The organism is Chloroherpetonaceae bacterium (genome assembly GCA_033763895.1).
In the GTDB taxonomy this organism is placed as follows: domain Bacteria; phylum Bacteroidota; class Chlorobiia; order Chlorobiales; family Thermochlorobacteraceae; genus JANRJQ01.
This window is the reverse complement of the sequence record JANRJQ010000003.1, coordinates 57,672-115,342: the sequence shown is the minus strand read 5'-3', so window position 1 is coordinate 115,342 and position 57,671 is coordinate 57,672. Positions and strand designations below refer to the sequence as shown.

42 protein-coding genes and 2 tRNA genes (1 of these 44 only partly in view) are annotated in these 57,671 nt (G+C 39.3%); 30 read left to right on the top strand and 14 right to left on the bottom strand.

Translation table 11 applies throughout. The annotated features are described in order from the left end of the window. The 6 genes from SFU91_00665 to SFU91_00640 all read left to right on the top strand — a co-directional run. Window positions 1–927, top strand: the 3' portion of a protein-coding gene (locus SFU91_00665) for a hypothetical protein (GenBank protein MDX2127529.1). Its footprint begins 840 nt before the window's first position; only the last 927 of its 1,767 coding nucleotides appear in the window; the start codon falls outside the window, past its left edge; its stop codon occupies window positions 925–927. Next, window positions 927–3,506, top strand: a complete 2,580-nt coding sequence (locus SFU91_00660; protein ID MDX2127528.1) for a hypothetical protein — start codon at window positions 927–929, stop codon at window positions 3,504–3,506. The genes SFU91_00665 and SFU91_00660 overlap by 1 nt, the downstream gene beginning before the upstream one ends. Window position 3,507: 1 nt before the next feature. Beyond that, window positions 3,508–3,906 carry a hypothetical protein gene (locus SFU91_00655; protein ID MDX2127527.1) on the top strand — a complete coding sequence of 133 codons (399 nt, stop codon included), beginning with the start codon at window positions 3,508–3,510 and terminating at the stop codon, window positions 3,904–3,906. A gap of 56 nt (window positions 3,907–3,962) precedes the next feature. After that, window positions 3,963–4,175, top strand: coding sequence for a hypothetical protein (locus tag SFU91_00650; GenBank protein ID MDX2127526.1), 213 nt, complete (start codon window positions 3,963–3,965; stop codon window positions 4,173–4,175). Window positions 4,176–4,312: 137 nt separating this feature from the next. Further along, window positions 4,313–7,426, top strand: a complete 3,114-nt coding sequence (locus SFU91_00645) for a hypothetical protein (protein MDX2127525.1) — start codon at window positions 4,313–4,315, stop codon at window positions 7,424–7,426. Window positions 7,427–7,541: 115 nt separating this feature from the next. Beyond that, entirely contained in the window at window positions 7,542–8,669 is a 1,128-nt protein-coding gene (locus SFU91_00640) for a carboxypeptidase regulatory-like domain-containing protein (protein MDX2127524.1), read from the top strand. 5 nt (window positions 8,670–8,674) lie between these two features. On the opposite strand, the gene SFU91_00635 is transcribed toward SFU91_00640, so the two are convergent. Further along, on the bottom strand, window positions 8,675–9,463 hold the full coding sequence (locus SFU91_00635) for a hypothetical protein (protein MDX2127523.1): 789 nt from the start codon (window positions 9,461–9,463) through the stop codon (window positions 8,675–8,677). A gap of 146 nt (window positions 9,464–9,609) precedes the next feature. On the opposite strand from SFU91_00635, the gene rfbD reads away from it, so the two are divergent. From rfbD to SFU91_00620, 3 genes are all read left to right on the top strand, one after another. Then, window positions 9,610–10,530: a dTDP-4-dehydrorhamnose reductase gene (gene rfbD, locus SFU91_00630; GenBank protein MDX2127522.1), complete on the top strand. Its 921-nt coding sequence runs from the start codon at window positions 9,610–9,612 to the stop codon at window positions 10,528–10,530. A 174-nt stretch (window positions 10,531–10,704) separates the two neighbouring features. Continuing rightward, on the top strand, window positions 10,705–11,259 hold the full coding sequence (locus SFU91_00625; protein ID MDX2127521.1) for a peroxiredoxin family protein: 555 nt from the start codon (window positions 10,705–10,707) through the stop codon (window positions 11,257–11,259). A 71-nt stretch (window positions 11,260–11,330) separates the two neighbouring features. After that, window positions 11,331–12,884, top strand: a complete 1,554-nt coding sequence (locus SFU91_00620) for an acyl-CoA carboxylase subunit beta (GenBank protein ID MDX2127520.1) — start codon at window positions 11,331–11,333, stop codon at window positions 12,882–12,884. Between the two features lie 69 nt (window positions 12,885–12,953). On the opposite strand, the gene SFU91_00615 is transcribed toward SFU91_00620, so the two are convergent. Beyond that, entirely contained in the window at window positions 12,954–13,667 is a 714-nt protein-coding gene (locus SFU91_00615; protein ID MDX2127519.1) for a LytTR family DNA-binding domain-containing protein, read from the bottom strand. A gap of 161 nt (window positions 13,668–13,828) precedes the next feature. Between SFU91_00615 and SFU91_00610 the strand changes: the two genes are divergently transcribed. Together SFU91_00610 and SFU91_00605 are read left to right on the top strand one after the other, a co-directional pair. Beyond that, window positions 13,829–15,982, top strand: coding sequence for a VWA domain-containing protein (locus SFU91_00610; GenBank protein ID MDX2127518.1), 2,154 nt, complete (start codon window positions 13,829–13,831; stop codon window positions 15,980–15,982). 108 nt (window positions 15,983–16,090) lie between these two features. Further along, window positions 16,091–19,219, top strand: a complete 3,129-nt coding sequence (locus SFU91_00605) for a S8 family serine peptidase (protein MDX2127517.1) — start codon at window positions 16,091–16,093, stop codon at window positions 19,217–19,219. 48 nt (window positions 19,220–19,267) lie between these two features. Here the strand turns inward: SFU91_00605 and SFU91_00600 are convergent, their stop codons facing one another. After that, window positions 19,268–20,272: an NHL repeat-containing protein gene (locus SFU91_00600; protein MDX2127516.1), complete on the bottom strand. Its 1,005-nt coding sequence runs from the start codon at window positions 20,270–20,272 to the stop codon at window positions 19,268–19,270. 2 nt (window positions 20,273–20,274) lie between these two features. Continuing rightward, window positions 20,275–21,477 (bottom strand): transglycosylase SLT domain-containing protein, encoded by a 1,203-nt coding sequence (locus SFU91_00595; GenBank protein MDX2127515.1) that lies wholly within the window; start codon window positions 21,475–21,477, stop codon window positions 20,275–20,277. A 132-nt stretch (window positions 21,478–21,609) separates the two neighbouring features. Here SFU91_00595 and proS point away from each other — a divergent pair, with 132 nt between their 5' ends. Next, window positions 21,610–23,058: a proline--tRNA ligase gene (proS, locus tag SFU91_00590; protein ID MDX2127514.1), complete on the top strand. Its 1,449-nt coding sequence runs from the start codon at window positions 21,610–21,612 to the stop codon at window positions 23,056–23,058. An 85-nt stretch (window positions 23,059–23,143) separates the two neighbouring features. Here the strand turns inward: proS and ptsP are convergent, their stop codons facing one another. Beyond that, a complete protein-coding gene (gene ptsP / locus SFU91_00585) occupies window positions 23,144–24,916 on the bottom strand; it encodes a phosphoenolpyruvate--protein phosphotransferase (protein MDX2127513.1) in 1,773 nt (590 codons plus the stop codon). Between the two features lie 514 nt (window positions 24,917–25,430). On the opposite strand from ptsP, the gene SFU91_00580 reads away from it, so the two are divergent. The 7 genes from SFU91_00580 (at window position 25,431) to SFU91_00550 (ending at window position 39,799) form a co-directional block, all read left to right on the top strand. After that, a complete protein-coding gene (locus SFU91_00580) occupies window positions 25,431–26,084 on the top strand; it encodes a TetR/AcrR family transcriptional regulator (GenBank protein ID MDX2127512.1) in 654 nt (217 codons plus the stop codon). 40 nt (window positions 26,085–26,124) lie between these two features. Further along, window positions 26,125–27,189 (top strand): efflux RND transporter periplasmic adaptor subunit, encoded by a 1,065-nt coding sequence (locus tag SFU91_00575; GenBank protein MDX2127511.1) that lies wholly within the window; start codon window positions 26,125–26,127, stop codon window positions 27,187–27,189. A gap of 17 nt (window positions 27,190–27,206) precedes the next feature. Continuing rightward, window positions 27,207–30,365, top strand: a complete 3,159-nt coding sequence (locus SFU91_00570; GenBank protein ID MDX2127510.1) for an efflux RND transporter permease subunit — start codon at window positions 27,207–27,209, stop codon at window positions 30,363–30,365. 130 nt (window positions 30,366–30,495) lie between these two features. Beyond that, window positions 30,496–31,986: an IMP dehydrogenase gene (gene guaB / locus SFU91_00565; protein MDX2127509.1), complete on the top strand. Its 1,491-nt coding sequence runs from the start codon at window positions 30,496–30,498 to the stop codon at window positions 31,984–31,986. A 310-nt stretch (window positions 31,987–32,296) separates the two neighbouring features. After that, entirely contained in the window at window positions 32,297–35,680 is a 3,384-nt protein-coding gene (locus tag SFU91_00560; GenBank protein ID MDX2127508.1) for a two-component regulator propeller domain-containing protein, read from the top strand. A gap of 22 nt (window positions 35,681–35,702) precedes the next feature. Continuing rightward, window positions 35,703–37,820 carry a S9 family peptidase gene (locus SFU91_00555; GenBank protein MDX2127507.1) on the top strand — a complete coding sequence of 706 codons (2,118 nt, stop codon included), beginning with the start codon at window positions 35,703–35,705 and terminating at the stop codon, window positions 37,818–37,820. 101 nt (window positions 37,821–37,921) lie between these two features. Further along, complete coding sequence (locus SFU91_00550; protein MDX2127506.1) at window positions 37,922–39,799, top strand: PAS domain S-box protein; 1,878 nt, start codon at window positions 37,922–37,924, stop codon at window positions 39,797–39,799. Window positions 39,800–39,879: 80 nt separating this feature from the next. On the opposite strand, the gene ggt is transcribed toward SFU91_00550, so the two are convergent. Then, window positions 39,880–41,622, bottom strand: coding sequence for a gamma-glutamyltransferase (gene ggt, locus SFU91_00545; GenBank protein MDX2127505.1), 1,743 nt, complete (start codon window positions 41,620–41,622; stop codon window positions 39,880–39,882). Then, window positions 41,623–42,708 carry a proline dehydrogenase family protein gene (locus SFU91_00540; protein ID MDX2127504.1) on the bottom strand — a complete coding sequence of 362 codons (1,086 nt, stop codon included), beginning with the start codon at window positions 42,706–42,708 and terminating at the stop codon, window positions 41,623–41,625. A 219-nt stretch (window positions 42,709–42,927) separates the two neighbouring features. On the opposite strand from SFU91_00540, the gene cyaY reads away from it, so the two are divergent. Genes cyaY through SFU91_00515 form a run of 5 tightly spaced genes read left to right on the top strand, consistent with a single transcriptional unit; the run spans window position 42,928 to window position 48,210 of the window. Next, a complete protein-coding gene (gene cyaY, locus SFU91_00535; GenBank protein MDX2127503.1) occupies window positions 42,928–43,251 on the top strand; it encodes an iron donor protein CyaY in 324 nt (107 codons plus the stop codon). An 8-nt stretch (window positions 43,252–43,259) separates the two neighbouring features. Next, window positions 43,260–44,666: a phosphoglucosamine mutase gene (glmM, locus tag SFU91_00530; protein ID MDX2127502.1), complete on the top strand. Its 1,407-nt coding sequence runs from the start codon at window positions 43,260–43,262 to the stop codon at window positions 44,664–44,666. A 12-nt stretch (window positions 44,667–44,678) separates the two neighbouring features. Next, entirely contained in the window at window positions 44,679–46,583 is a 1,905-nt protein-coding gene (locus tag SFU91_00525; GenBank protein MDX2127501.1) for a PDZ domain-containing protein, read from the top strand. 17 nt (window positions 46,584–46,600) lie between these two features. After that, window positions 46,601–47,314, top strand: a complete 714-nt coding sequence (gene purQ, locus SFU91_00520) for a phosphoribosylformylglycinamidine synthase subunit PurQ (GenBank protein MDX2127500.1) — start codon at window positions 46,601–46,603, stop codon at window positions 47,312–47,314. A 41-nt stretch (window positions 47,315–47,355) separates the two neighbouring features. Further along, on the top strand, window positions 47,356–48,210 hold the full coding sequence (locus tag SFU91_00515) for a hypothetical protein (protein ID MDX2127499.1): 855 nt from the start codon (window positions 47,356–47,358) through the stop codon (window positions 48,208–48,210). A gap of 43 nt (window positions 48,211–48,253) precedes the next feature. Here SFU91_00515 and SFU91_00510 read toward each other — a convergent pair. From SFU91_00510 to SFU91_00485, 6 genes are all read right to left on the bottom strand, one after another. Then, window positions 48,254–48,339, bottom strand: a tRNA-Leu gene (locus SFU91_00510). A gap of 37 nt (window positions 48,340–48,376) precedes the next feature. Beyond that, a tRNA-Leu gene (locus tag SFU91_00505) sits at window positions 48,377–48,458 on the bottom strand. Between the two features lie 101 nt (window positions 48,459–48,559). Beyond that, complete coding sequence (gene mnmA / locus SFU91_00500) at window positions 48,560–49,678, bottom strand: tRNA 2-thiouridine(34) synthase MnmA (protein ID MDX2127498.1); 1,119 nt, start codon at window positions 49,676–49,678, stop codon at window positions 48,560–48,562. A 30-nt stretch (window positions 49,679–49,708) separates the two neighbouring features. Continuing rightward, window positions 49,709–50,830, bottom strand: coding sequence for a glutamine-hydrolyzing carbamoyl-phosphate synthase small subunit (gene carA / locus SFU91_00495; GenBank protein ID MDX2127497.1), 1,122 nt, complete (start codon window positions 50,828–50,830; stop codon window positions 49,709–49,711). Between the two features lie 53 nt (window positions 50,831–50,883). Next, window positions 50,884–51,255 carry a preprotein translocase subunit YajC gene (gene yajC, locus SFU91_00490; protein MDX2127496.1) on the bottom strand — a complete coding sequence of 124 codons (372 nt, stop codon included), beginning with the start codon at window positions 51,253–51,255 and terminating at the stop codon, window positions 50,884–50,886. A 67-nt stretch (window positions 51,256–51,322) separates the two neighbouring features. Next, on the bottom strand, window positions 51,323–52,006 hold the full coding sequence (locus SFU91_00485) for a DUF309 domain-containing protein (protein MDX2127495.1): 684 nt from the start codon (window positions 52,004–52,006) through the stop codon (window positions 51,323–51,325). A gap of 73 nt (window positions 52,007–52,079) precedes the next feature. Here SFU91_00485 and SFU91_00480 point away from each other — a divergent pair, with 73 nt between their 5' ends. Then, window positions 52,080–52,943, top strand: coding sequence for a hypothetical protein (locus SFU91_00480; protein MDX2127494.1), 864 nt, complete (start codon window positions 52,080–52,082; stop codon window positions 52,941–52,943). A 3-nt stretch (window positions 52,944–52,946) separates the two neighbouring features. Here the strand turns inward: SFU91_00480 and SFU91_00475 are convergent, their stop codons facing one another. After that, entirely contained in the window at window positions 52,947–53,756 is an 810-nt protein-coding gene (locus SFU91_00475) for a phenylalanine 4-monooxygenase (GenBank protein ID MDX2127493.1), read from the bottom strand. 189 nt (window positions 53,757–53,945) lie between these two features. Here SFU91_00475 and SFU91_00470 point away from each other — a divergent pair, with 189 nt between their 5' ends. The 5 genes from SFU91_00470 to SFU91_00450 are packed head-to-tail and all read left to right on the top strand — an operon-like array spanning window position 53,946 to window position 57,535. Continuing rightward, window positions 53,946–54,416: a PTS sugar transporter subunit IIA gene (locus SFU91_00470; protein MDX2127492.1), complete on the top strand. Its 471-nt coding sequence runs from the start codon at window positions 53,946–53,948 to the stop codon at window positions 54,414–54,416. Window positions 54,417–54,427: 11 nt separating this feature from the next. Next, window positions 54,428–55,699, top strand: a complete 1,272-nt coding sequence (hisS, locus tag SFU91_00465) for a histidine--tRNA ligase (GenBank protein MDX2127491.1) — start codon at window positions 54,428–54,430, stop codon at window positions 55,697–55,699. A 36-nt stretch (window positions 55,700–55,735) separates the two neighbouring features. Continuing rightward, the gene (locus SFU91_00460; protein ID MDX2127490.1) at window positions 55,736–56,599 is read left to right on the top strand and encodes a prolipoprotein diacylglyceryl transferase; all 864 of its coding nucleotides are present in this window, start codon (window positions 55,736–55,738) and stop codon (window positions 56,597–56,599) included. 9 nt (window positions 56,600–56,608) lie between these two features. Next, window positions 56,609–56,860: a glutaredoxin family protein gene (locus SFU91_00455; protein MDX2127489.1), complete on the top strand. Its 252-nt coding sequence runs from the start codon at window positions 56,609–56,611 to the stop codon at window positions 56,858–56,860. Between the two features lie 15 nt (window positions 56,861–56,875). Next, window positions 56,876–57,535: a deoxynucleoside kinase gene (locus tag SFU91_00450; GenBank protein MDX2127488.1), complete on the top strand. Its 660-nt coding sequence runs from the start codon at window positions 56,876–56,878 to the stop codon at window positions 57,533–57,535. Window positions 57,536–57,671 lie beyond the last annotated feature (136 nt).

The window sequence follows — 57,671 nt, the reverse complement described above, 5'->3', positions numbered from 1 at the left end:
AGAATTATCTATTGCCGTGTCAGATGTGAGTACCTTGGAGAAGTAACTGCTTGGGTGTCATTTGCGTTTTGTTCAGCACCTTTCAAAATTTGGGATTTAGTGTGGGCTAATGCAAATGTAAGTGAGCTTCTGTCCGGTGCTGACCAAAGAACCTATATCAACCTTGGACTTTATGTTCAGAATCAGGTAGTTCCAAACGCTTCTTTTCTTTCTACGCTTAGTCCTACAAATTATTCTTCTCAAAGAATTTCAGCTCTATCTTCTTTTTTTAACCCTGAAGTATTCGGAGCACAAGGTCAAATGGGTGGTCTTAGAAATGGGAATAATGCTATTGCCGGTAATCTTTCCCGGTTTATGGGGCGGAATAGAGTTACGATGGGAATGTTTTTCTTTCGGTCACTAAACTTCCAGACATCGACTCATCCAACCAATGCAATTGAACCTGTTTTATTCAGTTCCGCGAATGGATCAAATGGAATTTACTCAATAAGAAGCGTTAACAATTTACCTCCAAGATTAAGAGTGCAAAAGGGTTCAAGTGTGGAAGGAACAGTTAATCTTTCAACGGCGGTTCCGGCTGTGAGAGTATGGTTTATCAATGTAGCACCAAATGCAGGTAATACAAATGACGATGCAAGATTGTATCTATATCCAAATTTAAGCGGTCAAGATAACATCAGTCTTACTTCACCTACTGATACTTTGTTAAATGTAGGTACCGCTAATGCAGTAGCAAATGCAGCGGGTTCTTGGTCATCAATGTTATTCCCTAATTTAACTGCCGGTGGCACACCTGATGTTTTAGCTTCCGATTGGTTTTTAATTGCAGGTGATGGTGTTGGGGATACTAACGCCACTATTCCAACCAAAGCGGATTTGGAAGAGATTGGGGCTTACTTTATGAAACGCAATCGGAACTTTATTTGATGAAAAAGACGATCCACCGTTTTGCGATTTCAAGCCAATCCGAAAATGGGGCTACTAAAAGCTATTATCTTGATGTGCTCGAATATGAAAAGCAAGGCACTGGCGATGTCTTTTATTTTTACCCCGAGCCATCAGGCATACTTCCTGTTATACCAAATCTTAGTTTTGTACGTTTGAATGAATCGAGCCGTGAACCTGAATTTTCTTCAATCTCGTTAGAGTTTACCGAAGAATTCCCTTCAGATGTTGTCTTTTCAAAGCCTGACAATGACTTCTTTATTTCTTTCCAGCAAGGAGAGATTGGGTTGCCTGTAGTTCCAATTTTTATGGGAATTATCCAAGTGCCTGAATTGGTTCAACAGAAAAGATTTATCCCTTATAATTTTCAGAGGCTTAATTCTACTTCAACGCCTTCAGCCCCGGAGAATTGCTCAAGTAAGTTTTCCTTGAAGACGCTAACCGCAGTTCACATTTCTTGTGTTCTAAAGGCTTTACCGGTTGTCGATAACCAAACCCTCGATTTTTTGATTTACACTTCTTCTCCATTAAATCCTCCCGTTACTGGCCGGGAGAAAGTAAATTCAAATGGTCTTGGCTTCATCGATTTTGTTTTGAATGAATTGGAGGTTTTCCAGAGGAATGTCACTGACAAATGGATTATATATGCTTCATTTAGAAGAATCGCGACTATCCTTGAGCTTTTCGCAAAATACCTTAATCAATTTTTTAGTGCTTATGGAATAATTTTTACGCCAAGTCAAACCACACTTTTCCAAGGTATTCATCAAATAGGGTTTTTGGAAATAAATCCATCTTCGTACAATCCTTCCCAAGACATGACCGTCTCTTTTAACCGAAGAGACCTGATTGAAGCTTTCATTGATATGCGTGTTTTTGTACTCTCTGATCTATTTGGCCAAGGTAATGCTTTTATGGATAGTGAGCGTCAACGAGGTAGTTCAGTCCAACCTACACGTGGCTTAAGAAGTAAAGATGGTATCTACCCGGATAAGGATTTAGAGTATCCATTTTCATTTCTTCAAGAAGAAACAGTTATGGATGTTCTGATGAAGTTATGTGATGCTGTTGGAGTGAAGCCTTTTATCGAGTTTGTTGGTACGGATCAAAACAAAGGTTTCTTCAGGATTACATACCAAAGATTTCAACACGACGGAAAGCGTTACAGCTATAATGGGACTGCTTTTACTCTTTTTGATGACCTAAAGAAACAGACTTCTTCTTTGCTTGACTCAAAAAATCAACTTGACTTTGAGTTAGTTGAGGAAGAACCCTATACATTAAGAAATGAGAGACTTAACGCTAAAAAAATTGAAGTAAAAGAGATTTTTGGGGCTGGAGACGAGCAAGGCGAAGAACAGCCCGACGCTTATACTAAAAAACGAGTCTATCTTTCACGTGACCGTAACCCCTTATTTGAATCTGTTTCAAGTGAGGAGTTTTCATTAGAGCAAAGTATAATACTCGCTTCTAAGAGAAGAGATGGTTTTACTTTTGAAGATTTGACCTTACCGTTTACAGAATCTGTTGGAAATGTTGCTCGCACAGAGTATGCCTTCAATCGACTCTTTTATAGAACCTCGGACACTACCGTTTTTAACTATCCATTTCGCTTCTTCTCACATGTTGGGAACGATTGTTTTGTAAGTTCGAGCTTAGCTGACTGCTTGCTTTTTTACCACCTAAAGATTGGTTTAAGCATAGAGAATAGGTTTGAAAATTTAAAAGTTGTCAGTCAAAATCCGGTCACCTTTTATAATTCTCTTATTAGTTTTCAGAGCGATTTAATTGAAGGGGTTTCTTCTCTTTACTTGCCACTACGGATTGATGTTGATGATTTGGAAAACTCGATTTCATCCGACTTTACCCCAGCTATCTTACCTGTACAAACTTATGGGGCAATACTTTCAGTAAGGTTTCTTCAACCGCATACAAAGAATCCTCTTTTTTGGAAGGATGGTTCAGTATCCATTAACCTTGAGCAATCTGCATTGAATGAGAATCCATATCAGTTAGTTTGGAACGCATCTGGTAGTTGTACGATTTCTCTTTATATCTATGATCAAGATTACAACAGAGTATATCTGCAAGGCACTTATGACGGGGTATCTCGGTTAATAAAGAACGTGTCTGTTTTGAATCTTTCATCCTCTATGAATGCTACTCGACTCAATGAGTTAAGAGCAATCATAAATGTACAGTGGAATAAAACGGTTTACGTGGAGCTTCAGCACGGGAACGGAATTGACCAAATCTCTTTGGATGTTGTTGCTTACTACGGAACGCCAGCTGCTCTCCAAAGTCCGGGATGGTTTTTTGTAGGTCAAAGTTGCGGAATAAATGGCAATCAGCTTCACACTGTTCACTACTATGTGTCAGCGGTTTTATTCAACAACTCCGATTCTGATCCAATTGGCCCTGTAACTACAGTCGCAGAGCTTTTTAATGCGATAAGTCAATCAAAGGCTTCTGAAGGATCGAATAGCACTTTGAGGCACTTTCAGCAAGTTATCGTCAGCTACAATTCTTTAGAATGTCAATTAAACTATCCTTTTGAATAACATGATTTCATTCTTCAAAAAGAAACCTGCTTCGCAAAACAAGCCTTTTGAGCTTTGCGGTCGGAAAATGCAAGTTGTTGAAAGTGCGTCAAGAGCGATTAAAGTCGCAAAGATTCTTGATATACAATCACTCAATGACTTTAGTAATGTTCAAACCCAGAAGGTTTATCTCGATAAGATTTTATCCCTTTATGAGCAAGGAAGAGCAATTGAAATTTATCAAGCTTGCCTTGAAGGTGATTTTACAGGGCTAAGTTCTGATGCTGTTGATCAGGAGCCTCTTTGGAAGCTCGAAGGTGTGTTGGAACATTTTTTCGCCTTGTATTCATTGGGTTTAATCAGTATGCGGATGAATTTTCTCTCCTCACGCGAGCTGCCGATGAATATGCTACAAAAATGAGGAGTGCTGCGCGTATTTATGAAAGTCAAGTATCGGATACAAAGAAGGATAAATCGATGAGAGCCTTTGAAAGGCTTGAAAATGCGCAAAACAAAGCAAGGGAAGCTCTTTTAAACAACATTAAAAATTGGGGCGTGAGTATGGAAGTTCAGGTTGATTTATTGATGATTGATAAGGAATGCCTACTCCAATCTACAGCCTACCTGCTGGTTTTAATGAAAAGAAAGTCAATTGTTTTTCACCTTACGCTACACGGACGAAATAAATGAAAACCGCAATCGCGCCAAAAGTTAAAATGCTAAGTGAAATGATTGCGCTTAAGTCCATTTTTTTAAACTCATAGCTTGCTTCATCATACATCGCCTTGAAAACACAGGCGAATAGACCAATTGCAAAAAAAAGGAGAATGATGGTAAACATATCAAAAAAAGAAGCTAAGGTTAAGATTAAGCTTGACGGTGATGTAAGTGATTTTAATTCAAAGCTCAATGAGACAAACAAAAGGTTTGATGAATTTAATCAGAAAATCTCTAAAACAAAGAAGTTCTCTGGTTCAACACAATCCGGTTTAAATGACTTAGCATCTACTTTTTTAGAAGTAGGTGCAGCTGTGACGGCTTTAGTAGGCACTTATTCACAGTTCATTAATTCTGCACTTGAAGTTGAAAAATCTCAAAACAAACTTATTGCCGCGGCGAAGATTACCGGTACTTCATATTTGGAATTATCGCGTATTTCACAGCAAGTAAGGATTGAATTCGCTTTATCGGCGAGCGAGTCAAACGAATTTGCTATAATTCTTTCAAAACTCACCACAAAAGCAGGTGAAACTGAAAAGACAAAAAAAGCTATTGAAGCTTTACTAAATGTAGGTGCGGCGCAAGGCCTTTCAGCTTCTGAAAGTTTGGTTGCAATAAATCAGGCACTTTTAGGTTTGGATGAAGGAACTGATAAGCTTTTCCAAAAGAATCCCTCTGTGATTTACGAAGAATTTGCCAAAAAGGCCGGCTTAACAGCTGCTTCACTTTCTGATGCCCAAAAGGCCCAAGCTTTACTCAATGAAGTTTTTGTTACAGGTGCAAAGGTAGCTGGCTCTTATAATTCATTCTTAGGGAGCGCGGCTGGCCAAATCGCTAAACTTAAGACAGATACTGAAAATCTGAGTGCAGCCATAGGTTCGCAGCTTCTTGCCGTCCTTCGACCAATGATTAGTTTACTTGATACGATTGTAAATCTGTTGAGTAATCAGGTTGTAGGTGGTTTTTCTGCAATTTCATTATCAATTGGTAGTGTGTTTCTTTTGGTTTCCAATTTGAATAAAATACTACCGGTATTGCGTGCGCAACTACTTGGCGTTAAGGCTGCACTGTCATCATTCTCACTTGTAACTGCCGGTGTAGTAGCGGTTTTTGAGTTGTATTTACTCTTAAATGAGAGGCTGAAAAAGTCTGAGGAGGAAAGAGTAAGAACGCTTTCCGATCTGAAGGAAGGGCTTCGTAAGCTCACATCTGAAGGATATAGGTTAGGGAAGATGTTCGATGAGACATCTGCAAAGTTTTCTACTTATGCCGGCAATGTTAGTAAGGCGAGAGAAATTCTTTCAAACAGAGCACAGGCAGGTGCAGAGCTTGATTTGCCAACAGCTGTCAATGAGAGGGAAAAATTACAGTCTCAACTAAGAATTTTAGAAGAGCGAAAAAAGCAAGTTGAAACAAATTTTGAGAAGCTTTTTGGATTTAGTGTTGGAGAATTGACTGTTGAGTCAGGCCGATTAAAAGATCAATCTATAGCTGGGAGCGCATCCGTGGCTTTGATAAGGTCAAAGCTCGCTAAAGCTTTTAAGTTCCTCTCTGATAGCAAGTATATCCTAAATGAAGATGCTCAATCAAAACTTCGCGAGCAAATTGATTCATATAATGTGAATATTGACCAAATCCTTGAGCGCGCTTTGAAAATCGAAATTGATGCAAAAATTAAAGGGATTGAGAATTTAATGAGAGATCGAAAGAATAAAGGGCTATCTACTATTGAACAAGAAAAGGACTTAATCACACTCCAGTCTAAATCACAGAAAGCCTCTTTGCTTAGTCCCTTTTTATCAAACACTGATCTTCGGGCTGTTATAGATGGAAAAAAGAACCTTTCGAGTGTAACAACTTCAGGTTTATCACAGTCACTACAGCCGGCATTGGATGTTATTAATTCAGAGACTTCAACTAAACGAGATGAGATTACTTTACAGTCACAGAAGAAGTTGAACCAAGAACGCTTTAATGCGGAGATTGAACTGAGCCGTCAAATTGTGTCTCTTTATTCAGATGAAATTGAGCGAAAGCAGGCGTTAGCGAAAATCGAACTTGATGCGAGAAAAAGGGAGATTCAGTTGATGGAGATCGATGAAATGGCAAAAATTGATTTGATTGCTTCAGCTATCATAAAGTACGAATCCGAGATTTCTCAAATTAAGAAGGATGCTGAGAGATTAAGAGTTGATTTGGGGTTGAAGGATCGATTGTTACAGATTGATAGAAATGAGTTCGATTCTATACAGAATCTTTCTTCATTTGAAAGAGGAACTCCTGTAGAAAATCGTATTGTTTTGCAGGCACAAAGAAGTCGATTAATAGCACAGCGTGATACGCAAAGGCAGACTTTGCTTGCTAACCCTCAGGAATCTGCTATCATAACAAGAAATATTGATGAGTTAAATGAAAAGCTTAGACAAACTGATTTGCAATTAGAGTCTATTGGTGATTTTAATTGGGGTGAGCTTTCAAAGAATTCTCTACAGGCTTTAGGAAGTAGTTTATCTGAGATTTTTAACTTGATGATAACATCAGGAAATCAACAGATTGCGGCTCAGAGAGAACAAGAGCGCCAGCGACTTGATTTAACACGACAAAGGTTGATCGCTGAACGAGCTTTGTTTGATGAGGACAGGCAGAAAAAAATAAGTGATGTAAAAAGGCTTGCCTCACAAGAAAGAATCACTCAAGAGGAAAAGTTTAAAAAGCTTGAAAAAATTGACACCGATTATCGCCGTTCCTTATCTCAAAATGAATTGGAGCAAAATGATATTTCTTTGCAGTTAAGAAGGCAGAATGCTCAAAACTTTTATATGGGTGCCCTTGCACAAATTCCAATTGCAGTTATTCAAGCTTTGGCTATGAATGCAGCTTCAACGGGTAACATTTTTATGATTCTTGCTGCTGCTGTTCTTGCCCCTATATTGGTTGGGGCACTTACTTCTCTTATTCAACCACCTTCATTTGCCACAGGTGGTATTGTAGACTCTCCTACTCTTGCTGTTGTTGGTGATGCCAAAAAGGCAGGGGCTTCAACCAATAGAGAGTTTATTTTGAACACACCACAGATGATTGCTTTGATTCAAAAGGCTTCTTTACAGCCTACAATAACTATTACGAATGTGATTGAAAATGATGTTGAGTTATCTAATGAAAGGGTAGGTTTGGCTGTTTCAAGAAGTAATCGACAAAAAAGAGTGATTTCTTTTCGTTAAAAGGCTCTATTAACGCTTAAAAATCATACTTTAAGCTATCTTTTCATTTTCTCAAACTATGATAGCCATTTTCTCAAACTTTTTTGTCCGTAAAACCAACATTTAAGGAGTAGTTATGACTCGAACATTTATTTCATTCGTTATCTCCCTATTCTTTTTACCCTTCTTTTTCTCTTGCGCCACCGATTCCTCTGAAGACGGTGTTACCGGAAGAATCTTCAACACATCAGGAGTTGGGGTTCGAAACGCCGCGGTTAGTCTCACCAAAGAATCAGAATCAACGCCGGCATATTCAACCACCACCGATGACTCCGGGGCTTATCGCTTTAATGCTGTTGTCTCAGGCAACTATACTTTGCGCGTTTTATTGGATGGATATACCACTTTATCCAAATCAGTTACTTTAGGCGCAAGTGGCTCAAGTGTTGATACGCTCTATGGTTTGGCAATATTTACGGGAAGAATCATTAACTCGCAAACCGGAACGGGGCTTGATAGTGCTTTGGTTACTTTCTCTTTCGGCACAGATACAACATTTATCGCGCTTCGAGGCTATACCAATTCTGAGGGATACTACACCTTCACCAATGTGGCAATCGGCAACTTTACTTGCGTGATTCGAAGGAGCAACTATTTCACTTTGGTTATTAATAATGTTCCGATTTCTGCCGGTACTCGTACCTTAACGCCTCAAACCGTTACAAGAACTGTAACCGGCACAGGCTTTCGAATCGTGTTGACTTGGGGACAAAATCCAAGTGATTTGGATTCCCACCTTACAGGCCCTGATTCAGGCACAGTGTCTCAGCGTTTTCATTGCTACTATTCAAATGAAGAGGTATCGGGTGCTATTTTAGATGTCGATGATACGGATAGTTTCGGTCCCGAAACAATTACAATTTCCCAGTTTAGAAATGGTATGTATCGCTATTCGATTCATAATTATACATCTCAGGGCGTTGCAGGTGCTCGAGGAATTGATACATCGGGAGCAACAATTCGGGTTTATGATAATTCAGGGCTTATTAGAACCTATACACCGCCGATGGTTGCAACCAATACAAGCGGAAATACTTGGCGTGTATTTGAAATTGATGTGACAGGAGGTTCAAGAACAATTCGAAACATCAACACCTATACAACGGCAAGTTCGAGCGGCGATATCGGCATTTTCAATCGAAATACATCTACTACGCTTCGCTTAAACAAAATGAGAAAATCAAATAAAATTGAAATTGAATAGATCAATCACTGCCGAAAGTCAATGAGTTCGTATCGAAAAGACGGGCTTCTAATTAATACACCTAACACCTCGGGTGGTATTGAAATGGAGCCCGTAATTTGTTGAACAAGCCCAACATTATCTCCACACCAATGAGAAATAATAAGCGGGGCAAATGGAACAAAAACATCCTGAAATTTTGCGGAGAGTGATACTGAAAGATTCAGAGGTGTAACAGTTCTTACTTGCCCATTTACGCTTAAGGTATCTTCTTGTAGCACCTTACCCGAAACTGAAACATAAAGAAACAGTGTATCAGTGCCAATCAATGTTCGAAGCGTATCACGCTCGATAATGGTATATTCATCATTCGTTCGGTACATCAAATAGGGATACCAACCGGGGCGAAAAGTACCTTCAAGGTTTGCAGGAAATAAATCGCCAATCAAATCGGAAATGGATTCTAAATAAATCATTCGATTGTTCCCTTCAATCGAAAAAATCGTGGTATCGCGTGTTGCATCGAGCCCTGAATTTGGGACAGGAGTAAACCAGCTTTCTACAAAGACGGCTGATTTCCCTTTGAATGAATCTGCAACGACAACTTCTCTTCGAATTTGACCGATAAGTTCAAACAGTCGTCCGGTACCACTAGTATCAGAGTAATCGTTATACACCCAAACTGAACCTAATTGGTCTGGAAATCGCGGAGTTTCTGAAAATATGGGTTCTAACGGCCCACTACAAGAGAATAAAATTGCGAGTGCAAATACGCTTGAAATCCAATGAAAGTAATTTCTTTTTCCTGTCATCATTTTGCATGAAGTGTGAGAATTAAACCAAGTTAACGCGGTTGTACCTCATTTTGTTTTGCAATTGTTGGTTTTACTTTTTTGGTACAAATAGAAGCATTTTTTTGAACCAAAGAAATGATGTTTCTTTGCCCTACGATATAAAGATTATGTATAAAAGAATTTTAATTACCGGAGCGAACGGTCTTTTAGGGCAAAAGTTGACTGATGCCTTCTCAAACGATCGAACCTATGATTTGCTTGTTACGGCAAGGCAGGAGAACGCCTATAATCAAACCTCCAGTTTTGGCTACATGACTTTAGACCTATGTCAGCGCGGCGATGTCAAAGAACTAATTTGGAATTATTCGCCGGATGTCATTATCAATGCCGCAGCCTTTACAGATGTTGACGGCGCAGAGCGTGATAAAGAAAATTCTTGGAAAGCCAATGTTACTTCCGTCGAGAACCTCATTGCTGCGGCTCGTCTTGTTGGCGCAAAGCTTGTTCATGTATCAACCGATTATGTTTTTGACGGCAAGAGCGGCCCTTACGACGAAGTCTCATTACCAAACCCACTCAGCTATTACGGAAAAGGAAAATTGGCATCTGAAAATGCTGTTAGAGCAGCAAATGATAATTGGATTATCGTGAGAACAATGGTTGTGTATGGAATTGCTGAAAAAGTCAAAAAAAATTTCGCGATATGGCTAGCTCAAAAGCTTGGGAATGGAGAACCTGTTACTATTGTCGATGATCAAATTGGGAATGCAACCCTTGCTGATGATCTCGCGCGGGGCATTTATGAGCTTGTCAATCAAAATCGTAAAGGTCTTTATCACATTTCAGGGCCTGAAATTATCTCTCGATACGAATTTGCAAAGTTGCTTGCCAATGCCTTTGGTTATGACCCATTGCTGATCAAACCAATTAAAACAGCCGATTTAAACCAATTGGCGCCACGCCCACTGCGCTCAGGACTTATTACATTAAAGGCTGAATCAGAACTTGGGATTCGATTTCTTTCAACACCCGAAAGTCTTTCCATTTTCCGCGATCAATACCTTAAGCATTTTCAACCCAAGCATTAAGCCTCCGAATGAGTCAATTGAAAGCGTCCAAAACGGGCTTCAATTGATAAAATTTCATCATGTATTTACTTGAAGATTCGCTTCTTTCCCCTACCTTGTAATGATTCAAAGGCTCTTTTGGGGTCAAATGCGAAAGGGTCTTTCCTGTTTTCAGAACATAAGAGGAAGTTTATTATGCCGAGCATTCTTGATTCGATAAACCCCATCACCACCCAGTTCACGAATAACTTTATCCCGCGCGTTACCATCGATCGTTTTGCACTTGGAGATTTCGCTCCGAATTTTACTTTGACCGATGCCTCCGGAAAAAAAACGCGACTATCCGATTTTTATGGGAAACCAATACTGCTGGTTTTTACACGCATTTTTACCGATAAAATTTTTTGTCCGATCTGCTACCCTCACTTGCAACAGCTGCAACGAGATTTCGACGTTTTCAAAAATAGAGGTGCTGAGCTTGTTGTACTCAATACAACCACTGCTGAAATGACCCGGCAGATTGCGTTGGAACAACAGTTTCAATTTCCATTTCTTTCCGATCCTAATTGGGAAGTGTACAATCTTTATGGTCTCGGTGCGGCTTTAGGCGCACCACTTCCGGCTCAATTTGTACTTGATCAGCAAGGGAAAATAATGTATAAATATCTATCTGGAACTGGTATTGAGGATATGCTTCCATCATTACCCAATAACGGGGAGATGCTTCGGGTTATCGAGGAGCTTCAGTAACACTATTTTCGTTTTTTTACATTCAAACATTATCGGCTTCGCCGTTTTCATTAAAAAAACCATTAAGAAGTATGCCAAGTAACGCATCAAAATTCAAACGCCTTGAAGAGCTTCGCGAAGAAGCTCAGAAACTTGGGGGCGAACAACGAATCGCCCAACAGCATAAAAAAGGAAAACTCACCGCACGCGAAAGAATTTCATTACTTATCGATGACGGTTCATTCCAAGAAATGGGAATGTTTGTTCGTCATGAGAGTACAAATTTCGGTCTCGATTCACAACGATTTTTAGCAGATGGATGTATCACAGGTTTTGGTACAATCAACGGGCGGACAGTCGCAATTTTTAGTCAAGATTTCACTGTTTTAGGAGGGTCGCTTTCTGGTGCGAACGCCGCTAAAATCTGTAAGATTATGGATTTAGCAATGAAAAATGGGTATCCGGTGATTGGCCTCAACGATTCCGGCGGTGCTCGGATTCAAGAAGGTGTTGATTCGCTTGGTGGCTATGCCGATATTTTTTTGAGGAATACTTTAGCTTCCGGCGTGGTACCTCAGCTTTCTGCCGTTTTGGGCCCTTGTGCTGGTGGTGCAGTTTACTCGCCAGCAATTACTGATTTTATCTTGATGGCAAAAAACACAAGCTATATGTTTGTGACTGGGCCAAGTGTGGTGAAAACGGTCACTCACGAAGAGGTTACTTTTGAAGAGCTTGGCGGTGCCGAAACGCATGCTTCAAAATCAGGTGTTGCTCACTTTGCTTGCGAAAATGAACTTGAAGTTCTTGAAACGATCAAGAAATTGCTTTCTTATATGCCTCAAAATTGCGAAGAGAAACCTCTTGACATCGCCGAAATTTCTGCACCACCCGACGCCGAGAAATTTTTGGATACCGTGATTCCAGAATCGGCCAATATTCCTTATTCAATGCGTGATGTAATTACAAACTTGGTCGATGGGGGTGAATTTTTGGAAGTTCAAAAAGATTATGCAGAGAGTATATTGGTGGGCTTTGCACGCTTAGGCGGAATGAGTGTCGGGATAGTCGCGAATGACCCTGCCGGACTTGCCGGTGTTTTAGGGATTCGCTCGGCGAGGAAAGCCGCTCGCTTTGTTCGCTTTTGCGATTGTTTTAATATCCCACTTCTAACATTGGTTGATGTTCCGGGGTTTTTACCCGGAACCGATCAAGAATGGGGTGGAATTATTATTCACGGTGCAAAACTTCTTTACGCATTTGCAGAGGCAACGGTGCCAAAAGTTACCGTTATTACTCGCAAAGCATATGGCGGGGCTTATGATGTAATGAGCTCAAAACATATTCGCGGAGATTTCAATTTTGCTTGGCCAACAGCGGAAATTGCGGTTATGGGTGCGCAAGGTGCTGCTGAGATTATCTTCAAGAAAGAAATTGATGCTGCTCAGGATCAGGCAGAAGAATTGAAAAAGAAAACTTCTGAATTCGAGCAACTTTTTGCTCACCCTTATTTAGCCGCAGAAAAAGGGTATATCGATGAAATCATTTTTCCGCGCGAAACCAGAGGCCGTCTGATTCGGGCATTTAGAAAAATCAAATACAAAGTGGATACAAACCCAAGAAAGAAACACGGGAATATCCCTTTGTAAAATCATTGGTTTAGAAATGAAAAGAGGGCAGTTTTTACTGCCCTCTTTCTTTATTCATGATTTTTTTTCTTACAATGTTTTCAAGTACTCTTTCAGAATCAACTTGTAGGTCGGCCCAACCGGTAAGAACTTATTTTGGATATAGACACCGGCTTCGTCAAAGGCATCAACTTTATCAATGTTGATAATATAAGAGCGGTGGATTCGAATAAATTTGCTTGAAGTAAGTTCCTCTTCAAGTTCTCTGAGCGAATTCAAAATACTGTACTCAGAGAAATTGGTGGTAGTGAGGTTCAGATAGTCACCGTCAGACTTGATCCATAAAATGTCATTGACAAAAACACGGCGAAAGATGGTTTCACCATTTTCTTGACTGCGGATATAAATTGTTTTATCAACACTCTTTGCTTTTTCTAAGATTACGAGCTCGGAGCTGACTTTTTCAATGGCCTTTAAAAACCGACTGTATTTCACCGGTTTTGCCAAAAAATCAGATACAGGATATTCAAAGGCTTCGAGAGCAAAATTCGTATGGGCAGTAATCAGAATGACCTTACAAGTGAATGTTTTACTTTTTAAGAAGTCAATTCCCGACATTCCGGGAAGGTCAATATCCAAAATAATAAGATCAACTTTTTTTGTTTGAAGAATATTTCCAGCCTCAATGGCGGAGTCGCAAACTGCAACCAGTTCCAAAGAAGCGGTCATCTTTACAAACGATTGAAACGTTTCTTGTGAATATGGTTCATCATCTACGATTATGCAACGTATTTGACTAAGCATTTTCGGCTATACTTTGTTTTAGGCGTATAATGTACTTCAATTTCTATCGGCAAGATAAAAAATGAATTGATATTTGTTCTAAAACTTGTTTGTTAATAATACGTTACGATTTTTATGAAGGCTAAAAATTTTTTTGAACTTTTCTGAATATTATCGGCATTATGTTTTTTTTGAATCCTGCCATACTTATTGGGCTTGCAATGACTGCTATCCCGCTAATCATACATTTTCTTTCATTTCAAAAAAAGGAAGAATTTGTGTTTAGTTCAATTCGATTAATAAAAGAAATTAAGGCTTCCTCTCTAAGAAAGTTCCAATTTCGTCAATGGCTGTTGTTGCTTCTTCGAAGTCTTGCTGTCTTCTTTATTATTGCAGCTTTTGCAAAGCCGGTTCTTGAGCAATTCAACGCGGGAAATGACCTTTCAACAAGACCACGTACCTCTGTTGTTCTTATTCTCGACTCAAGCCCTTCAATGCTATATACCGATCGATTCGGTTACGCTCAATGGAAACAAGCCAAACAAGCTGCTCTTAAAATCATTGACAATGTAACTCCGCAAGATGAACTTTTTTTAAGTTTTACCGGACTTGAAGAGGATTATACAAGGTCTTATACATTGGAAGATGCAAAGCGTAAAATTATTTCGGCAGAAGTCAATCCCGTTTTTGTTTCTATGGAAAAACGGCTACTGGAAGCGTCTAACTTTTTAAAAAAACAAAAAAATCTTTCTCAAGAGATTTATCTTGTTTCAGATTTTCATCCATCAGGTTTCTATTCTAATGATTCACTCTCCAAGCCCACCAAATTGACTGAAGGCAAACAAACCGCTTATTTTATTCAAGTTTCTCCACCAACAAAGGAAAATATTTCATTAAAAGAACCCGAAGTTATTTCAAAGTTAATTGAACCCAAAAAACCCATTCGTATTCAGATTGAAGCCGCCAGTAATAATACAGATACTTCTCGTTTAATCAATTCAGGCGAAATTCGCACACGGTTGTTTATCAATGAAAAACTCGGGGCAGATCGAAGCGTTCTTTTAAATGAAAAAAAAACTCATGAAATACTTCTCACCGCCACACCCAATTCTACCGGATTTATTTCGTATCAAATTGATTCAGGGGATGATAATTTATCAATCGATAACAAACGGTATGGTGTAATGTTTATTCCGGAAAAGATCAAAATTCTTCTTGTGTCAAATTCGATTTCAAAAACAAAATTCATAAGGGCGGCATTTGAAAGCTATGAAGGCAATGATTTGTTTGAGATAAATACGCTTGAGCCCTCACAATTGGAAAGCAGAAATCTTGATAAATATGACAATGTTTTCGTTGTGGGAATGTCGGATCTAACAACCGGAATAAATCAAAAGCTTTCTATGTTTGTCGCGAATGGGGGAGGTCTTGTATTATTCTCAGAGTCATATTCTAATCCATTGAGTTATGAACCGGCGAATCAACTTTTAAGAAACTTGGGGTTAGGCATTTTTCAGCCTGAACCAAACGCCTCGCGCGCGACCCCATTTTCAACAGAGTATCTCGATCAAAATCATCCGCTTTTTGAAGGCACTTTTCTAAGAAAATCCAATAGAAAAAATGGTGGTGACAATTCTGATTTACCCATTTTTTATCAATTGAGTCGATATCAAAAATCACCTAAAGAATCACTTCTTCTTCAAGCAAGTACAGGTATTCCAATAATTACAGCTTCGCGAATGAAATCGGGAGAGGTTATCCTATTTAATACACTTCCGATTTCAGAAACCGGTACTTTGGTCTTTCATCCCTTATTTGCACCATTGATATTTCGATCGGTTTTTTACACCTTCAAAAGTGGAAAAAAAATGACCAATCATTTTTGGGCAGGCGAGCCCGCAGAAATTCCATTCTCAACTAGCGAGAACTTCGAGCAGATTGCTGTCAAACGGCCAAATGGCGAATCGTTTTTTCCGAAGATAATAGACAAGCGCGGGTTAACCCGACTTCGAATTGAGGCAAATGAAATCACACAGTGCGGTCACTACGATGTTGTGGGGCAGAAAAACGGCATTTCTCAAATCCTATATAAATTTGCAGTAAATTATAAACTGATTGAATCTGACATTACAAGTTTAACCCAAGACGAAATTGTTGTTACAGGTCAAAGACTTGGTATCGATTCGCACTCAATTTCACTTTTCGAATCGAACATTGATATTGAATCTTTTCTTAATTCCACTCGATTTGGATTCAGTATTTGGAAAATTCTACTTGGTGTTGCGCTTTTGCTTCTTCTAACCGAAGGGTATTTAGGTCGAAAAATTGAGGCGTAACATAAGTTCTCATTTGATTCTCTTTTTCTCAATTTGTTTTCAGTACATTTCTTTATTGCAATGCACTTTTTTTTCTGATTTTATTTCTACGATCAATTTCAACAAAACATGAAAAAATTTTCAATGATGAACTGTTTCAGCTTTTTTCGTTTTGCCTTATTTTTCATTGCAATCGCTACATTCTTCTCGAGCGATTGTTACGCACAACCGGTTAGCAAAGCCCAACAAATCAAATCTTCCCGCCAAAGCCAAGCATATATGCCGGGCATGTTGATTGTTAAGTTTAAAAATGAGGAAAGTTTGACAATTAACGAGAGAGAAACTGTAGGCGGAACAAATAACGTTCAATATGTCGAACGCTTTCTTTCACAATTCGGTATGAAAGAAATGAGACCGATTTGGAAAAAAGGATATTCTGAGAAACTCGAATCCGTTTTGAAAGAACGATCTACCGTTTCACGGATGGAATCCCAAAAAGACCCGCAAACTGCTGTTGCTGAGATTTCTCGAGATATGTCACGGATATATGAGGTTTACTATTCTTCTCCCGAAGATGCAGCATCCTTGGCAAGACGAATCTCATCCTTAGCAGGCGTTGAATATGCTGAGCCAAACTATATTTATGAAACCACATTGATTCCGAATGATACCCTTTTTAATACTTCCGGTCATGATTTTTTTAACTATCAAAATATACCCTCGGCTTGGGATCTATCAACCGGAAGTTCAAGCGTGATTATTGGAATTACCGATAGCGGTATTGATTATAATCATCCTGATTTGCAAGGAAAGATTTGGACGAACCCGGGAGAAACCGGTCTTGACGGACAATCGCGTGATAAATCAACCAACGGCATCGATGACGACGGTAATGGCTATGTGGATGATTGGAGAGGATGGGATTTTTGGAATTCAGGTTCTACAACTGCAGTTGCGGATAATAATCCATTAGATGAATTCTCAGGTCACGGTACGCATGTGGCAGGTACGGCAGGCGCAGCGACCGATAACGTTACCGGAGTCGCAGGGGTTGGGTATAATTGTCGCGTAATGGCAGTAAAGGCTGGAGGCACTCAAGCCTCACCTAGAGCAGTTGGATTTGGATACCAAGCGATTTTGTATGCAGCGGTTAACGGAGCTCAAATCATCAATTGCAGTTGGGGAGGCTCTTCAAGTTCCTCTCTTGGAAAAAACACCATTGATCAAGTGTTAGCACTTGGAGTTGTTATTGTTGCAGCTGCGGGCAATTCAAATACAAATGCCCTTTTTTATCCCGCAGCATTTGATGGCGTTTTAAGTGTTGGCTCTGTAAATCACACCGGCTCTATCGGTTCAAAATCCAGTTTTTCAAATTTTGGGAATTGGGTTGATGTTTATGCAACGGGTAACGGCATTTTAAGTACTGTCCCTTTACGCTCGGTTGATGTAAATCCAAACTATAATGCAAATCGTCCATACGCCTCACTTGGTGGAACTTCGATGGCTTCTCCCGTTGTCGCCGGTTTAGCGGGGTTGATGCGTAGCAAGTTTCCGACTTGGTCTGGAAAAAGAATCATGAGCCAAATTCGAGGAACATCTCAATTTCTTTCTTCATTAAATGGAAGAAAAATTGATGCCTTAGCAGCGCTCTCGGATACGAGCAATCCGGCAGTTGAGTTTGATAATTTTTCTTATAACGCTTCAAATCAAACAGTGACCATCAATGTCACCAATTATGGTGAAGAAGCAACTATCAATTTTAACTTGATTCAGCAAGGCACTCAAACCATCACCATAAATGATGCCAGTAAAAGCGTTAAATTGCCTAAGGACGCAAAAGCCACCCTTATTTATCAATTAACGATTCCCGGCAATGTAAATCTCAACTTTAATTCTCTCAATCTTACATTAAATTATACTTCCAGCAACTATACCGATGCTCAAAACATCGATATCTTCAATAAAGTCTGGTCAAGCGTTTTTTCTCTTAATGCGATTGATCTTCATAGCATTTACTCCCCAAGTAAAAATGTCGTTTGGGTTTGCGGTGACGGCGGAGAAGTTTTTCTTTCAACCGATGGGGCAAATACTTGGACAAAAAAAGCGGCTCCAACCAGCCAAAATCTCTATACTGTTTTTGCATTGGATGCTACCACCGCGTTTGTAGGTGACGGTGCTTCAAGCGGAGCAAGCATTTACCGCACTACCAACGGTGGCTCAACTTGGGAAACTGTTTATACTGGCCCCTCAGGTTCATTCTTTAATTACATTCATTTTTGGAATTCAACCAATGGTATTGCACTTAGCGACCCTGCAGGAGATCCATTTGTGTATTTGGTTGTCAAAACCACAAATGGCGGTACAACTTGGGATCGAACCGTTGATGTTACACCACCAACCAGTGGTGAATTTGGACTCAACAACGGGGCATTTTTCTTAGACGAAAATTTCGGGTGGTTTGGTACCAATCAAGGGCGTGTTTTCAGAACAGCGAATGGAGGAGATACTTGGGTGGATACGCCAATACAGGATGCCACAAATGCTTGGGTTTGGGGAATCGCGTTTACCAATAATGCCAATGGTGTTGTCGGTGGGTATCGTGTAACAAGTAATGCAATAAGTGGCGGTGTCTTAGCGCGTACAAACACAGGAGGGGAAACCTTTACAACAGCTGCTTATCCAAGCAATTCTCCTACAGTTCAATTTCCGGCATCGATTGGCGCTTATAAAGGCACCAATGCGATTTGGATGCTTGCCGCAGTTGGCTCATCTGCAAGCTCAATTTCCGGGTTTCAGCCCTTTTTTAGCCGCGACGGTGGAAACACTTGGCTTCGACGGTTTTCTGACCCATTTCCTTCCAACACTGTATATTTTAGTTTTGTACCCAAAAGCGATTCTTTAATTGGTTATGCTTTGGCAAACGGCTTCCAAATATTTCGTTATGCAGAGTCTGAAACAATCTTATCTTCTCCAAGCGAAGGAGGGCCAAGAGTTCATCCCTTTAATTTAAGTCAGAATTATCCGAATCCTTTTAATCCATCCACTACGATTCAATATCAAATCGCAAATGCTTCGGATGTAAAGCTGGAGGTCTTTGATGTTTTAGGCCGAAAAATCGCGACCCTTGTTAATACAAGGCAATCCGCAGGAACCTATCGAATTCCTTTTAACGCCAATGGATTATCGTCGGGGGTTTATTTCTACCGATTGATTTCAGGTAACACTATTGATTCAAAAAAAATGACTTTGGTGAAGTAAACCAAAATGAATTATTCTTGAAAAAAGCGGGGATCTACCCCGCTTTTTTTAACGAACTGATAAATTAAGAGGAAGTTGATCAAGCGGGATAAGGTAAAGGCTCCTCTTGGTAAGTAGATAAAGTTTATCAAAAGCAATTAATGCATCTTCTGCCTCTTCACTATTTGTCAGTTCCCTTAAGGAAGAAGACGAAATAAATCCTTCTTGACGAAATCCGTAAACCTGATTTGTTGAATAAATGTGAATTCCTGAAGAGGATAAAACAAGCAGCTTTTCGTCGCCGGAGCCATCAGATAAGGCTGCGACGCTACCAAGGCCTAACGATTTTGGTTGTAGCTTTAATGAGTCTCCAATTTCAGTGACATAATTCCCGAACAAATCAAAAACCAAAACTTTTCTCTTCACCACATCCGAGACAAAAACTTTTCCTGTTTGGGAACACTGTATTCGAAATGGGTCTTGAAGAATACCGATTCCGGAGTTGTAGTTGCCGAAAGCCTGAATTGCCGTGAGACCTCTTTCTTGAGTATTGAATGTAAATGGGTTTATTCGAATGACTTGCCTTTGTGCTTCATCTAAAATGTATAAGTCTCCTTGTGGAGAAAGTGTTACGCCGATTGGTCGCCAAAGGGTTTGCTGCGAACCGCTGCTACTGAAATTATCTTGAAGGGTAGGCGCATTTTGCAGCGTTGCGATAAAATTAAGATATCGGTCGAAATGTGCCACTCTTTGATTTCCCCGATCTGCAACGAAAACATTCATCCCGTCTGTTACTAAATCTACCGGCGAATCCAACGCCTCTCGGTCTATTCCAAATCCTCCAACACTTGCAATAAACTCTCCTGATTTTGAAAGTTTTACAAGTGTTGAATTCCCTTCATCAATGATAAAAATTTCACCTAACGAAATGCTTATAGCAAGTGCCCGAGCGTTTGAAAATGTTTGAACTGGCCGATATTTCTCTTTTTGGGTTGCGTGTTTGAAAAGCACGCTATTTTGCATCAGGGTGAAGATGCAAGCAAGGAGAAAATAAATCCCAAAGTTATTCTTCATTGTTAGGGTGAAATTTTCAACTTTTGACCTGTCTTAATCACGTCGGTAGGCTTGAGTTTATTAAGCCTTCGAAGTTCATCTGCAGAAAGCCCACAAAGATTGGAAATACTCTCTAGCGTTTCACCTTCTCGAACAACATGAAAACCCTTTTTTGCGTTGTTTTGATTTTCAAGATCAGATGTGTAGAGATATTGATCATTCGTGGTCGAGGTTTCTTGAAGCGGAAGTTTAAGTACCCAAGAACTTCCTTTGGCCGGAGAAGGAAGAGAACGACTTCGAATCCACGGATTATAAATCTTCAAATCTCGATAACGAAGTTTATTTTCCAATGCCCACACGGCTAAATTCGGAATAGCTTCATTGACTGTTTGTTCTCTCCATTTCATTTCAGGATAAATGATAATTCCTCGATAACCATAAAGCTCGGCATTTGACATGATCTCTTTAATGACTGCAATTCTAAAAACATATCTTGAAGTTTCACGATTAAGAAAAAGTTCGTAATAACTTTTTTGAGACTGAAATTGTAATTCATCGGCTACCCCATAAACCCCCATATTGTAAGAGGCAGCGGCTAAACTCCAACTTCCAAATCGTGAATACGCATCTTTTAGATACTTAAACGCAGCTTCGGTTGATTTATCCAAGTTATACCGTTCATCAATTTCAGCATTTACAATTAGCCCTAAATCTCTTGCGACTCCGGGCATAATGTGCCACATTCCCGCAGCGCCTGCAGGAGAAGGAATATCCAAAAGATTACTTTCTGCAACCACCAAATATTTCAAATCATCTGGAAGCCCAGCTTCTTTTAATTTTTTTTCAAAGTATGGGAAAAATCTTCCAGAACGCTTAAGATACATCGTGATTTGAGTCCGGTCATTTACATTCAATAAGAAATCCCTCTCGAACCTCTCAAATACATCCTGAATTTCAAACGGGATCTCCTCTCCACAAAAATCAATTTTTTTTCGAGTGAAATTATAAATCACATTTGCTTGAACGAAGGCATTATCACTGTATTGTCTTTTTGCTTCAATTTGAGAAGACAACTGATGTTCAGAAACTGCTTGATTTTCAGAATGATTGTGGACTTTCCGCTCATCGTTAACATTAACCGAAAACGGATTCATTGAAATCAAGAGAAAATAAATTGAAACGATAATTCCTAATAGTGCAGAAGCAGATAAGATGATTTTTTTCATTTGATAAATGTGAAAATGAAAGACGAAGAAATCAAGATGATTCATTGAAAGCCAAATACTAATCGTATTTTTAAGGCTATTGGTTTTAAGATTGAGATAAACAATTTTTTTCAAAAAAAACAACCTATTTCTGTGGCAGAAAAAATTACATCACGCGCGGCTGACTATGCGCAGTGGTACATTGATGTCGTTCGTTCGGCAAAGTTAGCAGATTATTCTGATGTTCGCGGCTGTATGGTTATTCGCCCTAATGGCTATGCCATCTGGGAAAAAATGCAATACGCCTTGGATATGATGTTCAAAGAAACCGGACATGTAAATGCTTACTTCCCATTGTTTATTCCCGAAAGCTATATGAAAAAGGAAGCCGATCATATTGAAGGCTTCGCACCCGAGTGCGCCGTCGTAACTCACGGTGGCGGAGAAGAATTGCAGGAAAAACTTTATGTGCGTCCAACCTCTGAAACGATCATTTGGTCAACCTATGCAAAATGGGTTCAATCTTACCGCGATTTACCCATACTAATTAACCAATGGGCGAATGTGGTTCGTTGGGAAATGAGAACTCGCCTTTTCTTAAGAACCACTGAATTTCTTTGGCAAGAAGGGCATACGGCTCATGCAACTGAAAATGAAGCGGTAGAAGAGGTTCTTAAGATGATTAACGTTTATCGCCATTTTGTTGAATCTTATATGGCGTTGCCGGTGATTGTTGGAAAAAAAACAGATTCAGAAAAATTTGCCGGAGCTGTAGATACCTACTGTATTGAAGCGATGATGCAAGATGGTAAAGCACTTCAATCCGGAACGTCGCATTACTTGGGTCAAAACTTTGCGAAGGCCTTTGATTGCAAGTTCCAATCAAAAGAGGGTGTTTTGGAATATGTTTATGCAACAAGTTGGGGGGTTTCAACTCGACTAATCGGGGCGTTGATTATGGCTCACAGCGATGATAAAGGGCTGGTGCTACCGCCAAAACTAGCAGCCCGTGAAGTTGTAATTGTTCCAATCATCAAAGGCGATCAAAAATCAATGGTTCTTGAAAAAGCTTTAGAACTAAAAAAACAACTGCTTGCAGAGGGAATTCGTGTTTTTCTTGATGACAATGATCAACAAACCCCGGGATGGAAATTTGCAGAGTATGAACTTCAAGGCATTCCAATAAGAATTGAACTCGGTCCAAAAGATGTTGAAAAAAATCAATGTGTTATTGCAAGAAGAGATACTTCTGAAAAAATGCCAATGCCGCTATCAGATTTTTTCGGTTCAGAAATAAAGACACTCCTCGAAACCATTCAATCTTCCCTTTTCACTCGCGCAGAAAAGTTCCGCGATGAAAAGATGAAAGAAGTATCGACTTTTGAAGAGCTGAAAGCGCAAGTAGAAACCGGTTTTGCAATTGCTTATTGGGACGGAACGCGAGAAACCGAAGCAAAAATTAAAGAAGAATTAAAAGCTACGATTCGCTGCAGACCAACCGATGTTGCATTTATCGAGAAATTCGGGACTCAAACCAGTGGTCATTGTGTTTATTCACAAAAGCCTGCGAAAGAAAAAGTAATCTTCGCAAAGGCTTACTAATTTTCGTTTTGCATTTATCAATAGGAGATTCGAGTCAAGTAGAAATGAATAAGGGAAGCCAATCGCTTCCCTTTTCTTTTAACCGCTATGCACCAACATGAAGCGGCTTAAAGTGCTTAATTAAATGCTCGATTTCATACACAGTTCCAAGCGTCAAGCATTTCTTTGCCAGTTCCTTCGCCTGACTTAATCGAACCTGTGAAATTGTTTTTTTCAAGTCCGGTATCGCGGAATTGACAACGCTAAAATCTCTTAATCCAAGCCCTAACAGCAGTGGCGTAGCGTAAGAATCGGAAGCCATTTCACCGCACAAGCTCACACGGCACTTATGTTTATAGGCTGCACGAATAATTCTCGAAAGCTTGCGAATCAGCGCCGGATGAAATTTGTTATAAAGATTATGAACGATTTCATTTCCTCGGTCAACAGCAAGTGTATATTGAATTAAATCATTTGTTCCAATACTGATAAAATCTACCTCTTTTACAATTTCCTCGATAATTTCAACCGCCGCTGGAATTTCAATCATAACCCCAATTTTGACTTCTTCAACATGCAGTTGCTTTAACTTTCTTAACTCTCCTTTTATTTTCGAGAGTATCTTTTTCACATTTCTAATTTCATCAAGTGATGAAACCATTGGCACTAAAATCTGAATATTCCCGTGTTTATTTGCCCTCAAGAGTGCCCTCAATTGTTGTTCCAAAATTTCAGGTACGTCCAGCAATACTCGAACACCTCGCCACCCAAGGTTTGGATTTTCTTCCCGATACGATGAATAAATCAGTTTATCACCCCCAACATCGAACAGACGAAGTGTAAGTAGCTTTGGGTTCAAAACATCGGCGAGTTCTGAGTAATACTCAAACTGTTCTTCTTCAGCAGGGGGTTTTCCTTTTGCAATAAACATGCTTTCGCTTCGGTAAAGCCCAACTCCATCAGCGCCGTATCGCTCAATGTGTTGAAGTTCCTCCTTAAAATCTATATTCGATAAAACTTGAATCCTTTTTCCACATTTTGTTCGTGCCTCTTGCTCTGTCAATTCAACTAAGCTTAAAGCACTCGCTGCTAATCTTTTTTGCTTTCGTAAATAAAGAGCAAGCGTTTCGCTATTGGGATTAATGATAAACTTGCCGCTGTTTCCATCAATAATTGCCGTGAGGTTCTTCTCGTTCTCACGAAGTTTTTCAGCTACATTGACAAGACCGGCTACCATTGGCAATGCGAGCGATTGGCATATTAATGCTGCATGAGAGGTTTGACCTCCGGTATCAACAGCACACCCAATAAAATTTTGTCTGCTAAAAAGAATCAAATCGGCCGGAGTGAGCGAATGTGAAAACACAACAACATTTTCAGGTATTCGCGAAATCAATTGTCCTTCACTCAGATTGCGTAAAATCCGATCTTTTAAATCTTGAAAGTCATCCACTCGCTCGCGAAATAGTAATTCATCCGATTGCAGGAGTTTATTTTGAATGTCACTGATAAATTCACTAACAACGCCTTCTACTGAACGCTTTTCTCGCTTGACTTTTGAATGGACATATTTGTGGAACTCGGGGTCGTGAAGCATCTGAATCTGGGAAGTAAAAATCTCTGCATGCAAGGTGCCGATCTTTTGTTCAGTGATCCCCGCAATTTTTTGCAACTCTCCGGCTGAGCGGCTAATAGCCAAATCAAATCTTTCTAATTCAGAATCACACTCATTTGATTCAATAACAACATCAATGGCTTGGAATTTATCCCGATTGTAAATATAGAGTGGCCCAATTCCGATACCTTTGGAAGCTGAAATTCCAACCAAAGTAATCTCTTCAGATAAATCGAATCCTTTTTTTTCAGGTGAATCAGGCATCGCTATTCGTTTGACTTCACTTAGAATAAAAAACTTTTTGGCATTGCCCAAAATTTTTTGACTTTTTATTCAATTTTACACTTTAATTTTTTTGAACATTCCTTCAGCCTCATCATTTCATGAACGAAACCCCAGTTTGTGAAAATCTAACAAAGTCTTGATCCCGCTATTGGCAAAGATTTTTCACTCATTTTAAGCTTAGGATCTTTCACCATTCCAACTTCAACTGAAAAATTTACTAGATATTTAATTATCCTATAGCCGAAGAATCATTCTCCCTTCATTCGAATCATTTTCTGACTTGAGAAGATAAAGAATATATCGCGATTTCCTTTAATTCTCACTTCATTAAGCTCCAAGAGTCAAAAGATCGCCAATATCAAAAACTTTTTCGATTGAAACTTTCGTTATACAAAATAGTAAAATGACCGAAAGTCAGTAACTGACTCACCGTCATTTATTTTCAGGTCACTAAACATTTGATACAGGTCATTAAAGGACAGATTATTTATCAATGAATATCACAGAACGTAAAGAGAAAGAAAAGGCTGAGCGTCGGAAGGAAATCCTCAATGCTGCAAGAGAAGTTTTTTTTCGATTGGGATTTGAGCACACATCAATGGAAAAGGTTGCTGAAACCGCCACTTTAGCCAAAGGGACACTCTACCTTTATTTCAAGAGTAAAGACGAGCTTTACATTTCGTTGGTTGAGGAAGGGACTCAGTTACTGAATGAAATGATGAAATCTGCAATAGACTCTGAAGTTGATGTACTCGATAAACTCAAAGCTACGGCTCGCGCCTATTTTCATTTTACTGATAAACACCGCGATTATTGGCGAATTTTTATGATGATGGATATGGGGGCAATGGAAAGCAAAGTTGATGCAGAAAAACTTCAACAGTTTCGTGAAATGCGCCGAGCCTCCATCTCAACGATTGAAAATTTAATTCTTGAAGCACAAGCGAAGGGTTTGCTCCGTTCTGATGTATCAAGCAAAGACTTAATGTTAATGCTTTGGGCGGCCACATTAGGGGCCGTCATTATGTCTGTCGAAAAGTGTTCAAAATTAGATATGACTCTTGATTTACCCCCTGAAACTTTTGTCACAGAGGTTGCCAACATGCTGCTTGACGGCATGAGCAACAAGATGGAGACAAACAAATGATATAGAACTTTTATCGAACAATTTCAAATCAAACTCATTTATGCGAAACAAACTCATTGCATTTGGCGCGATTGCTGTACTCATAGCAGCAATAATCTATACCCTTCAACACAATAAATCAATTAGTGAAGCAAAAGCGGAGGCAAGTCAAGAAACCGAACGCGCCATCACGGTCTCAACAGGTCAAATTCAAAGAAGCTCTTTTACAGAGGCGCTTTCAATTGTTGGGACAACAATCGCCAATAACGATGTCCCGCTGATTTCAGAAACTCAGGGACGAGTCACGGCTGTATTTGCCAAAGTTGGAGACTTCCGTAACTCTGGGTCTGTGGTCATCCAAGTGGATGATGAAGTTAAAAAAGCCAATTATGAGACTGCTCGCGTGAGTTACGAAAAGTCAAAAAAAGATTTAGATCGATACGAGGAACTCTTTCGACAGAATGCCATTTCTGTTGCTCAAATTGAGCAGTTTCGCTATGCCACGCAATCAGCGGAGTCTCAATATATCATTGCAAAAAGGGCGTACTCTGATACGAAAATCACCACACCGATATCAGGATATTTAACAGAACGAAAAGTTGATGTCGGCGCCTATATCAGCCAAGGTATGCTGATAGGGAATGTCGTTGATATCTCACGCTTAAAGGTAAAGGTATTAGTAACTGAATCTGATGTATTCAAGTTAAAAGAGGGTGATAAAGTTACAATCGATCTTGATGTATTTCCGGGTAAGCAGTTTGAAGGACGCATTCAAAGCATCAGTGCAAAAGGCGATGAAGCACATACTTTTCCGGTTGAGATTATGATTGAAAATCGCGATAGAAATTACCCTTTAAAAGCAGGGATGTTCGCGAAAGTAAATTTTGAATCCCTCAAAAATCGGGATGCTTTAATGGTTCCAAGAGAAGCCCTGATTGGTAGTGTTAAGAATCCTCAAGTCTTTGTGGTTGAAGAAAATATAGCAAAGCTCCGTTCTATTGTTGTTGGAAGAGAATCGGGTAAAAATTTAGAAGTACTCAGCGGATTAAAAGAAGGCGAGACCGTTGTCGTATCAGGTCAAAATAATTTGCGCGAAGGTTATTCAGTTGTTGCGATTTCAAAATAAACTTAACCCAAAAAAATATGTCATTTACAGGTTTATTTATCAAACGCCCGACCCTTGTTGTCGTTCTTTTTGCGGTGTTGGGTCTTCTCGGAGCGTTTAGTTACACACAACTGAGTTATGAACTCCTGCCAAAAATTTCTCCACCGGTTGTCATTATTACAACGAGTTACTCCGGGGCTTCTCCGAATGAAGTTGAAACAGGGATTACCAAATACATCGAAGATGCTGTTTCCGGTTTGGATAAAGTTGTAACTATAACCTCAACCTCAAGCGAAGGGAATTCTGTTGTGACCGTCGAATTTGATCAAGCGGCAAAAATTGACGTTGCCTTGCAAGACGCGCAGCGAAAGGTGAATGAAATTGTTGCCTTGCTTCCAAAAGATTCAAAACCACCGATACTCTCAAAATTCGCTCTTGATGAAGTTCCTGTTATTCGTGCCGGAGTGACAGGAAATATGGCTCCACGGGAGTTTTATCAATTTGTAAAAGACTATGTCAAGCCCGAACTCGCGCGCGTCGCTGGAGTGGCTCAAATTACCCTTCTTGGTGGCGATGAACGAGAGATAAAAGTTAATGTGGACGCGGCGAAGCTTCGTTCTTATGGAATTTCAATTCTACAAGTTACACAAGCCATCAAAAATTCGAATCTTGATTTTCCAACGGGAAGAATAAAAGATACCGATGGCCAATTTGTGGTTCGTTTGGCAGGGAAGTTTGCTTCCATTGAAGAACTTCGCGAACTCATTGTTGCTCGCTCAAAGCAAGGTGGTGATGTTCGCTTAAACGATATCGCTGAAATTCGCGATGGGCAAAAGGAATATAAAAATATCAATCGAATCAACGGCAAGACCTCAATAGGAATGTTTATTTCAAAGGGCTCTGAAGCCAATACCGTTGAGGTTTCAAAGCTAGCAAAGAAAAAAATTGCAGAACTTGAATCACTGCACGCTGAAAAGGGACTAAAATTTGATATTGCCCAAGACAACTCTCTATTCACAGTTGATGCTGCCGATGCCGTTAAGCACGATTTAATGATCGCCGTTCTTTTGGTTGCACTTGTAATGCTTGTATTTCTTCATAGCATTCGCAATTCTTTTATCGTGATGGTTGCAATTCCCGCATCGCTCATTTCTACATTTACCGTCATGTACTTTATGGGCTTCACTTTGAATTTGATGACGCTCTTGGCACTCTCGTTGGCCGTTGGAATTTGGGTTGACGATTCGATTGTGGTGCTTGAAAATATTTACCGTCATCTTGAAATGGGAGATGACAAACGCACGGCTGCTTTGAAGGGCAGAGAAGAAATCGGATTTACGGCACTATCGATAACGCTTGTTGATGTCGTGGTCTTTCTCCCTCTTGCCTTTAGTGGCGGAATTATCGGGAATATTATGCGTCAATTTGCTATTGTGATTGTGGTCTCTACCCTTTTCAGTCTTCTTGTTTCGTTTACGATAACTCCTGTTTTAGCGTCGCGGATTTCAAAATTTGAACCAATCGGAAACGGGACTTTATTGGGAACTTTCGGTGCCTTTTTTGAAAATATTTATTCGAAAATTGCTGACTTCTATAAAGAGTTATTGGCTTGGAGTCTTAAACGAGGTTGGGTGATTGGTACAAGTTCAATACTATTGCTTTTTGCCTCATGTTCATTGATGCCACTTGGGTATGTGGGATTTGAATTTATCACTCAATCTGATCGGGGAGAATTTTCAGTAGGGATAGAATTACCGCCATCGACTTCATTAGAAGAAACAAATCTGATTTCTCAACAAGTAGAGACAATGATTCGCGATATTCCTGAAGTTGTGAAAGTCTCTGCCAATGTTGGTGCTTCAGCCGATGGTTTTTTGAACTTCTCATCAAGTAATATCGCCGATATTAATGTTTCACTTTTACCCAAAGCTGAAAGAGAAGCAAAGGGCATGAGATCAACTTCCGATGTTGGTCTTTATATTAAAACTCAAACGAAAAACATCCCCGGGGCTAAAATTCGAATCAATACTATAGGAATTTTCGGCTCAGCTGATGAAACCCCAATTCAATTGGTTGTAAGTGGCACGAATAGGGATAGTGTTAGAGTTGGAGCAGAAGTTCTCAAAGAAGTAATTAAACAAACCAAAGGTACAACCGATGTTCGTCTTTCTTCGGAAGATGGAAAACCAGAAACAAGGATAGAAATTGATCGAAATAAGATGTCACAATTTGGTCTATCCATCGCTGATGTAGGAGGCTCACTTCGCGTTTTACTTAGTGGTGATGAAGATGCAAAATATCGTGATGGCGAAACCGAATATGATATTCGAGTTCAATTGGATGAATTTGACCGTTCGAATACAGACTTTATTGGTTCTCTTACTTTTGTGAATCCAAAGGGTCAAATTATTGAACTCAAACAGTTTGCAAATATTTATCAAACCACGGGGCCAACAAAACTTCAACGACGGGATCGAAATACCGCCGTAACCGTGCTCTCGCAAGTCGCAGGTCGTGCAAGTGGAAGCATTTGGCAGGAAGTACAAGGAAAGTTAAAGACCACTTCAATACCAGCAGGCGTTACCATTGCACCACAGGGTCAATTGAAAAACCAAGGGGATTCTTTTGGCAGTCTTGGACTTGCAATGCTCGCTGGAATTACATTTGTGTACCTTATTATGGTTGCCCTTTATAATTCTTATCTTTATCCTTTTGTGGTTCTCTTCTCAATTCCACTTGCTGGAATCGGTGCAATGTTTGGATTAGGGCTCGCTGCAAAAACCTTGAGTATCTTTTCAATGCTCGGCATGATAATGCTCATTGGTTTAGTTGCTAAAAATGCCATTCTCTTGGTGGACTTTACCAATAAACTTAAGGAGGAAGGGATGAATACTCGTGATGCGCTCTTAGAAGCAGGTCGCGAAAGACTTCGCCCAATTTTGATGACAACCCTCACGATGATTTTTGGTATGATGCCTATCGCTTTATCAACCTCCGCAGGCTCGGAGTGGAAAACGGGTTTGGCTTGGGTACTCATTGGAGGTCTGACAAGTTCAATGTTATTGACCTTACTTTTGGTTCCGATTGTGTATCAAACCTTCGACCGATTGAAACTCAGGCTGGAAGAACTCCCGTTTTTACGCAAAAAGCCTTCTGCGATTTCGGGTTCAGAGCCTAGCCCTGTAAATGCAGATTAAAGAACTTCTATAAAGAGCCAACGACAAGTTGGCTCTTTTGTTATTTCAGTAATTGTTTGCGCTGCCCTTCCTTATTCGTATTTTTAAGTTTACCCGCTAATAAAATTTCAAACACATATTTCACATTCTCATGTCTAAAATTCTATTTGAAGCTCTCACCTTTGACGATGTTTTGTTAGTTCCTGCTCGTTCCAATGTACTACCAAGAGACTCAAACCTTTCCACACGATTTACAAATTCGATCCGTTTACAAGCTCCGTTGGTTTCAGCGGCAATGGATACAGTGTCTGAATCTGATATGGCAATTGCCTTAGCTCGCGAGGGAGGCATAAGTGTCGTCCATAAGAACCTAACGATAGAAAAACAAGCTTCAGAGGTCGATCGGGTAAAGCGCTCAGAAAGCGGGATGATTAAAGATCCGATTACGCTTACCGAAAGCGCGACAGTTAAAGATGCACTTGAATTAATGGCGAAATACTCTATCTCTGGAATCCCCATTGTCAATGAACCTGCGGAAGGAATACAAGCAAAAAAGCTTCGTGGTATAATTACAAACCGCGATCTTCGCTTCAAGCCTGATTTTCATCAGAAGATTTCCAACATCATGACCAAAGAAAATCTCATTACAGCCGAAGTTGGAACGACACTTGAAAAGGCAGAAGAGATCCTTCAAAACCACAAAATCGAAAAGCTTTTGATCGTTGATAAAGAAGGCAACTTAAAAGGTCTAATCACTTTTAAGGATATCCAAAAGAAAAAGCGCCATCCAAACGCATGTAAAGATGAAATGGGAAGACTTCGGGTTGCGGCGGCAGTTGGAATTCGCCCTAACACGTTAAAGCGTGTCGATGCCTTGGTCAGTGCAGGAGTTGATGCCGTGGTTGTTGATACGGCTCACGGCCATAGTGAAATGGTTCTAAAAATGGTTGAAACCATTCGCAAAAATTATCCTTCGTTACCCCTCATTGCCGGAAATGCCGGGACGGCTGAAGCAACGCGTGATTTGATTTCGGTGGGTGCTGATGCGGTGAAGGTCGGAATCGGGCCGGGAAGTATCTGTACCACAAGAATTGTTGCCGGTGTTGGTGTGCCGCAACTCTCAGCGATTCTAACCTGCGCAGAGGAAGCATCAAAAACAAACACCCCCATAATTGCTGATGGTGGAATAAAATTTTCAGGTGATTTAGCGAAAGCAATTGCTGCCGGAGCAGATAGCGTCATGATTGGTTCTCTTTTTGCCGGCGTTGAAGAAAGCCCCGGAGAAACGATTCTCTATGAAGGAAGAAAATATAAAACATATCGAGGAATGGGCAGCCTCGGTGCAATGACAGAAGTTGAAGGAAGCAGCGACCGCTATTTTCAAGATGCAGAAGATGAGGTTAAAAAGTTTGTCCCAGAAGGAATTGAAGGACGAGTGCCTTTTAAGGGCGCTCTAAGTGAAGTGGTTTATCAACTTTTAGGTGGGCTTCGCTCCGCAATGGGGTATTGCGGCGTTTCTACGATTGAAGCGTTACGAAAAGAAACCAAATTTGTAAGAATAACCAATGCCGGACTTCGAGAATCTCACCCGCATGATATTCTTATTACCAAAGAGGCACCAAATTATTCATTTTCAAAGTAAGCGCTTGAAGGAGCAGAGATCAAAGTTTCCTTCGAGTTTTGTCAATGATTTGGGATTTATCTTGTAAGAATTCTGAATTGAATAATACCAGCTTTCAAATTCAAAAAATCCTTTTAATCTTATTTATTGGCGTATTTGGGGTGAAACCCATTGTCTTTTTTAACTTCTTGTAACTCGAATGGAAACTTACTTCTCCTTGATGCATTTGATCCCAAAAATCATTCGACCTCGGGGTTCAGTATGGTATTCCAAATTGATCATTCTATTCACATTTTTTTCTCTCATTTTTTTTAACTCGCTATTTGCTCAATTGCCTCCAATTCCGGAAAATGCTGACTTTTCTTCTCTTACTTCGGCTGATGGGCTTTCGAATTCAGGTGTAAATAAAATTATTCAAGATGGCACCGGATTTATTTGGATTGCTACCGGAGATGGTCTTAATCGTTATGATGGCTATCGTTTTAAGGTTTTTATCAATCTTCCGAATGATTCGACATCCCTTTCTGATTCAGATATCAGTTCGCTTTATGTTGATCAGTCAAATCGATTTTGGGTAGGAACAAGAAATGGACTTAATCTATACTTGGATAGAAAAGAACAATTTTTACGAATCAAGCTACCCTTTGAAAAGGTATCGCATCTCCCCCGATTTAGCCAAATTCTTTCCATTACAAGTATTGATACCAATCATATTTGGGTACTTACAGCGCATCAACTTTATAAAATTTCGACAAAGACTTTAGCGGTTTCAGCTTTTTCATTACCCCAAATTCCGTATAAATTTTGGAATTCCCCATTAAACATGATTGATGAGTATGATGGGCGGAACATCGCTTTTGATAAAGCCGGAAATTTATGGTTGTCTCACGGTTTTGGCGGATTATACATTTTTGAGCCATACAAAGAATCATTCAAGCCCGTTTCAATGAACAAGGGTTTTCGATGGATAGAAAATATTCATTTTCATACTGATGGTTCTCTTTGGTTTAGTTATAGCAATGATGCATTCAGCGAAAGTGACTTTGTAACACCCTTCCTTTCCTCAAAAAATTTAGGTTCAATCTTTTTGGGAAAATGCACAAATCCCTTAGTCGCTTCTGAAAATATTCCAATCACCGTTTCAAATATTGACACCTTCAAATTTTCTGAATGCTATGATATTGTCTCGATGAAGTCAAATCACATTGCTGTTGCAATTGTAAATAAGGACATGTCAAGCGGGTTTTATATTTATGATTCTGATGCACAAAAAAAGTGGACTTACGCCCGAAACGCAAATTCCCGCAATACTTTACACGATAACTTTATTTCGTGTCTTTTTGAAGATCGATCTGGGGTATTTTGGATTGGATCGTTTACGAGTGGTGTCAATTATTTTGCGCCATATCAAAATAAATTTGCATCATACTCGTCACAATATCTTGATCCGCTTTCAGTAGATAATGCCTTTATGCGAGGGGTCATTAAAGATCGGGAAAATTTCATTTGGATTTGCACTCAATTTGGAAGCATTCATAGAATATCGCCGAATAGAAAAGATATTCAGCGCTATTCAATACCAAATCAAATTGGAAGTTGGGCAATTTTAGAAGATAAAAAAGGTGACATTTGGGCTGGCGGTGTTGGTAAATTTTACTTATACAAGTTTAATCGAAAAGCGAACCGTTTCGACAAATTCCCAATTGTTCAATCATTTCATCAGATAAACACGATTTTTGAAGATTCAAAACAGCGATTGTGGCTTGGCTCTAGTCCCATTTGTTACTTAACCCCTGATCGAAAAAAATATGTAGAAACAAATTTTTTATCATTTGAATTGCAAAATTATCACAATGCAATTCAAGACATTTTTGAAACAAAAGATGGCACGCTATGGTTTGGAGCCACTAACAGCGGATTTGCTTATCACCCCGAAACCAAAGTCTTTCGTTCTTTGGATTCACTTTTATTAAATGCCTTTCAAACCCCGAATTTACTCATCTCACAAATTACCTCTCTAACCGATACCACTTTAAGAATAGTCACAAAAGGAAAAGGAATTTTAGTCTGTACCACTTCTCTTAAAGTGATTGAAGTAATTTCTAAAGAACAAGGCCTTCCTCATAATAATTGTTATGGGGCATTGGATGATGAAAACGGAAATTGGTGGATAAGCAGCGATGCCGGAATTTGCTCGTTCAATCCAAGGACAAGAAGTTTTGAATATTACACAACCGATGATGGATTACTTTCAATGGAATTCAACCGAAAGTCATTCTTTCAATCAAAAGATCATGAGTTATTTTTTGGTGGCGTTAATGGGCTTCATTCGTTTTATCCTTCCCAAATCAAGAAGAATCCGTATTCCCCAAAGCTTGTCATTACGGATATACGGCAAGGGATGAATTCGATTAACCTGAATCGACTTAGTGATAGTTCAATCCAAATTTCATATATCGATGACCCTTTAACTCTCGAATTTTCTTCTCTCGATTTTCAAGCACCCGTCAAGAATCGATTTCGTTATAAGTTTGATAAGTCAAAAGAATGGAATGAAGTAGGTACAAATCGCACTATCACTTTTGCCAAGTTAAACCCCGGAACACATGTGCTTCGCGTTGTTGGAACGAACAGTGATGGCATTTGGAGCTACGCCAATGAACGTGCTATACGCATTGAAGTCATTCCACCTTTTTACCTTTCTCGATGGTTTATTACTCTTGTAGGTATCTTCATCGTTTTTTCTTCAGTAGGTTTTTATTCGTACCGTGTAATTAGAGAGCGAAAGCGCGCCGATCGCTTGGAGCAATTGGTGAAAGAAAGAACTCAAGAATTGGCGACTGCGCTTCGAGAAATGAATGAACAAAAGGAACTTGCAGAAGAAGCCAATCGATTTAAAACCGAACTCCTTGGGCTGGCAGCGCACGACCTTCGAAACCCGCTTCAAACCATTCAAGGATTCGCAACGCTGATTAAAGAAGATGTTCCGAAAGAGAGTAATGTGGCAGAACTTTCTGAATACATCTCAAAAGCTTCACAACGAATGTTTAGCCTTATTTCCGATCTATTGGAAACGGTACAACTTGATTCCTCTTCTCTTAAGTTGAATTTTCTTGCGTACAATATTTCAAAAGTTATCGAGCAAACCGTCAAACTTCAGCGGCAGTCTTCAGAAAAGAAAAACCAAACTCTGATTTGCAATATTGAGCCCAATTGCTATGCAATAATTGATGAACGCAGATTCGATCAAATCATAGAAAACATCATCAGCAACGCGATCAAATTTTCACCTAATGGAAAGAGAATTTGGATTGAACTAAAGCGTGATACACGGCCGCATTCATTTTTAATTGACGCCTCATCAAAATCAAATGAATCAAAATTGCAACGTTTTCTCAATCCCTTCTCATCTTCAATTGTACTTACAAGACCGGAAGTCAATACGAAAGAAGTCATGATTGAAGTCCTTGTCTTTACAGTTCGAGACGAAGGTTTGGGTATGAGTGAAACCGACTTAAAGAGAATCTTTGGTAGGTTTCAACGGCTTTCTGCAAGACCAACCGGCGGGGAAACATCATCAGGACTGGGCTTATCAATTGTTAAAAAACTTGTTGATTTACATAACGGAAAGATTTTTGTAAGTTCACCCGGTAAAGAAAAAGGCTGTACTTTTACTCTAGAACTTCCATCAATCCAAACTCCGGCAATCGGCTAAACTGAATTCATAAATCTTTTCAATGATGCGTAATCTTATCCAATACTTAATCATAATGCTCATTTTTACGACTCTAACCAGTTGCTCTGATACAGTGAAAAAGCAACCAACACCTCCAATCGCCTCAAAAAAACCTAAAGTTGATACGATTCACAACGAAATACTTGTCGACGATTACTTCTGGCTTCGTGAAAAATCAAACCCTGAAGTCATCGCTTACCTCGAAGCAGAAAATGCTTATACCGATTCAATGACTTCTGAAATCAAGCCATTTGTTGATAGCCTTTATTCAGAAATCAAAGGGAGAATCAAAGAAAAGGATATGAGCGTTCCATATCAAAACGGGAATTATTCCTATTACACCCGCTTTGAAGAAGGAAAGCAATATGGTATTTATTGCAGGAAGTCACTTTTACCAGAAGGAAAAGAGGAAGTTATTCTCGATTTAAATGTATTGGGTGAAGGATTAAAATTTATTTCATTAGGCGACTATGAAGTAAGCCCAAATGGCGAAATGTTGGCTTATTCTCTTGATACAACCGGCTTCCGCCAATATTTGCTTCAATTTAAGAACCTTAAAACCGGAGAAACTCTTCCAATTTCAATCGAGCGAGTGACATCGGTTGCTTGGGCGAGTGACAATGCAACCTTTTTCTATTCAACCGAAGACGCTGTTACGAAACGTAGTGATCTTGTTTATCAAAGTTCTCTCTTAAATCATTCACCCAAAAAACTTTATGAAGAGAGGGACGAGCTCTTTCAAAGCGGAGTTGGAAATTCAAGGGATAAGCAGTTTATCTTTATTTATTGCTTTAGTTCAGAAACTTCTGAATTCAGATATCTTCAATCCTCTAAACCTTTCGAGGAATTCAAAGTTGTTATTCCTCGTCAAACAAAACACGAATACACTGTTGACCATCGTAATGGATTGTTTTATCTCCGAACCAATAAAAATGCCAAAAACTTTAAGATTGTCTCCGCTCCGTTCGACTCACCTGAAGAAAAAAATTGGGTAGAAGTTATTCCTCATCGACCTGAGGTAAAAATTGAATCATTTGCCCTCTTCGAAAATTTCTTATCGGTCAGTGAGCGTAAAAATGGCCTCCAAGAAATTGAAGTCCTAAACTTCACTTCTATGGAAAAGCATAGCATTACGTTTCCTGAACCGACTTACAGTGCGTATATGACTCCCACGCCGGAATACAAAACGAACCTACTTCGCTTTAGTTATCAATCGTTTGTAACCCCAAATTCGATTTATGATTACAATATGGATAGTCGTGAACGCACGATGTTAAAACAACAAGAAGTTGTTGGTGGTTACGACGCTTCACTTTACACCTCTGAAAGAGTTTTTGCGACAGCCCTAGACGGAACACAAATTCCAATTTCAATCGTGTATAAAAAAGGAACTAAACGCAACGGCACGGCGCCGCTTCTCCTTTACGGTTATGGCTCTTATGGAATTTCAATGAGTTCAACCTTCAGCATCTCAAGACTATCTTTGTTACAACGCGGGGTGATATACGCTTTAGCCCATATTCGCGGCGGCGGCGAAATGGGCGAAGAGTGGCATGATAATGGCAAAATGATGAACAAGAAAAACACCTTTACAGATTTTATTGATTGTGCAGATTATTTGGTCAAGAATAAATATTCAGATTACAAACAAATTGCAATCGAAGGAGGAAGCGCGGGAGGACTATTAATCGGCGCGGTACTTAATCTCCGCCCTGATATTTGCAAAGTTGCCCATCTTGCCGTCCCATTTGTAGATGTGATTAATACAATGCTGGATGCCTCTTTACCTCTAACGACGGGCGAATATATTGAATGGGGAAACCCAAACGAGAAAGAGGCATTTACTTATATGAAATCGTATTGCCCATACAGCAACATCGAACGAAAAAAGTATCCTTCAATCCTTATCACAACTTCTTTGAATGATAGTCAAGTGATGTATTGGGAGCCTGCAAAATATGCAGCCAAAATGCGGGCGTTCAAAGCTGGCGACGAACCACTCCTCTTGAAAACAAATATGGGCGCAGGTCACGGGGGCTCTTCCGGCAGATTTGATCGCATTAAAGAGTTCGCTTTTGAATATGGCTATATGATGAGTCAGTTAGGAATCAAGAAGTAACCCTTGATTTAACAATAATATAAAAAGCGGCTAAAGCCGCTTTTTATATTTCATGCCTGATTTATTCATTAAATTTATCCCAACCTTAAACAACAATTCTCGTGAATTTTGAACATCCTTTGTTTTTCAATTATCCGCTTTTCAAGCAAATCTTTGAACGTGTTCCACTTGGATATGTTCTCGTAAGTAAAGGATCAATCATCGAATATGCAAATGAGCGATTTTGTGAAATGCTTGGATATTCGCTTGAAGAATTGCGACATAAAACCATCGACTCTATAAGTCACCCCGAAGATAACCTTAGAGAATTAGAGCTGGCGAAAATCAAAATCAGTAAAGAGGATTCGCACTATATTTTTGAAAAAAGATATATCCGTGCCGATGAAAGTCACATCTGGGTAAAAGTTACCGCTACAAGAATTTTTGAAGCAGATAAAGCTTTTGTTTTGGGGATGGTTGAAGACATCTCACATCTTAAAAAGACCGTTGATGAACTTCGCTTTTCGGAAACCAACGCTCGCGCTTTATTAGATGCAAGCACACAAGCCATTGTTATGATTGATCAAGATGAATCAATACTTTTCTTTAATCGAATGGCTTTCGATACCCTGAAATTTATCTATCACAAAGAACTCTCCGTAGGTGCAAAAGTAAAAGACTTGGTACCACCCGATTTATACCTTGGAATCAAACATAATTTGCAAAAATGCCTTGGTGGGAAGCAATTCAAAGTTGATCGAATGATTGAATTAAGTTCCGGACAGCAGCGGTGGTTCGGTATCAATTACATCCCCATTTATGATGAACAGTCAAAACCTCATGCGATATTCTTTAGCTTGATTGATATCAGCGAGAAAATTAAGTCGGAATCAAAATTAAGGCTGCAAGATTCAATACTGAAGCAGGTTCGAAATGCCATTATTGTCTTGAATTCAAACGGGACAATCATTTATTGGAACTCTTATGCTGAGAAACTTTATGGTTGGAGTGCAATAGAAGCCATTGGGAAAACATCACAAGAACTTGGAATTGCTCCCCAATTTTCATCTTCTGAGAGCAAAGAAATTATTTCAAGCATTGAAGAAACCGGCTATTGGGAAGGCGAATTCATCTCCAAAGATCGCTCAGGACGTTTGATCAATCTTTATGCCGTTGGTAGTTTGCTCAGAAATCAAGCAGGACAAAATATTGGTCGAATCTGGGTTGAAACCGATATTTCAAATCAAAAAAATTTAGAATCGCAATTGGCTCATGCCCAAAAAATGGAGTCTATTGGCACGCTCACCGGCGGAATTGCACATGATTTCAACAATCTTTTGATGGCAATTGGAGGAACAGCCGAATTGCTTCAACAGGATGTAAGTGAAAACCCAACTTTATTAAAAAAAGTTACCCGAATTCAAACTGCTGCCAAAAAGGCTTCTGCCCTTACAGAACAGTTACTCAATTTTTCTCAGAAGCAAGATTTGGTAAGAAAACCGTTATCACTTGAAAAACTCATTGAGAAAACAATTCATCTCCTTCAAAATTCAATTGATCGAAGGATTACCATCAAAAAAGTGATTGAACCCTCACTTCCCGAAATCATTGCAGATTCAAATCAAATCGAACAAATTCTCTTTAACCTCACAAATAATTCAAAGGAAATACTGGAACCAATGTTAGACTCCGGCCATTTGGGCTTTATCGAAATTTCAGCGGGTATCAAAAAAACTTCTGAAATCAGTAATCCACTTGAATATGGAAACAAAGAATATGTTGTTTTTCTGAAAGTCGCCGATAACGGAACAGGTATTCCAAAAGAATTAAAATCTAAAGTTTTTGATCCTTTTTTTACAACAAAGCCAATTGGTAAAGGTTCAGGACTGGGCTTGTCTGTTGTATATGGGATTGTTAAAAATCATAAAGGGGGTATTGAGGTTGATTCCGAAGAAGGAAAAGGTACTACAGTCTCCATTTATTTCCCCGAGATTGTTTAAAGCTAAAGAATAACTTGGAATCGATGATTGATCAATAGATATCAATCTCTTGCACAAATTCTTTTTTTTCGAACGTTGATTTAGTAGCCAAAGGCTTTGTTTTGAAAACGTGAATCTGCACCACCGGCTTTCAAACCTTCTTTTGTCAGCTGAATCGCATTTATACTTCCCCAAGGCGAGGATGACTGTAACTTCCAGCCCATCTTTATTAATTGATCAATAACATCATTCGAGAGACCGTTGGGTTCATAAAAGATCAAATCTGGTTGCCATTGATGATGAAATCGCGGAAAAGAAACCGCATCTTGAATGTTCATTTCAAAATCAATGACATTGATTATCGATTGAAATACCTGTGTTGGAATTCTTGATCCACCTCTTGTTCCAACAATTAAGAAAAGGGAATCACCTTGGGTGATAATCGTCGGTGTCATAGAACTCAGCATTCTCTTTTCGGGAGCGATCGCATTGGCAGACGATCCAACCACTTGATATAGATTTGGCGCACCAGCTTTAGCACTAAAATCATCCATTTCATTATTTAAGAAGAAGCCTGCCCCTCCGACTACTAAATTTGAGCCAAAAGATCCATTGAGAGTTGTAGTCGCAGAAACTGCATTTCCCTCAGAATCAATTACTGAATAATGCGTTGTTTCTGTGGGTTCGCTTTCAATCTTTCCATATTTGATATTTTCGGAAGGTGACGCTTTTGTAGAATCATATGTTGACATCCTCTTCAACAAATACTTTGGGTTAAGCAGTGCATCAATCGGAACTTGAACAAAGTCAGGATCTCCTAAATATTCTGCACGATCTGCATAAACGCGTTTCATTGCCTCGGAAAAAAGATGAATCGACTTTGAACTATTGTATCCATATTCTTTGATCGGGTATGGCTCAATCATTTTTAAGAGAGAAAGTAAGATAACACCTCCGGAACTTGGCGGGGGCATTGCATACACAGTAAATCCACGATAATTTGATTTTAGGGGAATTCGCCACTGTGGCTGATACTGTTCTAAATCGAGATGAGAAATGATGCCATTACTTCGTTTCATTTCTTCCACGATCAAATCAGCAACACGTCCCTTATAAAATCCATCTCTCCCTTTTTTTGCAATCAATTTCAGCGTTTGTGCTAAATCTTTTTGGACAAGAAGATCGCCCATTTCCCACGGCTTCGATCGAACAAAGTACTCTCGTGTCGAGGCATACTTTGAAAATCGAACTAAATGCCGATTCAGGAGATCAGCATCTTCATAAGAAAGCACAAATCCCTTTTCAGCAAGTTCAATTGCCGGTTGTAAGAGTTTCGCGAAAGGAAGTTTTCCGTATCTTCGGTTCAATTCGACCATACCGGCAACTGTTCCGGGCACACCAACCGAAAGCGCCCCAAATCTTGCATTTTCAATATTTACATTTCCTAAACTATCTAGAAACATATCACGGGTTGCACGAATAGGAGCCTTTTCACGATAATCCAACGCCGCGACTTCCCCATTCTTCTGCCTCACCAATAAAAACCCGCCTCCGCCAATGTTCCCAGCGCTTGGAAATACCACTGCAAGCGCAAACTCAGTCGCAACCGCTGCATCAATCGCATTTCCACCTTTCTGCAAAATTTCAACCCCTACTTTCGAGGCGATTGGGTGTGAAGAAACAACCATTCCATTTTTTGAATAGGTCGGTTGTGACATCATTGATGTTCGCGAAATAGGAGCAGCATTTGAGGAATATCCGGGAACAAACGAAATTGAGATTGTATAGAGAATGAAAATGGAGAAAATCAAACCAACCCACACACTAGTTGAAATACGATTCATTTAAATTTCCTTTCTTCTCTTTTCTTCTGAAAGAATCAAGTGCAGCTCCCGACTGACATGCCCTGCCATCGCCGTATTTTCCTTTGCTCTCCGGAATAAATAAGGTAGAACTGATTTTACCGGACCATAAGGAACGTACTTCGCAACCTTAAATCCACTTTTAGCCAAGTTATAACTGATATGATCTCCCATTCCATATAGTTGTGAAAAATAGATTTCATCCTTCAATTCAATCGTCTTGCTCTTTTCAATGAGTTCTGATAAAAGTAGATTACTTTTTTCGTTATGTGTTCCGCAACAGATTTTTATTCGATCGGTATTATTCATTACAAATCTCAAAGCTTCATCAAACGCAAGATCCGTTTCTTCTTTCGTGTCATGAATTGGCGAAGGATACCCGAATTGAGCGGCTCTTTCACGCTCCCTTTCCATATAAGCCCCACGAACAAGTTTCACGCCTAAAAATAGACCGTCATTTTTAGTTTTTTCAAAAAGTTGCTGCAAATAACTCAAACGATCCTTTCGGTAAAGCTGAATGGTATTATAAATAACCGCTTTATCTCGGTTAAATTTTTGCATCGCCTCATACACCAAGTCGTCAATTGCCTTTTGAATCCAACTCTCTTCTGCATCGATCATCACAGGCACTCGGCAATCAAAGGCTTTTTGACAGAGTTTTGTAAATCGTTGTTTTACCCGATTTAACGCTTTCACCTCATCTTCCGAAAGTGTTTGATTCGCACTGATTTTTTCAAGAAGTTCAAAGCGCGCAATCCCAGTCGTTTTAAAAACAGCAAAAGGAATATTTTCGGATTCAATTGAAAGCGCAATGGTTTCTTCAATTTTCTGACATGCTGCTTCAAAAGCCGCTTCATCATTTTCACCCTCTACGCTGTAATCCAGAATGGTATCGATTCCGAAAGCTGCTAGCTCTTCAATACATTGTTTTGATTCTTCGAGTGTTTCGCCGCCGCAGAAATGCCTAAAAAGAGTTGATTTGATTAAGGATTCTGAAAAAGGGAGATTTTTTCGAATGAGCCAATCGGTAATCGCAGTTCCTAAATCGGTAATGCGTTGGTTATTCATAAACCGAAAGAGTAGCGAAATAAATTGAAGATCGCGATCGCTTTTATTTTTAAAAGCGATTTCAGTGTTGTTAAAATTCGGTAGTGGCATTAAAGTAAATTTCAAAAGTTAGCCCGAAAAATACCTTGTTAATCTCTATTTTTACAATCTTAATTATTAAGCTTAAACGTGTGGTTCCTTAAATTGAAGACACCACACCTATGTTTCTAAATCATACAAATGCCAGAATCCGTTTTAATTTTGATTGACAAACAATTTGCCTCAATTGAAAAGCAACTTGAAAAATATGAAGAGCTTGAAATCGATTCAGGAGATGGAAAACTGACGATCGAAACACCGGATGGTTCAAAGTTCATTCTTAGTCGCCAAAGTGCCACCGAGCAAATCTGGCTTGCAGAACCCCTTAATGGCTGGCGATTTAACTTGGTAGAAAAACAAGGCGAGCAGCGGTGGATATCTGAAAAAGAAAAAAAAGATTTACTCCTTTTTCTTAATGAACTCCTTTCTTCAAGACTTGGACAAACAATAACACTTCAATCTTAACAACCATAATGAGTTTAATGGTCAGTATCTCCGGCATTCGAGGAATCATCGGAGAAAGCTTAACACCAAATGTTATTTCAGATTTTACTCAAGCTTACGCAACACTTTTAAGACATAAGCGCTCAGAAAATTCAGATTCAAAGTCTCCGTTGGTTGTGTTAGGGAGGGACACCCGCCCAAGTGGAATAACTTTAATGGAGTTTGTTCAAAGTACCTTGGTTCAATCCGGTTGTAATGTGATTAATCTCGGTGTTGCCACAACCCCAAGCGTTGAACTTGCTGTGCTTGATGAAAAAGCAGCGGGAGGAATTATTCTTTCAGCATCTCATAATCCCTTGGAATGGAACGCCTTAAAGTTACTCAATGAATTAGGCGAATTCTTAACAGCGGATGAAAGCAACCGCCTTTTATCAATTTATCATTCTAAAAAATTTCATCTTGCCCAATGGAATCAATTTGGAATGACCGTTCCGCGAGATGAAATCAATGACTTCCACATTCGTAAAGTTCTTTCAATTCCTTCCGTTGATACCACAAAACTTGCGAAGCGAAACTTTAAAATCTTAATTGACGCTGTTAATGGCGCGGGATCTAAAATAATTCCATCCCTTTGTCGCGCTTTAGGTTTCGATAATCTTGTTGAAATTAGTTGCAAGCCCACGGGAATTTTTCCCAGAAATCCAGAACCAATCGAAGAAAATCTTATAGAAACACAAGGGCTTACAGCCTATCATCAATGCGATTTTGGAATCGTCGTTGACCCCGATGTTGATCGCGTTTGCTTTATCTCTGAAGATGGAAGTTTGTTTGGTGAAGAGTATTCTTTGGTCGCCGCGGCTAATTTTTGGCTTAAACATCATCGTGGGCCAGTCGTCAGTAACCTTTCAAGCAGCCGCGCACTGAAAGACATTGCTCTTAAACATGAAGTGCCATATTTCGCTTCTAAAGTCGGCGAAGCACATGTCATCGAAAAAATGAAAGCGGTAAATGCCGTTATTGGGGGAGAAGGGAATGGCGGGGTAATTCTTCCGGATTGCCATTATGGAAGAGATGCTTTAGTTGGAATTGTACTCTTCCTTGCTTCCTTTGATGAATTCTTAAGTCAATACCCTACTGCGAGGGTTTCTGATTTTAAGAAGTCGCTTCCACATTATGAAATGGCGAAACAAAAAGTAAAATTAAATCAAGAAATTCAAATTGATTCAGTTTTAGATCGAATCGCCAACAAGTATCAAACGGTTTCAGAAAACACTGTATCCACTGAAGATGGCGTAAAAATTGATTTCCCAGATAAGTGGGTTCATCTACGAAAGTCCAATACTGAGCCAATCATACGAATTTATGCAGAAGCAAAAACCAAAAGCATTGCCGATACTTTAGCCGATTCATTTCGCAACGAGATCATTTCAACTTAAATCGTCCTATCAATGAAACAACTTCGTTTTTGTTCCCATCAAGTAACAAGATTATCGACTTTTAATTTTGTGCCTGTTTTATTTCTTGTCATCATTTCATTTCATCAAGAATGTTTTGCTTCAATGCCAAAAAAGCCTACTAACGCCCGTCAGGAACAGCCAACTAAAACTGAAGCCGCCTATCACATCGCTTCCTTAGCGCCAAATTTGCATACCTATCAAATCACGATAACGCTTCAAAATTCAAAAAAGCAAGACGAAATCGATTTCATCTTACCGGCTTGGAGACCCGGCCGTTATCAAATCCAAAACTATGCCGCAAATGTTCAAGAGTTTCTAGCAACCTCCGCCGGTAAGTCACTTGAATTCAAAAAAATAGATAAACAAACTTGGAGAGTAAATGCCAATGGCGCCAAGGAAATCGTCGTTCGCTATAAATATTTTGCAGGCGCTGCCATTGATGCCGGAAATTCTTATGTCGGCCGCGAAGAAATGTACTTTAATGGCTCAAATCTCTTCATGTTCACGAAAGAATCTCGCTTCAAACCGGTCTCTCTTTTTGTGGACTATCCAAACGGGTGGAAAATTGCAACACAGCTCACCAAAACCTCAGACCCTCGCCTTTTTACCGCTGAAACCTATGACGACTTAATCGACTCGCCAACACTTGCAAGCCCAACAATGGTTGAATTTCAAGCAACCGTCAAAGGCGCTTTGATTAGAATGTGCTTTCAAAATGCAGAAGGTATTGGCCTTGGACGCTTTAACGAAAAAAATATTGTTCGCGATGTTTCAAAGTTCGTAGAAGAACAGTTTACCTTAATGAATGATGTTCCTTTTAAGGAATATATTTTCATTTATCATGTACTGCCAATTCGATATTCTCACGGCGTGGAACATAAAAACTCTACATCCATTGTCGTGGGGGCTTCGTATGAAATGGATTCTCGATATTCCTCTTTCCTTTCAGTGAGCTCGCACGAATTTTTTCATGTTTGGAATATCAAGCGAATTATTCCCAAGGAATATTTTCCCTACGATTATACCACTGAAGGATATACGCCAATGCTCTATGTCAGTGAAGGATTCACAAGTTATTACGGCGATTTGACTTTGGTTCGAAGTGGTGTTTGGACTGCGCGCGATTACATTCGCAACTTAGGCAACGATATCACGGCGATGCAAAATACTTACGGCAGAAAAGTACAATCCGTTGCACTTGCTTCTTTTGATGCTTGGCTCTCAGGTTACGGCGCAGGCCGAGCGAACAGTACCGTTAATTTTTACAGCAAAGGCGAACTTATCGGACTTATTCTTGATCTCGAAATTCGAAATAAAACGAAAAACAAAAAATCGCTTGATGATGTCATGCGAGAAATGAATTCTCGTTTTGGAAAAGCCGCCAAAGGCTTTTCTGCAAAGGACTTTGAAACAACATGTGAACGAGTGGCCGGATCAAAGCTATCCGAGTTTTTTGAAAAATATGTTTATGGAACAGAAGAATTACCTTTCAAAGAATCACTCTCATTTGCAGGATTAGATTTATTGGAAGATGATTCTAATTCACCCTACATCGGTGTCAGTGTTGTAGCTTCATCCGATTTTCAACTCATCACTTCAATCATTCCTGAATCTCCGGCTTTCAAAGCGGGGCTTGATCAAAATGATTTAATTATTGCCGTTGGTAACGAATCCTTACTCAAAGAATCCTTAACGATGGCTCTTGAAAGGTTTTCATTTTCAGCAAAAGATACCACCATCAATTTCTCTGTGATTCGAAATAAAAAACTCCTTCAGATCCCTGTCACTCTTTCAGCATCGAAGCGATATTTGGTTCAAAAAAATGAAGATGCCACTGCAGAGCAAAAGGATATTTTTGAATCGTGGATGAAAACAAAATGGAATGACCTATTTTAGATAAACCTTAACCAAACATGCAGAAAAGAAATAAAATTGGTGTTATCGTTTTCCCCGGATCAAACTGCGATCATGACGCAGTTTCAGTTATTAATTCATTTCAAAATACCGAGGCCGTTATGCTTTGGCATAAAGAGCGGAATCTCCAAAATTGTGATGCAATCATTCTCCCGGGAGGGTTTTCTTATGGCGATTACTTACGAACCGGTGCGATAGCAAAGTTTTCACCGGTAATGGAAGAGGTTTTTCGATTTTCAAACGAAGGCCGCCCGGTCATTGGGATTTGCAATGGGTTTCAAATTCTCACTGAAGCGGGTCTTTTAGATGGAGCATTGATGCGCAATGCGTCTCGGCGATTTGTTTGCCGTTTCGTTCATCTAAAAGTTGTTACTCAAAATTGTTTTGTGACCGCTCAATATCAAAAAGATGAAATTATCAAAATCCCTATTGCACACGGCGAAGGCAATTTTTTTGCTTCCGAAGACACTCTTAAATCACTTCAAGATGAAGATCGCATCCTTTTTCAATATTGCGATCTAAATGGAATTGTTGGAGATCACGCCAACCCTAATGGATCCTTGCTTAATATCGCGGGTATCACAAATAAACAGAGAAATGTCGTTGGCTTAATGCCTCACCCCGAAAGAGCTGCAGAACCTCGCTTAGGCTCTACCGGTGGAAAGAAATTTTTTCAATCTTTATTACAAAGTCTCGAGCCAATCCTTATTTAAAATTTATGCGCAAAACATGCACCCCTAACTTTTATAAGACTATGAGGCTTTATCCTCTGTTTGCGCTCTTTTTTATTTCCTCAATTTCCGCTCAAACAGTAGGATATCCTCCCGTCATCAACTTTGACAAGAAAGACTATTCAAGTTTTTTAGAAAACTTTTCAAGGTTTAAATCGAAATACCACTTCAAGTATCAAAACGAACGGCTCGACCCCATAGCGTGCGCAATAACTCAGTTGACTTACGCAGAAAAACCAATCAAAATATCCTTGAATTTTCCTCAAAAGCCTCTGCCGGTTGATACGCAAACGGTTTTCCTTGAATCTTTGAAAAAATTTCTTTTAGACAACAATGAAATTTTTCATTCAACGCCCTCCGAACTTATACTTTATTCGCTTACCGACTACGGCACCTTCTACAATATCATCTTTCAACGGGCTACCTACGGAAAACATCACACTAGCGGCTCAACCCGCAGCATGATTGAATTCGTGATTTCGAAAAAGGGCGAGATCTCGGTTTTAGTCACTACTCTCACAAGAAAAGTAAATACCTTACCTGATTCTGGCAGTTTTGAAAAGGAAAAAATATATAAACGATTAATTGGACGATCCTTTCGAGTCTCTCTCGAAGGTCGTAAAATCAAATATCTTGTTGAGTCACCCGATGTAATTCGCTTTGCAAAGACTTGTGTTTTTGAGGAAAAGTTTTTGGAAGATGTTTATGATAACTCTGGGGCGGTGATTGATCGAAAATTGAAAAGGTGTATCGTTCACCTCGCTTATCAATTCAACATCGAACTTGGATTATCGAAGCCCCTCGCAACCATTTACTTTGATGCAATCACTGGGGAAGAAATCACGGTCGAATATCCAATAGCGGAAAAAACAATTTAGGTATCCTTTTTTCAATTAACCCATTCGATTTTATGGGGTATTGTGCCGAAGGAGGGAATCGAACCCACACATCTTTTTAGAGATACTGGATTTTGAGTCCAGCGCGTCTGCCAGTTCCGCCACTTCGGCATAATGAGCTATTCCACTCATCTAATCTTAACTTATGTGCGAGCGGAGGGACTTGAACCCACACACCTTGCGGTACGGGCTTCTAAGACCCGCGCGTCTGCCAGTTCCGCCACACTCGCATTTTGACGATTCATCAATACAATTCTAACATCCAATCGAATTCCGCTTTCATAAACGGGTCGCAAATATAATTGACTGACATCACCCAGCAAAAAAATACTTAATCTTTTATAACACTATGAATAAAACCGCCCCCAAGAACTTCAATATTATTATAAAAAACGACTGCTTGCCCGGGTGTAATGGCTCGTTTTGGCTTGTCAAAAAGCACTTCTGCTAAATTTGGGTTTTCACTCCATCTCCGAATCGTGCAAGGCTCAGGAACATCTTTGTATCGAATTTTTGCGAAACATCGCACCTCGTTTTTTTCGCCGCCAAATGGCTCAATCCCAATCCAATTTAATTGATTTGCATAAAGCCCACGATGCATAAGTTTATCTTCACTCCCAACCTTAATCGTATTGGAAAGGTAATCGATTTCAGTTACATAAACGGGTTCGGGTGTTGATATTCCCAATCCTTTTCTTTGCCCTATGGTGTAAAATGGGTAGCCACGATGCTCTCCCAATTCTTCACCGGCTTCATCACGTATTTTCCCACCCGAAACGTCCTTTTCCAATGCGGGAATCGTTTCTTTGAGAAACCGCTCGTAATCATTATCGGGTATAAAACAAATCTCATAACTTTCACCCTTATCAGCCACCTTAAGTCCATATCGCCTTGCCAAATCTCTTACTTCAGGTTTTGTCAATTCAGAAAGTGGAAAAAGGGTTTGTGCCAATGCTTCTTGAGAAATTCCCCACAGCACATAACTTTGATCTTTCTTCTCGTCTTTTCCTTTAAGCAGTTGATATCTTCCATTGTTAAATACTACTCTCGCATAATGACCTGTTGCGATATAGTCGGCACCTAATAACTTTGCGCGTTCGAGAAGCGAATCCCACTTGACTTTTGTATTGCACATTACGCACGGATTTGGTGTTCTGCCGTGTAAATACTCTTCTTTAAAGTAGTCAATAACAGCCCCACCAAAGTCTTCACGAAAGTCAATTGTGTAGTGCAAAAAACCGTTAGCCACAGCAACGCTTCTCGCATCATTTATGGATTCAAGCGAGCAGCAACCTGTTTCCTTCTTATTGCTTTTGCCGAGCCCTGCCATATCATAATCCCAAGTTTTCATCGTAATACCAATGACATCAAACCCTTGTTCCTTGAGCAAACACGCTGCAACGGAGGAATCAACCCCACCAGACATTCCAACCACAACTTTCTTTTTCATTTCCAATCTCTTTCGCTTTGTAATTCCTTCTCAAACGATTTTCTTTGAATTTCGTTTTCTCATTTCACTCGTAAATTCTTCAAACAAATAATGGGAATCATGAGGCCCCGGTGAAGCTTCAGGATGGTATTGAACACTAAAAATGGGCAAGGTTTTGTGTCTGACACCCTCAACTGTTTGATCGTACAAATTAATATGTGTTAACTCTAAATTTTTTGGCAATTTTTTTGGATCAACCGCAAAGCCGTGATTCTGAGCGGTAATTTCAATTCGACCGGTCTTCAAATTCTTCACCGGGTGATTTCCACCGTGATGCCCGAATTTTAATTTGTAAGTTTTTGCTCCAAAAGCCAAGGAAAGCAATTGATGGCCTAAGCAAATTCCAAATATTGGAATTTCCCTGCCGGCAAATTTTCGATCTGATAGTTTTTGAATCGCGTCGATTGCATAACTCACCGGTTCGGGATCGCCGGGGCCATTCGATAAAAAAACACCATCTGGGTTCAAGTCTATTACCTCTTCTGCGGTTGTTTGAGCAGGCACTACCGTTACATTGCAACCTGAATTTGAGAGCATTCGAAGGATGTTTTCCTTGATTCCAAAATCATAAGCCACAACATGAAACGCGTTTGAATCTTCCCCTCCAACTTTTCTTACCTTTTGATTCGTAACGACCTTGGCCAAATCCAAACCATTCATCAATGGAATACTTTTAACCTCTTCCAATATGCTTTGAGTTTCATGTGAAGTTGAGATAATGCCTCGCATTGCGCCTTCATTCCTCAACATCCTGACCAATTTCCTCGTATCGATGCCGTAAAACCCTGTCACGCCTTCAGTATTGAGATAATCATCTAAACTCTTTTCTGATTCAAAATTACTCGCGATTGGTGAGTTCTCACGCACAATGATTCCTGATGCCCAAACCTTTTCTGACTCTCGATCTCTTTGGTTTGTACCATAATTACCAATCAATGGGTAAGTCATTACCACAATTTGTCCAAAATAAGATGGATCGGTTAAGATCTCTTGATAACCGGTCATTGAGGTATTAAAAACAACTTCACCTTTTGCCATTCCATTGGTATTCCCAAAAGCATAGCCTGCAAAAACTTCACCGTTTTCTAAAACAAGTTGGGCTTTAATTTTCATTGTGTTCAGCGAATAATGTGTCAAAAAAAAGGCCGCTTTCGCGGCCAAAATCACTAAGAAGCACTTTCAAGCTTTTCGGCCGTCTCACTCTTTCCATCTGCTACTCCCTCTATGGTTGCAATTGCAGAGCGGTCGAACGTCAGTTTTACATCACCGGCATCGATCATAACGGTTTTCTTTTCTGGGTTAATCCCAACGACCTTACCGTGTAATCCTCCAATTGTCACCACTTTATCTCCCTTTTTCAAAGAATCAAGCGTTTTTTCACGTTCCTTCTGTTTTTTTTGCTGAGGTCGAATTAAAAAGAAATAGAACACCACAATCAGCAATAGCGGCATCAAGAGATTTATAAAAGTTGATCCGGTATCGTTAGGATTGTTTGGAGAAAAAGCAAAGAAAATGGTGAAGTTCAAAATTGAAGTCATAGATATTGTTTTTCGTTTTTCTGAATAGCCACAAAGATACAGAATAGTGATTGAAAATCTTTGTTTCCTATAAAAGGAACTTGAGGATTAACATTAATATTATAAAGACAGATAGAAGGAACGAGAAGAACCAAAGTTTTTTTCGTTTGACATCCTTTATATGCTCTTCATTCAAAAGGTCTATTTTTAATTTGAGATCAAAAACAATCTTTTGAAATTCTTCCTTTTCAACGCGTTCTTGGGATATCCTATACCAAAGAGAGGCAAGTTCCTCATCCGATTGTAATTGAGTTTGATTCACTTTTATTAAATGTTCTTCGTTTTCTTCTAAAATCCATTGAGGAATGCTCACATTCGGAAAATGAAAAGTTTGATTTGAGTCTTTTAATTCTTGAATTGAAGTTTGCTTTTCCTCATATTCCTTTGCTAAAGGCAAAAATTCATTTAGGATTAACTGATTAATTGATAGTACCTGAAAACCTTTGTATGACCCCAGCATGAATTCCCACTTTTCCAATCCTTTTTCAAACTGACTTACAGCGCCTTTCCATCTTCCAAATGAAAAGTGATAAAATCCGATGGTATGATTTAACAATCCGTGCAAAAAGAGTTTATCATAACCCGATACCTTTTGCCAAATTTCTTCGAATGTGTCATGAGCCTCAAAAAAGTCTTGTCGGTTAAATTCCTCTATTCCCCTTCTTAGCTCATCTTTGAATACTAATAAATTTCCCTTTTGATTTTCTTCCACCAACTAAATTCCTTTTTACATTTAGATTCTCTATCTTTGCCCCCCAATAATAAATTGAATTTATTGATCATCAATGCTAAACTATTCGCTTTCTTTTTTTTCGGTCTCCTTGATTTTACTTTTTCTCCTCGTCATGATTGGCGTTTCTATTTTTTTTTGGAAAAAATCTAAGCTCACCTCATTAGGGATTCCTATTGCATTCGTTATTGCTTTAATTCTCTATACCTATTTGAGACCCGCCTATGTGATGCCAAAATTCACTCCCGAAGAATATCGTGCTCTAATTCTCAATCGAGAAGCAGAAAGCTCTGTAGAAAAGATTGAAGGTTTTTTAGCCGATGGATATTTCACAACGGACGAATTCAGAATTTCTAAATTGCTTATCACTGGCTGTTCACTCGTTGATGATATCAACCGATTTGTTCATTTAGCTGATTCAACGAAGCTTAAAACGAATCAAGACTTCACCGTTTTGGAAGCTTTGGTAACGTTTAGACGCCACCTTTTTGGATTACCGATTGATGAATATCTCAGTATTGCACTGAAGAGAAATTGGGTTCGAGAAAAACTTGGACTTCAAGCCGACGAAGTTCAAACACCTCAATTCAAAAGCGCACTTCTAACGGCTCTCCTTACTGCCCCGAATCTTACTTATTCAAGCGCTCAAAAAGTTACCGAGGCGATTGAAAAAACAACCCCGGAAAGTGCTCCGCTAATCTTTCTCTATATTTTTGAGAATGACTTGGTGTATAATATGTCAAACGATTCATTTGTTTTTCTGGGAGATAAACTCGATGGAAAAAATAATCTTCCACGATTTAACAGTAAATTTAGTGAAGATTTATCAAGACTTCGCTCTAAATATCTTCGACTGAACGAGGTTAAAAATAGAGTCTATACCGATACTACAAAATCAAAATTGACATTACCTCAATAACACTTATAGTTTCTCGTTAAACGCCCAATTCTGAAAACCTTGCTTTAATTGTTCAAATGAATCAATAGCAAACAAAATGGGCTGTAAATGCCAAACATCATAGTCTTGGGAAGTTATCCCCTTTGTTTCAAATGGCTTTACGATGACAGAATTTGAAAGTGAATGCTCGACTTCCTCAGCAGAAGAAAGAATTCCCGAACCAAATATTCTCAGACCATTTTCAGATCGAATCAACCCAAATTCGACGGTAAACCAATGCAAACGCTCTAAAGCCACCCGTTGATGCCCCATAGCATGAAGCGCTACTTTTCCAAAATGTTGATAAAAATCCGCAAAATCGGGATTAGTCAGCATTGGCATGTGGCCAAAAATATCGTGAAAGCAATCAGGTGCGGGAGTGTATTTCAATTCATTGTCTCCACGGATATAGTCTGTTGATGGGAAAATTCTTTCTGAAAGCAACTCAAAAAAATCTTTCTCATGAAGAAGGCCCGGAACACGGGCAACTTTCCAACCGGTCATAGAATCTAATTTTCGTGAGAGTTCACGAAGTGAAGGAATGGATTCTGATGACATCTCAAGGGTGTGAACGCCATTCAAGAAGGCATCACACGCTCGATGAGGTAATATTTTTTCTTGTCTCTGATAAAGCGATTTCCAAGTCAAATGCTCAGATTCGGTATAATTTGGCGTCTTGATTTCCTCTCCAATCGGAACATCTGTGCCAAGGTGTTGAGGGATGCATCGGGGATCTAAGACGCCTGATTCGGTCGCTTTTTCGTAGGCTGAAAGAAATTCTGTTTCCATTTTCATTTGGTGATTTTCTTTTTTTCAAAATACAATTTTTCTCACTTTACAGGTCACGCCTTGCAGAATTTTTTGTAAGACGCCAATCTTTTTTGTCTTTTTCATCGTTGAATTCCGACGCTTGCTTATATTCACTTTTCTCTTGACTACGGCAGTTTTAAAGCCAAAAATCGATACCACTTTGACTTTTTTTTCATGAGATTGACTGACTTTATTACACCCGAATTCATTTCATTAGGGCTTGATGTTCGCTCCAAAAACGATTTGCTGGAGAAGATGCTGACATTGATTTCATCAAATCAATCAGTGACAGACAAAACAAAGCTAAGATTTGATGTTTTGAAACGAGAAAAGGATGCACCTACTGGTATTGGAAATGGCGTTGCATTACCTCATGCAAAAACAAAGGCAGTTACAGCGCCAGTTGTCGCACTCTCAATTCTTAGTAAACCAATCGATTATGGGTCAAGCGATAACGAACCCGTTAAAATTGTTTTTCTCTTAGCAGTTCCTGAAAACTTAGCAATCCTTCACTTAAAATTTCTGAGTCAAATCGCCAAAACAGTCCAGCAGCCTGAAATGCGACTTCGCTTAAGTTCAGCTCAATCAATCGAAGATATTCTCTTTATTTTAACCGAGAAAGAAAAAGTTCTCCCCGAATTTTAGTCCCATCGCATATGTCAAAACTAAAATCAATCAAAGGGACAAAAGATGTTTTTGCCCCTGAAATCTACCGCTGGCAATTCGCCGAAAAGACCATACGCGATGTTTTTGATACCTTTGGTTATCAAGAAATCCGAACACCAGTATTTGAGGATACTTCACTTTTTGCAAGAGGAATCGGAGAAACAACCGATATTGTCGGTAAGGAAATGTATTCTTTTCAACCCGATCCGAACAACCACGACTCTTTAACCTTAAGACCAGAAATGACGGCTGGTGTTATGAGAGCCGCAATTGAACATAATTTTCTTGGTCATTCACCTACCCAAAAATTTTATTATTTCTCCGAGCTCTTCCGAAAAGAACGCCCTCAGGCAGGAAGACAACGACAATTCTGGCAATTTGGTGCAGAGTGCCTTGGCAGCACTGAACCTGAAGCCGATGCTGAAATCGTTTCATTAATGATGACGATTTATCAACGATTTGGCTTAAAAAATTTTAGCTTGAGAATCAACAGCCTTGGCAATACAGAAACAAGAATAACCTACCGTAATATTCTTCAAGAATATTTTAAGCCTTTTGAATCAATGCTTGATGATGTTTCTAAGGTTCGATTAGAAAAAAACCCCTTAAGAATTCTTGATTCAAAGAATCCTGATTTAACTCATTTGATTCAATCTGCTCCTAAAATCACTGATTATCTTGATTCTTTATCGAAAGAGCATTTTAATTTGTTTAAGGGTTATTTAGAAGCGTTTGGTATCGCTTTTGTTGAAGATTTTACACTCGTTCGTGGCCTAGACTACTATTCTCGTACGGCCTTTGAACTAAGCAGTACTGATTTAGGATCGCAAGATGCTTTGGGCGGTGGCGGGCGTTATGACGGGCTCTCGACTGTTCTCGGTTCTGAAAAAGAAATTCCCGCTGTTGGATTTGCTTCGGGCGTTGAACGTCTATTAATCGCTCTTGAAAAAAATGGTCGATTTCCTTCTGATCTTACAAAAAGAGTCGATGTTTTTCTTGTTGCACAATCTGAATCTGCAAGACCTTGGGTTGTAAAAACAACAAATTTTTTGCGTCAACAAAATATATTTGCCGAAACCGACCTTTTGAAAAGAAGCCTAAAAGCGCAATTTCGAGAAGCTTCACGCATCGGTGCTAAATACGCGCTAATTGTTGGTGAAAAAGAGTTAAATGAAAACATCTTCCAGTTCAAAAACCTTGCTACATCCAATCAAGAAGCTCTGACATTTGAAGCTATTTATGAAAAACTAAAGTTAGCTTAAAATTTTTATCCGTTATTATAACCAGACGTTTGAAACATGTATCCGGTAATATATAAGTTTGGACCAATCACGCTTAATAGTTTTGGTGCGATGCTTGTTTTGGCTTTTCTGACCGCAAGTTTTCTATTAGAAAAGGAGTTAGAAAGAAAGAAACTTCCCATTGAAGCGGGTTCAACGGTAACCTTGATATCGATTTTCTTAGGAATTTTAGGGTCAAAACTATTTCATCTTTTTGAAAACTTTTCTCTTTTTTTAGATAACCCTTTTGAAATGATATTTAATGCGTCAGGGCTAACATTCTACGGGGGCCTTATCTTGGCGATTTCAGGCAATGTGTATTATCTTAAAAAAAACAACATTCCCTTGCTCCCATTTTTTGATGCTGCTGCACCTTCATTAATGATTGCTTACGGAATTGGAAGAATTGGTTGTTTGCTTGCTGGTGATGGATGTTATGGAGACCCTACACTTTCTCAATTCGGGATGACTTTCCCTAATGGAATTATCTCCACGCTTTCGTCTGTTAATTTAGAGTTAGCTCAGCGTTTTGCTGAACTTTATCCAAAGGAACCCATCCCAAAAGATATTCCTGTTCATCCAACTCCTATTTATGAATTCTTTTATTCTCTTGGTATTTTCGGATTTCTTTGGTTAATAAGAACAGCTTCTTCACCTGCCGGAAAATTATTTGCGATTTACCTTATCTTGCAAGCTGCTGCAAGATTTTTCATTGAGTTCATTCGCCTCAACGATCTTTTTTTATTTGGATTTACTCAAGCACAAGTGATTTCAATTGGTCTGTTTCTTTCTGGGTTAGGGATGCTATTCATTGTTAGTAAAAGACCTCATTGGGAATCTTTACCGGATCCTGTAAAAAAGAAAGTTGCAAAAAAGAATTAATGACTATTCATGACAGTACTAGTTGAGTTGTATTCAAAAGATGGATGCTGCCTCTGTGATGAAGCCAAGGAAGTCTTGCTTCAAACCCAAAAGAGTATCCCCTTTTCTTTTAGAGAGATTAAAATTCAAGAAGATCATCACCTAATTCAAGAGTTCGGATCAAAAATCCCAGTGGTGTTTATTAACGGGAGAATGGCTTTTAAGTATCATGTTTATGAACTTGAGTTAAAAGAAAAACTTCGACGTGAACTTAAAACTTAATTTTTACTCTCACCTATGAGTTTTGTCAATTCACCAAAGTATGTCGCAATCGAAGGCGTTATCGGTGTTGGGAAAACAACTCTTGTCAATCGTTTAGGACAAAAGTTGGGGAATTGCAGAATCGTTCTCGAAGAGTTTGAAGATAACCCCTTTTTGGAACGCTTTTATGAAGATCGGAAAAGATTTGCCTTTCAAACTCAAATGGCATTTCTAACAAGCCGATACAAACAACAACAAAACCTCCGTAATTATGATTTGTTTTTTGAGTACCTCATTTCTGATTATATCTTCGATAAGGATAAAATATTCGCCTACCTTAATCTCCAAGAAGATGAACTCCATTTGTATGATACAATCGTAAACTTTATGGATAAAACCATTACTCAACCCGATTTGGTTGTTTATTTACAGGCATCACCAGAAAGGCTCATGAAAAACATTCGTAAACGTAGCCGTTTAATGGAAAAAAGAATTGAAGAAGAATACATTCGTGAGTTACATGATTCCTATAATTATTTTTTCTTTCGATATAAGAAAACGCCTCTGCTTATCATTAATGTTACCGATATTGACTTTTCTGATAACGAAAAAGATTTTAATTATGTCTTTGATTTAATTTTCAAAAAACACTACACAGGCACAGAGTATTATAATCCTGACAGGGGCTCGTTTTAATCTTTTGTAATATTTATGCTTCGATTCATTGTTTTTTTGGTTCTCGGTTTTGTCTTCTTCTTTTTCTTCAGACTGTTATTGTCTGCGTTAAGGGGAGGTTTCCATATTTCAGTCAGTAAGGTTAAGACACAAAACA

Excerpts from the sequence above, each read along its gene's own strand:
- SFU91_00660 (MDX2127528.1), top strand. The coding sequence starts at position 927 with ATGAAAAAGACGATCCACCGTTTTGCGATTTCAAGCCAATCCGAAAAT.
- SFU91_00655 (MDX2127527.1), top strand. The coding sequence starts at position 3,508 with ATGATTTCATTCTTCAAAAAGAAACCTGCTTCGCAAAACAAGCCTTTT.
- SFU91_00650 (MDX2127526.1), top strand. The coding sequence starts at position 3,963 with ATGAGAGCCTTTGAAAGGCTTGAAAATGCGCAAAACAAAGCAAGGGAA.
- SFU91_00645 (MDX2127525.1), top strand. The coding sequence starts at position 4,313 with ATGATGGTAAACATATCAAAAAAAGAAGCTAAGGTTAAGATTAAGCTT.
- SFU91_00640 (MDX2127524.1), top strand. The coding sequence starts at position 7,542 with ATGACTCGAACATTTATTTCATTCGTTATCTCCCTATTCTTTTTACCC.
- SFU91_00635 (MDX2127523.1), bottom strand. The coding sequence starts at position 9,463 with ATGATGACAGGAAAAAGAAATTACTTTCATTGGATTTCAAGCGTATTT.
- rfbD (MDX2127522.1), top strand. The coding sequence starts at position 9,610 with ATGTATAAAAGAATTTTAATTACCGGAGCGAACGGTCTTTTAGGGCAA.
- SFU91_00625 (MDX2127521.1), top strand. The coding sequence starts at position 10,705 with ATGCCGAGCATTCTTGATTCGATAAACCCCATCACCACCCAGTTCACG.
- SFU91_00620 (MDX2127520.1), top strand. The coding sequence starts at position 11,331 with ATGCCAAGTAACGCATCAAAATTCAAACGCCTTGAAGAGCTTCGCGAA.
- SFU91_00615 (MDX2127519.1), bottom strand. The coding sequence starts at position 13,667 with ATGCTTAGTCAAATACGTTGCATAATCGTAGATGATGAACCATATTCA.
- SFU91_00610 (MDX2127518.1), top strand. The coding sequence starts at position 13,829 with ATGTTTTTTTTGAATCCTGCCATACTTATTGGGCTTGCAATGACTGCT.
- SFU91_00605 (MDX2127517.1), top strand. The coding sequence starts at position 16,091 with ATGAAAAAATTTTCAATGATGAACTGTTTCAGCTTTTTTCGTTTTGCC.
- SFU91_00600 (MDX2127516.1), bottom strand. The coding sequence starts at position 20,272 with ATGAAGAATAACTTTGGGATTTATTTTCTCCTTGCTTGCATCTTCACC.
- SFU91_00595 (MDX2127515.1), bottom strand. The coding sequence starts at position 21,477 with ATGAAAAAAATCATCTTATCTGCTTCTGCACTATTAGGAATTATCGTT.
- ptsP (MDX2127513.1), bottom strand. The coding sequence starts at position 24,916 with ATGCCTGATTCACCTGAAAAAAAAGGATTCGATTTATCTGAAGAGATT.
- SFU91_00580 (MDX2127512.1), top strand. The coding sequence starts at position 25,431 with ATGAATATCACAGAACGTAAAGAGAAAGAAAAGGCTGAGCGTCGGAAG.
- SFU91_00575 (MDX2127511.1), top strand. The coding sequence starts at position 26,125 with ATGCGAAACAAACTCATTGCATTTGGCGCGATTGCTGTACTCATAGCA.
- SFU91_00570 (MDX2127510.1), top strand. The coding sequence starts at position 27,207 with ATGTCATTTACAGGTTTATTTATCAAACGCCCGACCCTTGTTGTCGTT.
- guaB (MDX2127509.1), top strand. The coding sequence starts at position 30,496 with ATGTCTAAAATTCTATTTGAAGCTCTCACCTTTGACGATGTTTTGTTA.
- SFU91_00555 (MDX2127507.1), top strand. The coding sequence starts at position 35,703 with ATGATGCGTAATCTTATCCAATACTTAATCATAATGCTCATTTTTACG.
- ggt (MDX2127505.1), bottom strand. The coding sequence starts at position 41,622 with ATGAATCGTATTTCAACTAGTGTGTGGGTTGGTTTGATTTTCTCCATT.
- SFU91_00540 (MDX2127504.1), bottom strand. The coding sequence starts at position 42,708 with ATGAATAACCAACGCATTACCGATTTAGGAACTGCGATTACCGATTGG.
- cyaY (MDX2127503.1), top strand. The coding sequence starts at position 42,928 with ATGCCAGAATCCGTTTTAATTTTGATTGACAAACAATTTGCCTCAATT.
- glmM (MDX2127502.1), top strand. The coding sequence starts at position 43,260 with ATGAGTTTAATGGTCAGTATCTCCGGCATTCGAGGAATCATCGGAGAA.
- SFU91_00525 (MDX2127501.1), top strand. The coding sequence starts at position 44,679 with ATGAAACAACTTCGTTTTTGTTCCCATCAAGTAACAAGATTATCGACT.
- purQ (MDX2127500.1), top strand. The coding sequence starts at position 46,601 with ATGCAGAAAAGAAATAAAATTGGTGTTATCGTTTTCCCCGGATCAAAC.
- SFU91_00515 (MDX2127499.1), top strand. The coding sequence starts at position 47,356 with ATGAGGCTTTATCCTCTGTTTGCGCTCTTTTTTATTTCCTCAATTTCC.
- mnmA (MDX2127498.1), bottom strand. The coding sequence starts at position 49,678 with ATGAAAAAGAAAGTTGTGGTTGGAATGTCTGGTGGGGTTGATTCCTCC.
- carA (MDX2127497.1), bottom strand. The coding sequence starts at position 50,830 with ATGAAAATTAAAGCCCAACTTGTTTTAGAAAACGGTGAAGTTTTTGCA.
- yajC (MDX2127496.1), bottom strand. The coding sequence starts at position 51,255 with ATGACTTCAATTTTGAACTTCACCATTTTCTTTGCTTTTTCTCCAAAC.
- SFU91_00480 (MDX2127494.1), top strand. The coding sequence starts at position 52,080 with ATGCTAAACTATTCGCTTTCTTTTTTTTCGGTCTCCTTGATTTTACTT.
- SFU91_00475 (MDX2127493.1), bottom strand. The coding sequence starts at position 53,756 with ATGAAAATGGAAACAGAATTTCTTTCAGCCTACGAAAAAGCGACCGAA.
- SFU91_00470 (MDX2127492.1), top strand. The coding sequence starts at position 53,946 with ATGAGATTGACTGACTTTATTACACCCGAATTCATTTCATTAGGGCTT.
- hisS (MDX2127491.1), top strand. The coding sequence starts at position 54,428 with ATGTCAAAACTAAAATCAATCAAAGGGACAAAAGATGTTTTTGCCCCT.
- SFU91_00460 (MDX2127490.1), top strand. The coding sequence starts at position 55,736 with ATGTATCCGGTAATATATAAGTTTGGACCAATCACGCTTAATAGTTTT.
- SFU91_00455 (MDX2127489.1), top strand. The coding sequence starts at position 56,609 with ATGACAGTACTAGTTGAGTTGTATTCAAAAGATGGATGCTGCCTCTGT.
- SFU91_00450 (MDX2127488.1), top strand. The coding sequence starts at position 56,876 with ATGAGTTTTGTCAATTCACCAAAGTATGTCGCAATCGAAGGCGTTATC.